This window comes from Adlercreutzia muris, assembly GCF_041223505.1.
Classification (GTDB): domain Bacteria; phylum Actinomycetota; class Coriobacteriia; order Coriobacteriales; family Eggerthellaceae; genus Adlercreutzia; species Adlercreutzia muris.
Genome location: NZ_JBCLQK010000004.1, coordinates 55,622 through 113,292 on the forward strand (window position 1 = coordinate 55,622; position 57,671 = coordinate 113,292).

Here is a 57,671-nt window from a genome sequence, read left to right on the forward strand (position 1 = left end):
GGTCGGGCCATGCGCGACCAGAGGCAGAGGAGCGAGGCGCAGGCCGCGCCCATGAGCACCTGGCGAAGAACGAGGTATTGGAGGAGCTCGCCGGAAGGAACGAGAGGCTGGGCAACCAAGAGCGTCGCAGTTGCAAGGCCGAACGCGAGGGATGCGAACAGCGAGGGCGCGGGTCGGCCTTTTTTGGCGAGAGGGAGAGAGATGGCGAGCAGGGCGATAAAAGCTATCTGCCACGAGAAGGAAAGCATTGCCGGCGAAGCGTCCGAGCCGGCCCCCGCGATCGCCGTCTGCCCCATGGATATGAGCAGCCAGCCCCAAATGAGGCCGGGCAGCAAGGCGAGCCGAACCGTAGCGGGCAAGATCGACTCCTTCGGAGAATCCTGTTCGCGCAAGTAGCCTTTTTCGCGTCGCGTCATCAAATAACCTGTCCCCACCTGCCATTTAACACAAAATGAACGAGTGAATCGCGGGCATTTAGCTCATCGGGGGCGATGAACTGCCACCCCTTTTCCCCGATTCTCTTCGCGGCGGAATTATACCGCTGCGTAAAGGAAAAGGAAGTATGGATCGAGGAGGGCAAGAATGAAGGAAATTAACACTGCTGAGGTTTTCCCCACGCTGCGCAACATCTCACTTTCGCGTAGGACGTTTGTCGCCTGCGCGGCCATTGCCGCCGCCCAGGCTGCTCTCGTGTCTGCGGGGTGCGCTCCCGAGGTGCAATCGTCGGGAGATGGACTTGCCTCGACCGCGGCGTTTGCCCCGGGGACGTATACGGCGTCCGCGCCCGGCAAGAAGGGCCCGGTGACTGTCGAGGTGCGCATGTCCGAAAGCGCCATCGAGAGCGTCGAGATCGTGGAGTTCGAAGACACCGAGCGCATCAGCGCCCCGGCTCGCGAGCGGGTGCCGCAGCAGATCGTGGAGCTGCAGAGCCTGAACGTAGACACCGTGACGGGCGCCACGCTGACGAGTATGGCCATCATCGAGGGCGTGGCTGATTGCGTCAACCAGGCGAATGGAGACGCTTCGGCGCTGAAGAAGGCCGCATCGCCGGAGAAGTCGGATGAGACCAAGGAGATCCAGGCAGATCTCGTGGTGTGCGGCGCCGGTGGTGCCGGCATGGCCGCCGCCGTCGCCGCGGCCCAGCAGGGCTTGGATGTGGTGGTGTTCGAGAAAACCGCCTATGCTGGCGGCAACGCGCTGGTCAGCGGTGGCTGGCTCGAGGTGTTCGAAGGCGTCGACGACATGAAGCCCGATATGACGGACGGCAACCGCGACATGTTCCACGCGACGCTCCAGAAGAGCCTGGACAATGGCGTTCCCAAGGACTTCGTCGATGCCGTGCAGGCCGACTTCGATGCGTATTTCGCCGCGGGCAACACGAAGGTGTACGACTCCATGGAGTACTACGCCCTGGACTACGCCTCGCGCAATGGCGGTCCGGCGAAGGAGTACTGGCTCCCCTATGCCCACAAGGTGAACGATCTGAACAACTGGCTCTTCGATCAGGGCTACACCGTGAGTGGCACGCTGGTCGGCATCGTCGGGTTCCCGTGGCCGCGCAAGGCCCATGCGGTGGACAAGGAGAACGGCGAGGGCTTCTTCAGCGTGTTCGACAACACGGTGGAGACCCAGAGTCTCCCGATCACCTTCCTCTTCGAGACGCCCGTTTCCGAGCTGATCGTGGATGGCAAGGCCGTGGTGGGGGCCTCTGGCCAGTGCGCCGACGGCACCACCTACCGTGTCATGGCGGACCGTGGCGTCATTCTGGCTACTGGCGGTTATTCCGGCAATCCCGATCTGCTGAAGAAGTACAACGAGATGTGGCCCTGGGATGAGTCCACGGTTATCCCGACGACCAACAGCTACGGCCACACGGGCGATGGCCACGTGCTTGCCGAGGGCCTGGGAGCCGAGCTGAAGAACATGGGGCGCCAGATGGTGTTCCCCATTGCCGACTCCATCGATTACTCGACGGAGACCATCGTCGGCAATGCCGGCCTGGGACTCTTCGTCAACGTAAACGGCGAGCGCTTCATCAACGAGTCGCTGGATCGCTTCGCCCTGTCCGCCGCTGTGATGAAGCAGCCCGAGGAGAAGCTGTTCATCATCAGCGACGCGCTCAACTCCGGCCTTGTGAACGGCTACAACGAGCAGGGCTACAGCGCGGACAAGCTCATCGAGGAGAGCAAGCTCTTCCGGGCGGACAGCCTTGAGGAGCTGGCCCAGATGATCGGCGCCGACCCCTCGGTGCTTGCGAAGGCAGTTGACGATTACAACGCCATTGCACGTGGAGACGTGGCGGACACGGTGTTCGGCCGCGAGAACATGAGCGAGAAAGACGCTATCGTCGAGGCTCCCTTCTACGCCTCCCCGCGTACCTGGGCCGCCCATGTGACCATCGGCGGCGTTGCCATCGGTCCCGATTACCAGGCCCTCACGGCCGACGGTGCGGGTATTGAGGGCCTCTATGTCGTGGGCGAATGCTCCGACGGCAACAGCGGTGTCTCCAGCATGAGCACAGGCCTTTCCTGCGTCAACCAGATGCTCGCCTAATCAGCCCCTCCCCATGGACGAGGCCCTCGCCGAACGGTCGGGGGCCTCGTTTGTGCTTGGTGGCCCTATGCCGGTTACGCAGCCACCTTCTCGGCGTTGCGACCTTGATCCAGTCCGCCGAAACGACTTTGGAGCTGTGCCGGCTATGCCGCGGCCTTCTCGGCTTTGCGAGCCTTGCGGGCAGCAGCGCGCTTCTCCATGGCGTCCACGCAGGTGGCCACGGCGGCATCGCCGGTGACGTTCACGGTGGTGCGCATCATGTCGAGGATGCGGTCCACGCCGGCCACGAGCGCCACGCCCTCCACGGGCAGGCCCACCGATTGCAGCACCATGGCCAGCATGATCATGCCGCTGCCAGGTACGCCGGCGGTGCCAATGGAGGCCAGCACGGCGGTCATCACGATGGTCAGCTGCTGGCCCACGGTAAGATCGATGCCGAACACCTGGGCGATGAAGATAGCGCACACACCCTGGTAGATAGCGGTGCCATCCATGTTGATAGTGGCGCCGAGCGGCAGCACGAACGAGGTGACCTCCTTCGACACGCCCATCTTCTCGGTACATTCCATGTTGATGGGCAGCGTGCCCACCGACGAAGCCGACGCGAAGGCGAAGCCCATCACGGGCATCTCGCCCTTCAGGAACTTGAGCGGGCTCATGCGGGCAAACACCTTGATGATGCCCGAGTACACGAGCGCGATCTGGCAGATCATGGCCACGTAGGCCACCACAATGAGCCACAGCAACGGGCGCAGCACGTCGATGCCGTTGTTGGCGATGACCGGGCAGATGAGCCCGAACACGCCGAAGGGGGCCACGAGAATGATGCCGCGCATGATGGCGATGCACACGTCCGACAGGGCGTTGCAGATGTCGATGACCGGCTTGGCCTTCTTCCCCGCGGCGATCATGCCGAAGCCGAATACCACGGCGATGACGATCACCTGCAGCATGGTGGCATCGGCCATGGGTTGGAAGAAGTTGCTCGGGAAGATGTTCACGATGGTGTCGATGAACGACGGCGGGTCAGTGGCCTCGTAGGACAAATCGCCGGTGTCCATCACATAGCCTGCGCCCACGTTCATCACGTTGGCGAAGATGAGGCCAAGGGTGACGGCGAAAGCAGTGGTAACCAGGTAGAACAGGATGGTCTTACCGCCGATGGCCCCCACCTTCTTCACGTCGTCGAGCGATACGACGCCGGCGATGATGGAGAACAACACCAAAGGCACGACGATCATCTTGATGAGGTTCAAAAAGATGGTGCCGAAGGGCTTGATGTAGGTGTCGGCGATATCCGGCGCACCCTGGAGGGCGACGCCGGCGAACACGCCCAGGATGAGCGCGATGAAGATCCAGGTAGTCAGCGACAGGCGCTTGAACCAGGGCTCGTCCTTCTTGTCGCGAGGCGCGCCGTCTCCGAGGGCGGGATCGACGGCGGGCTGCACGGTGGCATCGTCGGCCATAACGGTGAGTCCTTTCCCCTATGAATGCACGAGTGCCCTCATTATAAGCAAATTGCCGAGGAAAACCAGGTGGCAGCCGCAGCGATCTAACGGCCCCGCAACAAAATGGGGAACGTGACGCGTTGGTATCGGGGAAGGGCCATAATGGCAACGATGCTATCTTGGGGACGTTTGCCCCGAAGCTGTGTGGAACTGCAATTGCGGCTCCGCGCGGGCCTCCATCGTGCTATGGTGTCCCGCGTTTCCAGGGGAAACGCAGATATGAAAGGAGCGACCTATGGATCGCAAGGAAATTGTGGCCGCCGCCGGCGCCTATTGGGATGCGAACCGCGACGCCATCGTGGCCGACATCGCCAAGCTCGTGGAGATTCCCTCGGTAGAGGATCTGGCTGCGGCCGCTCCCGGGGCGCCCTATGGTCCCGGCCCCGCCGCCGCTTTGGCTGCGGCGCTGGAAATCGCCGAGGGCATGGGCATGGCCGCCACCAACTGCGAGGGTCATATCGGATTTGCCGACCTGCCGGGCGAGACCGATGCGCAGCTGGGGATCATCGGGCACGTGGATGTGGTGCCGGCCGGCCCCGGTTGGAGCTTCGAGCCCTTTAAGGTGACAGAAAAGGACGGCTATCTCATGGGCCGCGGTTGCCTGGACGACAAGGGCCCCTCGGTAGTGGCCCTCCATGCGGTGAAGTGCCTGGCCGGCCTGGACGTGCCGCGTCCTTACACCATGCGCTTCATCTTCGGCGCCAATGAGGAAACGGGCATGCGCGACGTGGCCTGGTACCTCGAGAACTACGACAGCCCGGCCTTCCTGTTCACTCCCGACGCCGACTTCCCCGTGTGCTATGGCGAGAAGGGCGGCTATGACGGCCTCATTACGAGCGCGCCCATTGCCGATCCGGTGATTCTGGACATCTCCGGCGGCGTGGTCTCCAACGCGGTGCCCGGCGAGGCTTGGGCCGTCGTGCGCGGCAACGCGGACGTGCTGCCCGCGGCCGAGCGCATTGCCGTGGCCGATGCCGGCGATGGCACCGTGCGCATCGACGCCAAGGGGCAGAACGCCCATGCGGCGTGGCCCGAGCGCGGCATTTCCGCCATTCTGCTGCTGGCGAATTACCTGCTGGAGAACGGCCTTGCGAACCAGCAGGAGCGCGAGTTTTTGGAGCTGGTGCGCAGCCTGACGAGCGATACCACCGGTGCCGGCGTGGGTATCGCCACGGCCGACGAGTACTTCGGCCCCCTCACGGTGGTGGGCGGCACCATCCGCAAAGAGGGCGATCGCCTGGTGCAGACCATGGACAGCCGCTGGCCCACGTCCATCACCGCCGAGGAGATCACGGCGGCGCTCACGAAGCTGACCGACAACATCGGCGCTACCTTCGAGAACACCCTGCTCATGGTGCCCTTCCTCGTGAAGCCGGAGGATCCCGAGATCCAGGTGCTCCAGGATGCCTTCCAGTTCGTGACCGGCGACACCGAACATGAGCCCTTCACCATCGGCGGCGGCACCTATGCCCGCGAGTTCAAGAAGGGCGCATCCTTCGGCGTGAACATGCCCTGGGTGGAGAACCCGGCCTGGGTCGGCGGCGAGCACGGCCCCGACGAGGGCGTGTCAGAGGAGCTGCTGAAGACCTCCTTCGAGATCTACGTGCTGGCTTTGGCCGAGTTGCAGGGGCTGGAAATTCAGTAACCGGCGCGTTTTTGCAAGACGTCCCGCCAAGGGGCGATGGATGGGGCGACCCCCGCGAGAGCGGAAGCCGCCCCTTTTACGGTCGGATGCCGTCGCCGCCGGTCTCGCGGTTCGGGGCCATCGGTAATTTCAATGCCTCGACGAGGGATAAAGCCGTGGTTTATTCTTGGTCGGGGATGACGGGCCGTCAGCTGTGCTATAGAATGGGCTGGAATTTAACCGAGGGTTCATATTGGAGGACACTGTGCTTAACGCGATTATCGTTGACGACGAGGCGCCTGCCCGTTCTGAACTGCGCTTCCTCCTCGATGAGGTTGGCGGGGTTGAGGTGACGGCTGAAGCCGCCAACGTGCGCGAGGCTATTGAGAAGCTGAAGGAATACCCCTGCGACGTCATGTTCATGGATGTGAACATGCCCGAGGCCACCGGCCTGCAGCTGGCCGAGGCCCTGCAGCACCTGAAGTTTCCGCCGGCGGTGGTGTTCGTGACCGCTTATTCCGAGCATGCGCTGGACGCCTTCAAGGTCAGCGCCATCGACTACCTGGTGAAGCCCGTGGAGACCGAGCGTCTGGCCCAGGCCATCGCCCGGGTGCGCGAGCACGTGGCCCTGCATATGCAGGCGCATAAGTCCGAGCGCATTCCCGTGGAAAAGGGCGGCAAGAAGATTCTCATCGGCATCGACAAGATCCGCTTCGTCATGGCCCGCGACGATTACGCCTACCTGCAGACCGACGCCGACCGCTACTTCTCTACGGTGAGCCTCGCCCAGCTTGAGAAGCGCCTCGACGGCCATGGCTTCTTCCGCGTGCACCGCGGCTACCTGGTGAATCTGTCCATGGTGGAGGAGATTGAATCGGTTTCCGGCGGCACGCTGCTGCTGACCCTGAATGGCGTGGAGGAGAAGATCCCCGTGTCCCGCCGCCGCGTGAGCTCGCTGAAGAAGGCGCTGAACCTGTAGCGAAGGTCAGCAAGAGAACTGCGAGGAGGGCTCTGCTACGGCAGGGCCCTTCTGCTTGAGCGGCGAGGGGTGGCGAAGCGCCCCTGCCAAGTGTTGAACTGCATCCCAGTTCTTGGACGGGCCAATAAAGACTAAGCTGCAAGGGACTGATTCCGGAACTCCTCCGGGGTCAGTCCCTTTAGTTTAACCTGTCGCCTCCTTGTGTTCCAGTGAACGATATAGGCGCCCAGGTCGCGCTTGAACTCCTCGAAGCTAGCCCACGACCGGCCTTTGAAGAACTCGTCTTTCATGTGGCCGAACACCTGCTCGGTCGCCCCGTTGTCGATGCAGTTGCCCTTCCTCGACATGCTCTGGACCACGCCTGCCTCTGCTAGTCGGTTGCACCACCCGGCCTGCTGGTACTGCCATCCCATGTCGGAGTGCAGAATGGGGGCCGACCCTTCGGGCATCTTCGCCAGGAGCTGGTCGAGCAGCTCGTGTTGCTGGGCCATGTTCGGGTGCATAGATACGGACCAGGCGACGATCTCCTTGCTCGCGAAGTCGTAGACGGGGGCGAAGTACGCCTTGCCCCAGGGCTGCCTGAACTCGGTGACGTCGGTGCCCATCTTCTCCCAGGGCCCGTCGGCCCCGAAGTCGCGCCCGATGACGTTCTCGAACGTCCTGCCGACCTTCCCCTTGTACGAGTTGTACCTGTGGTAGTCGGTCTCTCGGCGGATGCCGCAGCTTATGCCCATCTCGCGCATCATCTTCAGCACGGTCTTGTCGGCTATGACGGCTCCCTGCTCGGCGCGCAGGGACATGGCTATCTGGCGGTGGCCGCACCCGTTGGGGGTGCGCGAGAATATCTCGGCCGCGGCCTCCCAGAGCTCGGGCCGCGTGGGCGCCTTCGGATGCGCGAGCGCGTAGTAGTAGCTCGACCTGGGCAGCCGGGCCGCCTCCAACAGATCGGAGAGGGGGTAGCGCCCTGAAAGCCCGCTCACGACCGCCGCCTTCTCGCGGTTCGAGAGCGCTTCTCCGCCTTCAGGGCGATCGATTTTTTTAGATAGGCGTTCTCGGCCTCCAGCTTCTGGATCCTCCGCTCGAGCTCCTGCTCGCGCGTCATCGGCCCGGGTGCCGCCTTCGCGCCCTTCGGCCTTCCCTTGGGCTTGGGCCTGAGCGCCTCGGGGCCTCCTTCCCGATAGGCTTTCAGCCATTTCCGCAGGGGGCTGCTCGAGACTATCCCGAATCTGGCCATGGCCTCGGGCACGGTGGAGCCCTCGTCTTCGACCGCTCTGACGGCGGCCACTTTGGTGTCGAACGAGTAGGTCTTTTTCTTTGCTCCCATGGCGGCCAGAGCTCCTATGCCGACGGATCTGTAGGTGTCCAGCCATTTTCTCACGGTTCCCTCGGGGGCGCCGACAAGATATGCGATTACGTCGCGCCCGTGGCCTTCCTCGTAGAGTTCGACGGCGCGCCGTCGAACCCCCGCATCGTAAAGCGGTCTTCCAGACATAAAGAAGCCTCCCATTTCTCTTGTCCAAGAAATGGGAGGCAGTTCATGTCTGACGGGCCCTCTCAAGACGAGGGTCTGCTTTGTCCTTCCGTTCACAGAACCGCCATAGGGTTGCGGGGAAACGGGCGTGGTAGCGGGGCCTTTGATAGAATGTTGCGAACAGATTAACGAGGAGGGTCCCCCGTGCGGGGCTCGTTTGCAATGCTGCTGGCTGGCAGAGGTTGCCCAGAGAGAAGAGGAGCACCATGCTCTCCGTTGACATCGAGAAGCTGTATCCCGCTGCAAAGAGCCTAGTGAAGGCCCGGGCCGCGAGCCGCATCCACGCCAAGGATGCCACGCTCTACGAGTTCTCCGAGGTCGCGCAGCAGTGCGCCGCCGAGTACATGGGCTGGACCGACCTGGCCACGAACCCCCTGTGTGACCTGGCCGCCGTGCAGGCCTTCGCTGACGAGGCCGTGGCCGAGGGCATCGACACCGTCATGCTCATCGGCCAGGGCGGCTCCACCCAGGCCCCTATGACCATCACCAAGTACAACAAGCCGGACTCCAACCGTGTGTCCTTCAAGACGCTGGACTCCGATTCGCCGGTGCGCGTGCGCGAGATGCTCACCATGTGTCGCCCCGATCGCACGCTGGTCATCATCTCGTCCAAAAGCGGCGGCACCATCGAGCCGCGCATGCTGTTCGAGGCCGTGCGCGCCGAGTTCGCAAAGGCCCTGGGCGAGAAGGAGGCCGTCCGGCATCTTGTGGCCATCACTGATCCCGGCAGCGAGCTGGACCGGGTGGCCCGTGAGGAGGGCTGGCGCGCCGTATTTCCCGGTGAGCCCACCGTGGGCGGCCGCTTCTCGGCCCTGTCGGTGTTCGGGCTGGTGCCTGCGGCCCTGGCCGGCATCGACCTGGATGAGTTCATGGCCCACGCTCGCGCTGCCGAGGAGGCCTGCTCCGAGGACGCCATCGACAACCCGGCCATCGGCCTAGCCGCATTCCTCTACGACAACTACCTGAAGGGCCGCAACAAGTTCTCGTTCCTCACCCCCCGCCGCGGCCGCGTGCTGGGCCTGTGGATCGAGCAGCTGGTGGCCGAGTCCCTCGGCAAAGAGGGCCAGGGCATCCTGCCGAGCATCGAGATCGACTCGCTGCTGCTGACCGAGGACCCCGGCGACCGCTCGGTCATCATGTACCAGACCAAGACCGACCTGTGGGACGAGAGCCGCAACTTCGATATGAGCCTCGCCTACATCGACAACGCCATCCCTCGCCTGAACTACCGCATCGAGTCGGTCTACGAGCTGGCCGAGCACTTCGTCATGTGGGAGTACGCCATCGCCATGTGCGGCTATCTCATGGGCGTGTGCCCCTTCGACCAGCCCGACGTGGCCTCCGCTAAGGCCGAGGTGCTGGAGATCCTGGAGAACGGCCAGCCTGAGCCCCGCTTCACCGAGGTGTTCACCGAGGCCGTGGACATGGGTCGGGTGGAAGTGACCTACGGGGACGTGTTCGAGGGTTGCGAGGACCTGCACGAGACGCTCTATGCGCTGCTATCCTCCATCCAGCCCGGCGACTTCTTCGCGCTGAACGCGTTTCTGCCCTTCACGGGAGAGGGCCGTCGCGAGGCCATCGAGACCATCCGCCACGGCGTGGCCGAGGCCTTCGGCGTGGTGTCGTGCCTGGAGGTGGGCCCGCGCTACCTGCACTCCACCGGCCAGCTGCAGAAGGGCGGCCCGAACATGGGCGTGTTCCTCATCCTGTCGGCCGACGAGCTGAAGGACATCCCGCTGCCCGAGGGCTGCCCGGCTTCGAGCCTGGGGGCGCTGGCGAAGGCCCAGGCCGCTGGTGATTTGGTGACCCTGGCGAAGCGCGGCCGCCGGTGCGTGCATCTGCACCTGCCCGACAACTCGGGCGTGACCCTGCGCCTTCTGGCCCAGGTGGTGGAAGACGTGATCGCCGACATCCTGACTGATCGGGCCTTGGCCGAGGCTGCCGCAGCAGCCGAGGACGAAGAGCTGGCCGAGGCCACGGTGGTGGTGGAGGCGGCCGGGAGTGCCGATGGGGATACCGGCTTTGGAGCCGACGGAGCTGCTGCGGCTACTGCAGCCGCTGCAGCTACTGCAGCCGCTGCAGCCGCCGATGTTGAGGGCGCCGATGCGGCCGATGCCGTGGCGACGGGCGAGGAAGCCCCAGGCGAGTCGGCTATCGACTAGGCGCGGCGGCACGGCGTAGCGCGACATCAGTTTGCGGATGGCGCGCGGCCCGCGTCTTTCTCAGAACAAGAGAGAAATCATCGTGAGGGGCCGCTCGGGTTGCTCGCGATGCAGAAATGTGCGATTTCGCGAGTTCTCGGAAAGCTTCAGATACAAGGAAGTGCAGTTTCTTGCGGTTTCGCGAATTCTTGCGCGCTGGAAACTCGCGAAACCGCACATTTCTGCATCATGGCGGCGCTTTTCCCTACAAAGCATCGACCAAGGGGCGCTCGGTGCTCGAGGTTGGGTAAACTAGGGGGAACCTGATTTTCGTTAGGAGCAGCTCATGATCGACGCGGTTGACATTCATGTGAAGGGCATTGTGCAAGGGGTGGGCTTCCGTCCCTTTGTCTATCGGACGGCGAAGAAGTACCTCATCAACGGCTGGGTGCTGAACGCGGCCGATGGGGTGTACATCCACGCCGAGGGTGAGAGCAAGCTGGTGGACGAGTTCATCATGGAGTTGTCCGACAACCCGCCGGCGGCTTCGAAGGTGGAGGAGATCGACATCAAGGAAGTGCCCCTGGAGGCCTTCGACAGTTTTGAGATTCGCTTCTCCGACGACGAGGCCGTGGCCGAGACGACTCTGGTGTCGCCCGAGCTGGCCACCTGCGCCGACTGCGTGAACGAGCTCTTCAACCCCAACGACCGCCGCTACCGCTATCCCTTCATCAACTGCACGAACTGCGGGCCGCGCTTCACCATCATCGACCACTTGCCCTACGACCGCGCCGCCACCTCCATGGCGGCCTTCCCCATGTGCGAGCGCTGCGCTACCGAGTACGCCGATCCGCTCGACCGGCGCTTCCACGCCCAGCCCGATGCCTGCTTCGAGTGCGGGCCCCGTGTCTCGTTCGCCTGGCGGCAAACGGACGAAACCTCGCTGGCTTCCTTGGGCGAACCGGTATTCAGCGAGGATAATATTGAAGTTCACGGCGGATTCAGTGTCGTATGGGGCAAGACCCGCGAGGAATCCGATGCTATTTTCACGGCAGCGGTGGAGATGCTGCTGGCGGGGAAGATCTTGGCGGTGAAGGGGCTGGGGGGCTTCCATCTGGTGTGCGACGCGAACAATATCGAGGCGGTGGCTGAGCTGCGCCGCCGCAAGCGCCGCGACGGGAAGGCCCTGGCGGTGATGGCCCAAGGTATGGGCGATGTGCGGGCGCTCTGCCAGGCGGGCGAGGAAGAGGAGGCGGTGCTCACAGGTTCTGCCCGGCCCATCGTGCTGCTGCGCAAGCGGCCCGACGGGGCCATCGGCGAAGGCGTGGCCGACGGGCTATCGGAGTTGGGCGTGATGCTGCCCTACACGCCGGTGCAGCACCTGCTCATGCACGACTTCGCGGCGGCTTGGTACGCGGCGCATCCCGAGGTTGCCGAAGCGGGCGACGTGCTTGGGCGGCCGGTGCCGCTGCTGGTGATGACCTCGGGAAACGTGCATGACGAGCCCATCTGCATCGCCGATGAGGAGGCTCGCGAGAAGCTGGCCGGCATCGCCGATGCCTTCTTGGGCAACAACCGTCCCATCCTCACGCGCTTCGACGACTCGGTGGTGCGACTCATCCGTGTGGGTGAAACCTCCGAGGGAGCACCGGAGCTCGCGGTGCAGTTTCTACGCCGTGCCCGGGGGTTCGCCCCCGTGCCGCTGTCGACGGCGGTTACGGTGACGGCGGCGTCCGAGAACGAGGAGGCTCGAGGGGCGGCAACCGGAAGCGGCGTCGCATCTGAGGCGGCGACTGGCAGCGCCGAACGTCCTGGTGCGGGCATCATTTTCGCGACGGGCCCCGAGCAGAAGAACACCTTCACGTTGCTTCGCGGCACTGACGGTTTCGTGTCCCAGCATATCGGCGATGTGGAAAACGCCGACACCTACGATGCGTGGCTAGCCACGAAGGATCGCTTCGAGAGTCTGTTCGAAATGGAGCCCACGGCCGTGGCTTGCGACCTGCACCCTGAGTACCTGACGAGCAAATGGGCGCACCATCAGGATCTTCCCGTGACCGAGGTGCAGCACCACCATGCCCATATCGTGTCAGTCATGGCCGAGCATGGCTTGGCCGATGCGGTCTGCGGTATCGCCTTCGATGGCACGGGCTACGGCGTGGATGGCGCCATTTGGGGCGGTGAGGTGCTGCTCGCGAACCGCACCGATTTCGAGCGCTTCGCCAATTTCGCCTATGTGCCCATGCCCGGCGGTGCGGCGGCCATCAAGCATCCGCTGCGCATGGCCTACGGCGTGCTGTGGGCCTACGATCTGCTGGACCATCCGGCGGCCGTTGAGGCCTTGGCACCCCTCGGCGAGGAGGCCGAGGTGTGCGACCGTATGATCGAGCGCGGTCTGAACACGCCCATGACCTCCTCGGTGGGACGTCTGTTCGACGCGGCCAGCGCCCTTCTCGGCATCTGCGCCGAGCCGAGTTACGAGGGCGAGGGTGCCATTCTTCTGGAAGCGGCCATGGAGGCAGCCGGGGCCGATGCGCCCGGCGCTGCCGCAGCTGAGGAAGCGGCCGGCGTGGCCGGCGAGAACGAGCTGGCGGCTCGCGAGCGTTATGCGGTAACGGCCCAGAAGAACGTTGCTACTGAGACGAGCACTGCCGAGGATACCTCGGTGCTCCTGCTGGATGCCGAGCCCACCTTCCGCGCCTTGCTGGACGACGTGGCGGCAGGCGTGCCGGTGTCGGTGATCGCGCGCCGCTTCCACGACGCCATGGTGAGCGCCATCGTGATGGCTGCGGAATTGGTGCGCGCGCTGTACGGCATTTCGACGGTGGTGCTGTCGGGCGGCGTGTTCATGAACCGCTATCTCGTGGAGCACGTGTTGCCGGCTCTGGCCGAGGCGGGCTTTACCGCTGCCATCAACCGCGATCTGCCCCCCAACGACGGCTGCATCAGTCTGGGTCAGGCCACCGTGGCCTCCGCCCGTTCGGAGGAATAGGCGGACTAGCCGAATTGGGGCTGACTTTGCGGGCGGAACCTGCGACAATGGCCGCCGAGAAGCAGAACTGATTGGAGCAGCCTATGTGTTTGGCAATTCCCGCTAAGGTGGCGAAGCTCGAAGAGGGCAATCTGGCCACTGTCGATATCCTGGGCGTGTCCCGCGAGATTTCCGTGGACCTCACGCCGCAGGCCCACGTGGGCGACTATGTGCTCGTGCACGCTGGGTTCGCCATCGAGGTAGTGGACGAGCAGTTCGCCCAGGAGACCATCGAGCTTATCAAGCAGTTCCCCGAACTGGCCGACTTGGAAGGGCAGCCGCCAATGAAAAAGCCGTCCCTCGCATAGGAAGAACGGCTCTTCATCACATTAAGTAGAGTAATGTGAAGCAGTCGTGCCCGCTGCACCGGGCTTTCCGCTTGTCCGCATTGTACACCCCTGAAGGAGTGGTTGCAAGAATGGATCATATGCAAGAAGAGTTGAAGGCATTCAAGGATCCGGCGCTGGCGCGGGGGCTCATTGAGTCCATTCAGGCGTTGGCTCCGGAGTCGGCGACGCTGATGGAGGTGTGCGGCACCCATACGGTGGCCATTGCCCGCAACGGCATTCGCGGCCTCATGCCGGAAGGGGTGCGTCTGGCTTCGGGGCCGGGGTGTCCCGTGTGCGTGACGAGCAACCACGACATCGACAAGGTGATTGCCCTTGCCCGCGTGCCCGAGGTGACCATCGCCACCTTCGGCGACATGACGCGCGTGCCTGGCTCCTCTTCCAGCCTGCTGGCAGAGCAGGCGGCCGGCCGCGCGGTGGAGATCGTGTACTCGCCCCTGGACGCGCTGCGCCTTGCCGCCGACAACCCCGATCGCCAGATCGTCTTCGTGGGCGTGGGCTTCGAGACCACCACCCCGCTCGTGGCCATGGCCATCAAGCGCGCAAAGGCCGCGGGTCTGAAGAACTTCACCGTGTACGGGGCGCACAAGAACATGCCCGGCGCACTGGAGGTCATCATCAACGATCCTTCTCTGAAGCTGGACGCGCTCATTTTGCCGGGGCATGTGTCCACTATCATCGGCGCGGAACCCTATCGCTTCCTGGCCGAGAAGTACGGCATTCCCGGCGTCATCACCGGTTTCGAGCCAGTGGACGTGCTCCAGGGCATCGCCATGATCATGCGCCAGCTACACGAGGGGCGCGCCGACATCGAGATCGCCTATGCCCGCGGCGTGATGCCCGAGGGCAACCCGGTGGCGCTCGCTGCCATCGACGAGGTGTTCGAGACCTGCGCGGCCACCTGGCGCGGCTTGGGCGAGATTCCCGGCAGCGGTTACCGCATCCGCGACGAGTTCGCCGAGTTCGATGCCATGCGCCGCTTCCAGCCCGATGTGGAGCCGGTGCGCGAGCACGCCGGCTGCCGCTGCGGCGACGTGCTGCGCGGCATCATGGCTCCCAACCAGTGCCCCCTGTTCCGCACGGTATGCACCCCGGAAAACCCCGTCGGCCCCTGCATGGTGAGCAGCGAAGGCAGCTGCGCGGCCTATTATCGGTATTATTAGACAAGCTCCTCGTCCGGAAAATCGCAAATGAAAAGTTCGGATTTTCTTAAATGGAAAATTCGGAAAATCTAAAATAAAAAGTTCGGATTTTCTTAAGTCACGGGAGAAATACCAGGTAGATGATCTATAATCATGCCATTATCGATAACGCTGAAAGAGGATGCCATGACTGGTGATCTTCCTCCTCGTGATGAGTATATTCCCCGTATCGTGGACGAGCAGGTGCAACGCTATCTCGAGGTTTTCGGGGCGGTGGAAGTGGCGGGAACTAAGTGGTGCGGCAAAACATGGACGGCTTGCCGTCATGGTGAAAGCGTGAGTTATGTGGATCAGGCGCTTGCGTTGGCCCAGTCCGATCCTCAGGCGATGCTGGCGGGCAAGCGGCCCCACGTTATTGACGAATGGCAGTTGGCTCCGCTTATTTGGAATGCCGTGCGTCATGCAGTCGACCGTCAGCGAGGCTTGAGGGGCGCATGGCTGCTCACGGGCTCATCCACTCCTTTCAAAAAGGACGATGAGCAGGTGCGTGCTCTTCACAGCGGAGCGGGCCGGATCGGGCGCATTCGCATGCGCCCCATGACGCTCGCCGAGTCGGGCGATTCTACGGCGGCAATCTCTCTAGCGGCGCTTTTCGAAGGGGAATTCTCCCATGCGACAGCGGCTGGTGATGCGGCGTCTTTGGCTGCTGTGGCGTGTCGTGGCGGGTGGCCCGAAGCTCTTGACCTCACTCCGTCCCAGGCGCAGCTAACGGCGCGTGAATACCTCAACCTCATTTTCGGTGAAAGCGTACCGCGTCACGGCAAAAATGGGGAGGCGGCTCGAAGAATCGCACTTTCATTGGCGAGAAATTTGGGGCAGGCAGCCACCTATAAAACGATTCTGTCCGATATATCCGGCGGCGATGAGCCCCTTATGACTACGACGACACTTGCAACTTACCTGGATTTGCTCAAGAGCCTGTACTTCGTGGAGGAAGTTCCCGGATGGGTGCCGGAGAAACGTTCGCCTAAGCGGCTGTCGGTAAAGCCGAAGCGTTATTTGGCCGATCCATCGCTGGCAGTGGCGTTGCTTGGCATGAACGAGCAGGCGCTTCTCGATGATTGGCAGACTTTCGGTCTCGTATTCGAGAACCTCTGCATGCGAGATCTCATGGTATATGCCGGAGCACATCCCGATATCTCAGCTTTTCCCGTGCGATATTATCGCGACGACAGCGGCTTGGAAGTTGACGCTGTTGTGGAATTGGCGGATGGCCGATGGGCGGCTTTCGAATTCAAGCTCGGGGCAGCCAAAACCGATCAGGGCGTGGCCTCGTTGCGACGCCTTCGCGAGAAGGTGACCGCTAACGAAAAGGCTCGCACACGGCCGCCTGCGTTCATGGCCGTTGTTACGGGAACAGGTGAGTACGCCTATCAACCTGAAGAGGGCATCTACGTGATTCCATTGCGAGCTTTAGGGGCCTAGACGCTATGGCGTCCCACTACATGTATGTGCTGGAATGCGCGGATGGCTCGCTGTACACGGGTTATGCGGTGGATGTGCAGGCGCGGCTCGCGGTGCACAATGCGGGCAAGGGCGCGAAGTACACCCGGGCTCGGTTGCCCGTGAGCCTGCTTGCCTATGCGGAGTTTTCCACCAAGCACGATGCCATGCATGCGGAATACGCCTTCAAGCAGCTGTCCCGCAACGAGAAGGACGCCCTGCTGGCCGTCGCCTCCCGCTCCTCCTTCGAGGAGGCGCTGGAAGAGTTGCTCGGTTAGGGAAGGCTGCTTGCGGGATCTTCATCTGGTGCTGGCTGTCGGAAGGCTGCCTAATAGTTGAGGCCGAAGGCCCACAGTGGCACAACGTTGGCAAAGCTGTTGTAATGCGGCTGGGGCATCAGTGCTCGGAAAAGGCGACCTGCACTCATTGAGTGCAGGTCGCCTTTTAACTCTTTTAGGTTGCTTTAAAAGTTTTAGGTCGCTTTAACTTTTTAGCGAAGAAAGGCCTCCCAGTTGCGGGAGGCCTTTTGGCTCGTGCGCGGGGTGCTTTGCCGGCTGCTGCTAGCTCAGCTTGCTGCCGAGCTCCTTGGCGGCGGCTGCCTTGTCGAAGTTGCCGCCGGTGCGCTTCGTGAGCTCGCCCATCACGCGGCCCATGTCCTTCTTGGTGACAGCCCCGGTGTCGGCCAGCACCGCGTCGATGAGCGCGATCAGCTCCTCGCCCTCCACCTGTTTCGGCAGATAGCCTTCCAGGATGGCCACCTGCTCGGTGAGGGTGTCGGTGCGCTCTTGGTTGTTCCCCGCTTTGATGGAGCCGTCGAGCGTCTCCTTCGTCTGCTTGATGACGCGCTTGAGCATGGCGTCCACGTCGGTCTCGGTTACCTCGCGCCGCTCGTTCACCTCGATGGCCTTCAACTCGGTGTGCACCTGGCGCAGAATGTCGCGGCGATGGTTGTCGCGCGCCTTCATGGCCGCCTTGATCTCGTCTTGCAGCTGCTGATATTCCATGCTCGTCCTTCCATTAAGGCTCCCGCTGTGTCGTTTCCATCATACCTCGTCGGGCGCCTTCTCGTTAAGACAGGCTCTCATCCTCTTCGTAGCGCTCGGCGAAGTATTCGGGGAAGACGGGCATCTCGAAGCGCACGTAGCCCTTGGCGGGCTCGCTTATGATTCCTTGTTCGAGAAGGCGCTTGCGATACTGCGAAGCGTAATTGCTGCCCACGCCCATCTTCTCGGCTACGCGCGCGAGAGGCACGTCGCGCGGCTCGTTGAGCATGGCGGCAAGAAAACGCTTATCGCCAGCCGAAAGGTCAAGGTAGGTGTAAGCAAGAACGCCATCAGCCATTTCGTTGCGGGCCAGCTCTACGCCCGTAGCGGCGTTCTCGACGTCGATCTCCTCCGCGACTGCTTGGGCCCAGGTGTGGAACCCGACAAGCTGCATCATGTACGGGAAGCCATCGGTGGCCTCGACCGCAGCCGCAAGGGCGGCGGGGCTAATGCGTTTGCCAGCATCTTCGATAGTGGCAGTGAGGGCGTCGGATATCTCTCGGTCGGGAATGCGACCGAGGGTGTGCTTGCGCGCCCTTCTCAAGAAAGAAATGCCGTCGTCTCTCAAAAGCTGGGAAATATTATGGGGAAGCCCTGCCATAAGAAGCGCGACTTGGCGACCTTCCGTGACGAAGTGCTGATATACGCGAGCGAGCTGCTTCATTTCGTCGATCGTCACGTTCACCTCGTCGACGGTTATGAGAAGCCCGACCCGATAGGAGGCGAGCTGGTCGAGCAGCGTGCTCATACGGGTGCGCCAATTGCCCTCCTCCGGTTGCACGTTCTCCCATTCCAGGCTCAGGAACTGACCAAGGCTCAGCCCCCTTAGGCGCCGGCCCCCGTCTTCTTCGACGAATTCCCGCGCGTTGCGAACGGCCTGTTGCAATAGGTCCTCGAGCATGCCCTCGGCAGCGGTAGTTTTCGCAGAAATCCAGCCCTGCGACTCCGCCTCTTGGCTTATGAGGGAGATGAAGGCCGTCTTCCCTGAGCCACGGGCCCCGGAGACGATGGTGCATAAATTAGGGTCGCCTAGGCCGTTGTCGAAAGCTGCTTTCAGCTCCTCTACGAGGGACTCGCGTCCAGCCATAAAGGGAGGGATGACTCCGAATGTGGGAGTGAAGGGGTTGCGTGCCATGGACCCTCTCTTTCTTGTCGGTGCGGTTGCTATTTGGCGGCGTCCGCATGGGAGCGATGCGTCACTCGTTGTGGATGGCTTTGCAACTTTTGCAAACTTTTTCTAGTTTTGCAAACTTTTTCTAGCTTTGCAAGGGCGATGAGCCTCGCAGAACGTGTGCAGCTATATTTTCTGTGCAAGAACGGTACAAAAAGCTTTGCTGTCTGATGCAAGAAGGGCGGCTCGGTAACGTCCGAGCCGCCCTGGTGGGGAAGCCGCTTTGGTGGTGGGATCCGTAGGGGGCGACTCAAGCCGCCCCGGTAGTGGAGGAGTGTCCTGGTGGAAGGGCGGTCTGAAGCTGCCCCTACGGCGAAACCGTGCCTCGGTGCGAAGCTTACCCCTCGGTGAGGGCTGTTTTCGCGATGCCGCGGGCGGCCAGGTAGGTGACGAGCATGTAGCCGCCGTAGATGACGATGGTGAGCCCCGCGGCCATCATGATGGGGGTGAAGGTGCTCACGCCGATGGCATCGAACATGGAGTCGGACAGCACGCCGATGGCGCAGGCTGCGTGGCACACCGCCAGCGCCAGCGGTACGAGGAAGTACACGAGCACCTGGATCAGAAGCGAGCGGTAGATCATGCCCGCATCGCAGCCGAGCTTGCTCAGGATGCGGTAGCGCGGCGCCGAGTCTGAGGCCTGACTCAGCTGTTGGATGGCCAGGATGGCTGCGGTGGACACGAGGAAGATGAAGCCGATGTAGAGCGCCAGGTAGGTGATCATGAGTCGCATGCCGGCCGACTGGTCGATCATCTCGTGGGCTGTGATGATGCGCGTGACCGGCCACAGCAGGTTCGCGTAGGCGTTGCCGGCGCCGCTGCGCCCCTGCTCGAAGCCGCCCATATCCGAAGGCTGCGTGGCGGCTACGATATCTCCCAGGGCCGTATCGTTCTCGGCAGCGGTCTTGCCGTTGTCGGCGTACATCACGTTCAGCGTTTGGGTCGTGGGAATGAGTCCCTCGGCACCCAGGGCCTCCACAGCCTCATCGGGCACCACGAAGATAAGTGCGGTGGCGGCCATGGCGTTGTCTTCCAGCTGGGTGTCGTAGATGGGGCCGGCCACGGTGAGCTCTTGGTCCGCCACGGTGATGGTCGGGGCCGCCTTCGCCACGGCCTCGGCCAAGGCATTGACGATCTCCATGTTGTTCACCAGGCCGCAGGTGCCCGGCTCAAGATTCACGGCCGGCTGCCCCTGCAGGGTGCGGGCGGCGTTGAAGTCGGACAGCGACATCACAGCCACGGCGGTATCTCGCACCTTGCCCAAGTCGTCGATGCGCATGGCCTCGGGGCTCGCCACGGTTTCGGCGGCATCGACGATCGGGTCGTAGGTCATGTCGGGCAGCGACCACATGCTCACCTGGGCCCATGCGCCTATCGTCTCGGCCCACAGCTCGGGCGCGCCTGCTTCCAGAGCGGCGGCCATGTTCCAGTCGTATTCCTCGGCCAGGGCCAGCCGATCGGGGGCATCGGCCTCCATTTCGGCGCGGCGCTCGCGCTCGCCGGCCGACGAGCCCGTGGTGCCATCGGGGCCGTACCATACCCCGGCGCTCAAGGTGGCCGAGTAGGGGTTGGCCTTCTCCACGCCGCCGACGAACACCTCCACGAACCCCATGCCCGACGAGAACACGGTAATGGAGAAGAACAGCAGCACGCACACGGCCCACAGCGACAGAAACGCCGTGTTCACCTTGCTGGCAATCTGGCGCACGGTGAACAGGTTCAGCTTGCGCAGGTACACGCCGCGCAGGCGCGTGAGCACGGCGATGGCGAAGCCGGCCAGCGACCAGAAGAACATGAGCGAGCCCACAAGCATGGCGATGGTGGCGCGCACGAACTCGGGCTGGTCCAGCATCACCAGGCCATTGGCGATGAGCTGCTGGTAGGCGTAGGCCAGCACGGCGATGGCCGCGACAAACACCACGAGGCACACCCACGGGTTGCGCACTCCGGCCCGCTCGTTCCTCTCGCCGGCGCGGATGAGATCGATGAGCTTGCAGCGGCTCACGGTGAACGTGTTGAACAGGGCCACCACCACATAGATGGCGGCGAAGCATGCCAGGGTGACCACGAGCGCGTCAGGCGAGAACACGAACTGGTAGTTGCTCATGGTGGTGCCGAACAGCGCCGCGGTGAAGAACGACAGCGCCTGGGACAGCAGCACGCCGCAGATAAGGCCCACGGCCAGCGAGATGAGGCCCACGAGCACCGTCTCGTACAGCACGATGCGCGACACATGGCCCGGCGTCATGCCCAGCACCAGGTAGGTGCCGAACTCGCGCTTGCGGCGCCGGATGAGGAACTGGTTCGCATACAGGATGAGGAAGCCCAGCACGCAGGCCACCACGACCGAGAACATGCCGAGCAGCTGGGTGGTCGACTCGAAGACCGAAGCCGAGGCCGAGCTTTCCATGTCGAAGAGGATCTGCTGGCTGCCGATGGAGTTGAACGCGTAGAACACCGCCACGCCGAACAGAAGCGTGATGAAGTAAATGGCGTAGTCGCGTACCGACCGGCGGATGTTGCGCAGGGCGAGCTTAAGATACATGGCCGGCCTCCCCGCCGAGGAAGGACACCACTTCCATGATGCGGGCGAAGAAGGCATCGCGGCTCTCGTCGCCCCGGCGCAGCTCGTTGAACACGGCGCCGTCCTTGATGAACAGCACGCGGTTGGTGTAGCTGGCGGCGAAGGCATCGTGGGTGACCATCATGATCGTGGCGCCCATCTGCGTGTTCATCATCTCCATGATCTCGAGCATCACCGTGGCGGCGCGGGAGTCGAGCGCGCCGGTGGGCTCGTCGGCCAAGATGAGCTTCGGGTCGCACACCATGGCCCGGGCCGCGGCCACGCGCTGCTTCTGGCCGCCGGACATCTGGTAGGGGTACTTCTGCAGCACTCCGTCCACGCCGAGACGCGCGGCCATGGCGTTTACCTTGCCGGGAATGCTGCGCGCCGGCTCGCCCTTGATGGTGAGCGCGAGCGAGATGTTCTCGAAGCCGGTGAGGGTGTCCAGCAGGTTGGAGTCCTGGAAGATGAAGCCCAAATCGTCGCGGCGGAACTTCGCCAGCTGGCGGCGGGACATGCCGGTGATGTCGCGGCCGCCCACGATGATGTGGCCGCTCGTGACGGTGTCGATGGTGGACACGCAGTTCAGCAGCGTGGTCTTGCCCGAGCCCGAGGGGCCCATGATGCCGACGAACTCGCCGGCGGCCACGTCGAAGGAGACGCCGGCCAGGGCATGGGTGACCGAGTCGCGGCTGCCGAAGACCTTCTCGATGGAACGCACCGACAGGATGGGGGAACCCGCAGGCCGCGGGGCCGCCGCATGGACACCGTGGGAAGCGGCGGCAGAGGCGCCGGCACCCTGGGCGACGCGGCCCGCGGCAGCCGAGGAGGCGCCGGGCGCGTAGGCATCGCGCGAGAAGGCGGCGGCCAGGCCGTCAAGAGCGCTGCGGTCGTCGGCGGAAAGCGGCAGGGGCGTGCCCGGATCGGTGGGGTTGGCGCCAAAGGCCGAGGGGGTGGGTTCGGTGTACACTTCAGCCATTAGTGGTAGCTCCTCTCGGTCTTGGGCAGCTGGCGGGCGATGATGGCGCCCACCGCCCCGATGATAGCAACGGCAAGCATAATCTTCCCTGACGTCTTCACAATGGTCCTTTCTCTCGAATGCGCGGCCCGCTCTCCATCCCGCCGGAGATGGCTTCGCGGTATTCCGATTCGCTCAAACAGTCCTCGCTTTGTGGAAATGTCCACTGGACATTTCCAGTCGCTGTGGAACTCGCTCGGTCGGAACACCCCGAACCCGTCTCCTACATTGCGTAGGCTGCGAGCACAATTCCATCCTAGGGAAAGGGGCGCGGCGGCTCCATCGATCGGGCTTACGCTTACCTTACGAACGTGTTAGGTAAGCGAAGCTGCCAGGCCCCTTCGAGGACCAAGGGCCGCTAAGTGCGCGCGTATCGCGTGTTTTTCCCTGCGCCGGTTTTGGTCAGTTGGCCAGATTTTTCCATGCGCAACAGCAGCTGCCCGGCTGGGGAGCGGGAAATACCGAGGAGCGCTTCGACTTCCGATCGAGAGATGTATTCGTGCTCTTTGAGGTATTCCAGAACTCGACCCTCCTGAATCCCCCCGGACACGGTTCCATGCTCTCGTACCGTCGTAATTACCTCTCGATGAGGAGCGAGAAGCGAGGGCAAGGTCGTTCTGAATGAATTGGATGCCACGTCGAACTCAGGTTGTAGATCAGCGCCGGTGTAGCTTTCCATAATCTTTGGGATGCCCGTTCCGTAGGCTTCGATCAGTTTAAGGCGATAAAACGTCATGGCGAGGTGGGGATTTCTCTGGAGAGAGACGCCCATCATGAGGTCATCGGCGGACATGCCGGCCACAAGTCCTCCAAAGTTGACGAATTCCACGCGCTGGTCGAAGACGCTGACCAGAGCGGGAGCGGGAACTGAATAGTCCCGATGGACGAACATATTGAGCAGTGCTTCGCGGATGGCATTTTCGGGATAGTCTCGCCGATCAATGCGGCGCATGTCGGTGCCGATTTCAGATCGAGTGGCATTGTATCGGTTGATGAAATCGATCGTTTCGCGTAGTTGCTTCAAGATGGAGCCAGAGAACTCGAAGCGGTCTTTGAAGATGCTTTTCGTATCACCCTCAAACACCGCCGCCTTCACCGTGACGGGGCATTGATCGGAAAAGAGCAACGCCGTGTTGGTGAACGTGCCAGCTTCATCGATAAAGCCGAGAGAGCGCATCTGCTGCTTGCCGAAGGCGATGTCGTGCTCCGAAAAGAAGCGCTGCGCCTCATCGAACGTGAGCTCTTGATCGAGAGAACGCTCGGCGTCGAATATGTCATGGGCGGATTCTCTGATCATGGCGAGAATGGCGCTTTCGGACGCTGAGGCGGTCATGGCTCCCTGGCGAACGAACACTCCCGATGGGCGCACGCCCTTCTCGGCAAGATAATAGGGCCGCGCGATGCCCCTCTGCACCTTGATCTCTACAACGGGCAGGCCGTCTTTTTCGATGATGTCTGCCCGTGTGCAAAGGGTGATGTCGGGTCGGATGGCATTGGCCGCGGCCTGCGCGGCTCTCACAATGCAAGCGTCGGGGTCGTCAAGGCCAAGGATTTCGCCCTCGTCGGAGATGCCGATGTAAATGCTGCCACCTTCTGTGTTGGCGAAGGCGACCATAGTTTTCTTGATGCCGTCGGTCCACGTGCTCTTGAATTCGACGTTGGTTCCCTCGTGCATGACGGCTCACTTTCTACCTGATTCTACCTGATTCTACCTGATTCTACCTGATTCTACCTGATTCTACCTGCGCGGCTGAGGGGAGCGCGGCCCTTACGAGCCGTAGAGTTCTTTGCGGGTGCGGTCGTGGGGGAAGGTGAGGATGACGCGGGTGCCGGTGCCCTCTTCGCTGGCCAGGCCCACGTGCAGGCCCATGGAGGCGCACAAGCTGGCCACCAGGTACAGCCCCATGCCCGTGGCCGATCCGTGGGTGCGGCCGACCTGGCCGGTGAAGCCGCGCTCGAATACGCGGGGCACGTCGGCGGCGGGAATGCCGCAGCCGTTGTCGCGCACCTCCAGCACCGTGCGGCCCCGCGGGGTGCCGGACTCTTCCTCGCGCGCGGTGAACTCGATGCTCGTGGCGCCGTATTTCGCGGCGTTCACCACCACCTGCCCCAGGATGAACACGAGCCACGGTTCGTCGGCCAGCACCGTCATGGTCTCGGGAATGTTGAAGGCGGGGAGTGCCCCGCGTTCGATGAGGAAGCGCGTGTTGCGCTTGCACGCCTCGCGCGCTGCCCCGCCCAGGCTCACCTCGCGGATGGCATAGTCGCGCTCCACCGAGGTCGATCGAGCATAGTACAGCGCCTGGTCCACCTGAGCCTCGATGCGCTCGAGCTCGCGGGCGATTTTCGCCGACTGGGTGCTCGGCTCATTGGCGAGCATGAGCTTTATCGCGGCAATGGGCGTCTTCGTCTCGTGGATCCACAACTCGATGTAGCGACGGTAGGCCGCAGCGTCTTCCTGGAGCTTGTCGGTTTCCGCGGCGGCAAGCGAGCTGATGCGGGCCGCGGTTCCGTAGGCAATCTGCCCTTCCAGGAAGGCGGGTTCGGCGACGAGCGCCGGCAGTACGCGGGCTTGCCGCAGCGAGGCGAGCAACCCGCGCAACTCGTGGTAGAAGGCGGCTTTGCGGCGGTAGTCCAGAAAGCCGGCGCCCACAGCCAGCAGGGTGAGGATGTCGGCCACCAGCAGCACGCCCGATGAGTTCACGCCGAGGGCGGGCAGGATGAGCACGAGGCTTACGAGGCTCAGCACCAGCGCCGCCAGCCCCAGCATGTTGTCGCGCACATAGGCGGCGGGCGTGAAGGCGGCGAGGTCTTCGATGGAGAAGTCGTCGCCAGCGAGGGAGCAGTGGGGCGGCTGGCTCATACGGCGTACCCCACGCCACGGCGCGTTACGAGGAAGTCGTCGGGCACGCCAAGGGAGGCCAGCGTCTTGCGCAGGCGATTCACATTCACGGTGAGGGTGTTGTCGTCGATGAAGGCATCCGACTCCCACAGCGCGCACATAATCTCGCTGCGCGGCACCACGACGCCCGGATTCCGCATGAGCGTCTGCAGGATGCGCAACTCGTTGCGGGTAAGCTCGGCGGTGCGGTCGTTGAAGGAGACGGTGCCGGCGCCAATGTTCAAAGTGACGCCCTTGTGGCGCATCGTCATATCCGCCGCTGGTCCTGCGCTGCGCCGCAGCAGGGCCTGCAGGTGGGCCAGCAGCACGGCAGGGCGGTAGGGTTTGGTCACGTAGTCGTCAGCCCCCAGGTTCATGGCCATCACTTCGTCGAACTCGCTTTCCGAGGAGGTGAGCATGAGAATGGGCACCGAGCTGTTCGCCCGAATGTCGCGGCAGATGGAATGGCCGTCGGCACCGGGCAGCTTCAGGTCGAGCACGATGCAGTCGGGCTCGGCGGCCAGGGCCCGGGCGGCGGTGTCGGCCCAACTTCCCTCGTAGACGCCCACGGCAAAGCCGGAAAGTTCCAGCACGTGGGCCAATTCCGTGCGCAGGGCCACGTCGTCTTCGATGATATAGATGCGCTGGGCCATGGCGGCCGCCTCCTTCATCTTGCCCCCCGGCATCCCGGGGGCGATTGCCAGCCTGCCCATTCTACCGCGATGCCCCTGTCGCGGGAACGGCGACCGCGCACTCTTACAAGAGCGTAAGCGGCCTGCCGGCGATGTTGGTCGGGCCGACCCCTGTTTTTTGCACGAGATTTAGAGTTATGAGCGTCTTCCGAAAGAAAAGGAGGACGGTTTTATTGAAATTCATTAAATCTTAGAGTCTCGAAGGGCTGTGTGACGCTCATAACTCCAAATCTCGCGCAAATAGGGGAGATTGCGTCAAACGAAGCTGGTCATGGATTTCCTCCAAGGTCGAGCAAGTATTAAGTTTTCGCGAGAATTGCTGAAAGTGGGGTAGTATGGTCAGCGCATTTTCAAGCAGCGGTGAGCGTCGTTGGCGGCGCCCCGCGAGGGGCGAAAGGACATATATGAGAGAGATGCCCGCTAACCAGTTGAATCCGCGCATCAAGAACGTGTGGCGCATCAGCGACGCTATTTGGATCGTCATCGCGTTCCTATGCTGCTTCGCGCCGTTTGCGATCATTGCGGCAGTTGAGCCGTCGGAGACCTGGGCGGGGTTCGTGGCCCTTATGGTGGCCGTGGTCTTCGCGGCGCTGTTCGTGTTCTTCGTCGTGGTGTTGCCGCCCATTCGCTATGCCCGCTGGCGCTACGAGCTGACCGACGACTACCTGGACATCGCCCGGGGCATCTTCTGGCGCAAGCGCTTCATCATCCCGTTCATCCGCGTGCAGAACACCGATACGCGCCAAGGACCGGTGCTGCGGGCCTTCGGGCTGTCCAGCGTCACCGTGGCCACGGCCGCCGGTGAGCACGAGATTCCCGGCCTGGGCAACGAAGAGGCCGACCTGCTGCGCGACCGCGCCGCCGAGCTGGCCCGTCTGGCCCGAGAGGATGTCTAATGGAGGCCCCGCAGCAACCCCAGCAACCGCAGCCCGCGCCTCAGCCCGAGGGCGCTGAGCCGGTGAAGCACCACGTCCACCACAGTTACATGTGGCTCGAGAGCATCCGCACCCTGGTGGTGGTTGCCCTGGCTGTTCTGGTGACGAACTTCTCCACCATCGTCGGGGTCATCGCCGATGGAGGCCTCGACGGCCTCCCTACGGGCCTGGCCCTGGCCCTCGTAGCCGGCGGGTCGCTCCTCGCCATCCTCGTGGTCGTCGGCATTGTGGTGGCCATGCGGGTTGTCAGCTACAAGCACCTGTACTTCATCGTAGGACCCGAAGAGTTCACCCTCTGCTCCGGCGTGTTCAGCAAGAAGCGCGTGCACGTGCCCTACCAGCGTGTGCAGTCCATCGATCAGCGGGCCACGCTGCTCCAGCGCATCTTCGGGGTGTGCACGGTGCTCATCGACACGGCCGGTGGTGCCTCGAACAAGGCCATCACCGTACCTTATGTGACCAAGCAGCAGGCAGAATGGCTGCGCGCCGAGCTGTACAACCGCAAGAACCACCTGGCTGCCGTGGCCGCCGGTGTGGTCGGAACTGCCGTGACTGTTCCCGGTGCCCCGAGCGCCTCCGCTGCGGCCAGCCCCGCTGCTCCCGCCGCCAGCCCTGCGGTCGCCCCCGCCCCCGGCATCGCCGCGGGTGCCGCAGCCCCCGGCGCCCCGGCCCCGGTCGGTCAGCCCGCGTTCGGCAACGTGCTCGACATCGGTTCGCAGGCATGGGACGAGGTGGGCGGCCTGTTCGCCGGCGCCGATGTGGACACGGGCCGCGTCACCTACGAGTACGGCCTCACCAACAAGGAGCTCTTCCTCACGGGCCTTTCGGGCTCCACCTCGGCAGGCCTCATCCTTCTCGGTCTGATCGTCGGTCTCTTGCAGCTGGTGGGCAACGCCTTCGAGCTGTTCGGCGATGCGGCGAACAGCGTGGTGGCCAGCGCCGTCAGCTATGCCACCTCCCAGGCCATGGGCGCGGTCGTCGGGCTGGTCGTCGTGCCGTTCATCGTGGTGCTGCTCGTGCTGTGGCTGTTGTCGGCTCTCGGCACCTGCGTGAGCTACGGCGGCTTCAAGGCGCGCCGCCGCGACAACCGCATCGAAGTGGAATACGGCCTGCTCAAGCACAGCTTCCAGGGCCTTGCCGTAGATCGCGTGCAGTCGGTCAGCATCAACCAGACCTTCATTCGCCGTCTGCTCGGCTATTGCGAGATATCCCTGGGCAAGATCGACGCCGCCGAGGGCGAGAGCGCCAACAACAACCAGAACGCCAACGAGCTGCTGAACAAGGGCCTGGTGGTGCACCCCTTCGTGAAGGTCAGCCGCGTGCCGGAGATTTTGGCCGGCCTCATTCCTGAGTTCGCCGACCTGCCCCAGGATGCGAAGCCCGTGGCTAAGGTGGCTCTGCGCCGGGCCCTCATTCGCCGTGCCGTCGTACAGGGCGGCGGCTTCTGGTGCGCCGTGGCGGCCGCGATCTTGACAGCGGTCCTTGCGGCCGTGGGCGCCGCCGCCGAATCGGGAGCGCTGTACCTCGAGAGCGACGACTTGTTCCTTCTGTCCATGGGCTCTGTGGCGGCTATGGGCCTGTTCGTCTGGGCCGCTATCCTCTTCGTCATCGACATCATCGGCGCGGTGCTGTGGGCCCGCGAGTCCAGCTTCGCCTTCAACCGCCGCTTCATGCAGGTGAGCAACGGGGGTCTGTCGCGCACCACCATCAGTTTCCCCCGCCAGAAGATCCAGTTCGGCTGCGCCCGCAGCAACCCGCTGCAGCGCCGTGCCGGCACCCGCACGCTGCTGGCCACCACGGCCGCCGGCCAGGGGGGCACCACCACGACGCTCGTGGACGTGCCGGCGGAAGACGCCGCGGCGTGGCTCGACTGGCTGAAGCCAGGCGGCAACCAGGTCTGCGGCTCGTAGCGCTGCCGGCGAGCAATCAAAAGCGAAACTTACGGGGGCGGTCTCGGGCCGCCCCCGCTGTTTTGCGGCCGAAATATGGTAAAGTACCCGCCATGGCTAAGACAGACGACATATCACCCAAGCCGGGCTTCCTCGAGTTTCTGAAGCCGGGCCGCCGCGACACCGTGTCCGAAGACGAGATCAAGGACATGGTGGCCGACAACGACGAGCTCCTCGACGACGAGAAGCGCATGATCAACGACATCCTCGACCTGGCCGACATGACCGTGCGCGAGATCATGAAGCCCCGCGTGGACATGATCATGGCCGAAGATGTGGAGCCGGCCCGCACCGCCTTGGAGCGCATGCGCGGCACCGGCTACTCCCGCTTGCCGGTGTACCACGAGGAAGTGGACGACGTCATCGGCATCGTGAACTACAAGGACCTCATGGGTCCGCTCATGGACGGTCGCATGGAAGGCCCCGTGTCCGACTACATGTTCGAGCCGCTGTATGTGCCCGAGACCAAGAACGTGCTGGCTCTGCTCTCCGAGCTGCAGGAGGCCCGCATGCAGATGGCCATCGTAGTAGACGAGTACGGCGGCACCGACGGCCTTATCACCATGGAAGACATCGTGGAGGAGATCATCGGCGAGATCGTGGACGAGACCGACCGCGACCGCGAGCTCGTAAGCGCCGTCGGCCCCGACCAGTGGCGCTGCGACGGGCGCTTCCCCGTGGAAGATGCCGTGGAGCTGGGCTGGCCCATGGAGGAGTCCGACGATTACGAGACCGTGGCCGGCTGGCTCATCCACACCCTGGACTTCGTGCCGAAGGTGGGCGACGAGTTCGTCGTGGACGGCTTCTCCTTCAAAGTGGAGAAGATGCGTCGCAGCCGCATCTCGGTCATTCGGGTGCGCAAAATCACCGACGAAAGTTGTGGAGGCGCCTCCGCAACCGCCTAGGCTTCTCGCACACTCTACCTGCGGGAACCTGAGGGAATCGCTTTGTCAAGCGAACAAAACGTGAACATCGGCCGTTGCCGCTTTTGCGCCAGCGGCCAACTACGCTAAAATACGCCCTGTCGAAAACAACATAGAGCGCAAACATCTTGCAGCAAACCACCCACCTTAATCCAGCACGCTGCTGCCGCTTCTGCGGCTGGTTTCGTGCTGTCATGAAAGGAAGCAAGTGGTTACTCGTCGCAAGCAGAGTCATCGGGGGGTCGTCGTTCTGACGATGGCTGCCGCCTGCGTGCTGTCGGTGCTGGCTGTGGGCTTCCTCGGGTTCGGATGGGCCTCCGCAGGTTCCCACGATACGAACGCCACCACCTTCGGTCTGGAGCGCATGAGCTCCGAGAACCGCCCCGAGGGCGAGGTCTCCCCCGAAACGGTGCAGGATAAATCCAATGCCGATATGCTGGCTGTGGAAGACGTGGCCGAGGCCGCCTCTCTCCAGACTGCGTCCTCCCGCGACGTGAGCGCCGGCATCGACGAGATTGCCGCCGAGGAAGAGGCCGCCCGCATTGCCGCCGAGGAGGAGGCCCGTGCCGCCGAGCAACGCGCCATCGCCCGGGCTGACGCCACCCGCTCTGAGTACTACGCCACCTTCGGTTCCCTGCCCGCCGGCGATGTCGACTTCTCCGTCGGCCGCGAGGCCTTCATCGCCGAATGGACCGAGCGCATCGATAACTATCTATTCGGAAGCCCCCTGGCCGGCCATGGCTCTACCTTCGCCGAGGCCGCCTGGGAAGCGGGCATCGATCCGCGCTGGTCGCCGGCCATTTCCAACACCGAATCCACCAAGGGCCGTGTGTGCTTCAAGTCCCATAACGCCTGGGGTTGGGACCAGACTCACTGGCCCGACTGGGATACGGCCATTCGCGCCCATGTGGCCGGCTTGGCCCGCGGCTACGGCTTCACCATCAGCTACTCGTACGCCATGCGCTATTGCCCCCCGAATTATGACAACTGGTACAGAGATACGCTGGGCCAGATGCAGCAGATCTAAAAGAATGAGAAAATGGCTTCGGCCATTTTCTTGTATAGGGGCATGGTCGGTCGCGGGCGTTGCTGTATTCCATGGGCGCTCGCGTGCCTATAATGAGTTCACCATCGGCTTGGTAAGGGAGGACTGCGGGCTATGAGCAACGTCATTGTCGTGGGCTGCGGGCGCGTGGGGTCGCAGCTGGCCAACATGCTGTCCGACAACGGCAGCAACGTCTGCGTCATCGACAAGAACGCCGACGCCTTCGCGAACTTGGGGCGCAACTTCAACGGCAGCACCGTGCAGGGCGTGGGCTTCGACGAGGACGTGCTGCTACGGGCCGGCGTGGAGGAGTGCGACGTGCTGGCGGCCGTGACTCAGTTCGACAACGCGAACCTCATGTGCGCCGAGGTGGCCAACCATCTGTTCGGCGTGCCCCATGTTATTTCCCGCCTCTATAATCCCGACCACGAACGGGCCTACATGCAGCTCGGCATCGACTACGTGTGCGGCACGTCGCTCGTGGCCGAGGATGTGTTCAGCAAGATCGTGTCGGGCCACGGCTCCCACATCGATACCTTCGGGGAGTTCGAAGTGCTGCGCTTCACCCTGGATCTGTCGAGCCGCGACAACGCCCGCACCGTGCGCGTGTCCGAGCTGGAGCGCGATCACGAGGTGCGTATCATCGCCTTCGAGCGGGCCGACGGCTCGGCTTCCTCTATTCCGACAGCCGATTCTCTGCTCTACGCCGGCGACTCCATTCTCGCCTGCGTGCGCCACGATGTGATCTCCCAGTTCTCGCGCTATATCCTGGATTAAGGACGTCTCATGTACATTGTCATTGCCGGCGGCGGCAAAATCGGTTCCTACTTGGCCTCCATCATGCTGAAGAGCGGCAACGAGGTGGCCGTGATCGAGCAGAAGCTGGCTACGGCCGACCGCCTGTCGGTGCAGTTGGAAGGCCGCTACCTGGTCATTCACGGCGACGGCTGCGATTCCCGCTATCAGGAGGACGCGGGCATTCGCACGGCCGACGTGTTCGTGGCCACCACGGGTCAGGACGACTCCAACCTGGTGTCCTGCGAGATCGCCCAGCGGGTGTTCCATGTGCCCCGCTGCATCGCCCGCGTGAACAATCCGAAGAACCAGCGCATCTTCCGTGAGGTGGGCATCGAGTGCGTGTCCTCCACGACCCTCATCGCGAACCTCATCGAGGAGGAGGCCCTGCTGGGTTCGGTGTCGGTGGTGTCGTCGCTCACCCACGGCAATGTGGCCCTCGCCGAGGTGACGGTGCCGCGCATGCGCCGCTTCTCCAACGAGGATGGCGTGCTCATCGAGGAGATTCCCCTGCCGGAAAACGCTCTTATTGCCGCCGTGTCCAGCGGTGGCGACGTGGAAGTGGCCAACGGTGACACGCTGCTGTATCCCGGGGACAAGGCCATCGTCGTTGCCGACAACGACGTGCTCGACGACGTGCGGCAGGCGTTCCGGAGCCTGTAGTGCGTCAGCGGTCGCGACATAGCCTGCTTCCCCTCGCTGCCCTGGGCGCCGCGGTGCTCGCTCTGCTGTGGGTCGCCGTGGCGCCGATTGCGGCCTGGGCGGCCGACTATCGCTGCACCGAGGTGGACCTCGTGGCCCAGGTGCAGACCGACGGCTCGGTGTCCGTGGTCGACCAGCGTATCTTCGAGTTCGACGGCGCCGAACGCGAGACCCTCAAGTGGCTCTACGAGGGCTTTCCCGAGGATGCCGCCTTGGTGGTGGAACGGGTGCGCATGGCCCCGGCCAATGCCGAGGGGGCCGTGGACGGGGAATGGGTGGACCTTTCCGAGGCTACCTTCCAGCTGCCCTGGCGCTCAGGGGGCGGCCCCGAGAGCGACGCCTGGGCCTACGACCGCTTCCAGCACCGGCTGTACGCCTTCGTGGGTCATCTGCCCTCCCGGGTGGTGTTCGAGGTGGCCTATCGGGTGGAAGGTGCCGTGGTTGCCTACGACGATGCCGCCGATTTCCAATGGCTGTACGTGCCGCGGGACTACGCCGTGGCCCTCGATAACGTGACGGCCGAGGTGGTGCTGCCCCTGGCTGCTGACGACACCGTGCGGGCCGAGGACAACGTGTACGCCTGGGGCCATGGGCCGGCGGACGGCTCGGTGTCCATCGCCCTGGACGGGTCTATCACGTTCACCGATCCCGAGGTGGAGCCCACCCAGTTCGCCGAGGCCCGGGTGCTCTTTCCCGTGGACTGGCTCACCAACCTGAGCGACGAGGCGCGACTGGCGAATCAGGGCAACCCCCAGTATTCCTGGACGCCCCGCTACGAGGCCGAGTGGGTCGATCGCGATACGTATCGCACGATTATCCGGTTGCGGCTCATCATCGGGCTGCTGGGCCTGGCGGCCGTGGTGCTCGTAGGGGCGCTGCTCGTCTACCGGCGCTGGGGTCGCGAGCGGCCGCCGGCCTTCACCGACGACTACGGGGACGAGGTGCCCGACGCGCGCCTTGCCCCAGCAGTCATGGGGCGCCTGTGGCGCTGGAACCACGAGAGCCCCGACGACGTGGTGGCCACGGTGCTCGACATGGTGCGTCGCGGGGCCCTGACGGTGCGTCGCGACGACGACGGGCGCCCGGCGGCCCTCGTGCTGCTGCCCGACCTCGGCGCCCGAACGACGGCCCGGGCCGAGGCGGTCCTCGACGGCGCCACGCTGCGTCTGCTGCGCACCCTGGCCGCAGGGGCCGAAGAGCTTTCCGTGGGCGCTGCGGCCGCCTTCGCGCGCTCTCACCCGAGCGAGTTCCTGCAGGCCGAACAGGCGTGGCAGCTGTCGCTCACGGCCTTGGTGGAGCCCTACTGCTTCTTCGATCGGGGCAGCCGCCGCGCCCAGCGCGTGGTGCTGTTGGCTGCCGCCCTGGTGGCCCTGCTGGCACTTGTCTCCTTCTTCGCCCTCGGGTGGCTGCCGGCCCTGCTGGCCCTGGCCGCTGCTGGCGCCACGGCCGTGCTCGGCAACTACACCATGCGCCGCTCCGTGGAGGGGAACAACATCGTCGCCCGCGCCAAGGCCCTGCGCAATTGGCTGCGCGATGGCGATGTGCGGGCTGAGATCGACCGCCCCGAGCTGGTCATCTACGCCTACCTGTTCGGCGTTTCCGAGTACGGGGAAGAGGTGGGCAGCACCGTGTCCGGCCAGCCCGTGGCCGCCGGCATTCTCGTTCCCGCCACGATGGCAGCCACGCTGGCCTACCTGGCGCCGCGCCTGTCCCGAACGTTGGGAGACGCTCTGCGGGCGGCCCACCATCGCGCCGAGGTGTCCTGACCCTATCTGCCCTGGCGGCCTCCGGGCCGCCCTCACAAGAAAGGAAGCCCCATGAAAGAGAAGTCCTTCGAGCCCGGCCGCGACAACGTGGTGCTCATCGGCATGCCCGGCGCCGGCAAGTCCACGTTGGGAATCGTACTGGCGAAGATCCTCTGCATGGACTTCGTCGATGCCGACCTGCTCATCCAGCAGTCCTGCGACAAGTCGCTCCAGCGGCTCATCGATACGCTGGGCCCCGATGCCTTCATCGAGATCGAGAACCAGGTGCTCTCCGAGATGAGCTTCGAGCACTCGGTCATCGCCACGGGCGGCTCGGCCGTCTACAGCGACGCGGCCATGGAGCACCTCGGCAAGATCGGCCGCATTGTGTACCTCAAGATCAACTTCGACGAGTTGAAGTGCCGCCTGGCCGACTTCTCCGACCGCGGGGTGGTCATGAAGGGTGGCATCGGCATGAGCCTGCGCGACCTGTACGACGAGCGCCTGCCCCTCTACGAGAAGTACGCCGACATCACCGTGGACGTGAACGACCTCACCATAACCGCCGCCGCCCGCAAAGTGGCTGCGGCGTTGAAGTAGGGGGTTGCACGCGGGCCGGCCGACTCATTGGCGGCTTCCCGCGCTCTTCCTGTCTTGCGGCGAGGACGCGTTCGGTTCTCTCGAGGGTGCCGTGGCTCTCGTGGGGCGAACGATGAGGAGCTTGCTCCGAAATACCTGGATAACCTCGGAGGTTTGGGGTTGTCCGTCGTGTAAAATAGGGGCACTATCTCGCGCCGGTAGGGGCCGGTGCGCCGTGACCAAGAGGCCGTTTTCCTATCGCGAATCACGCTGACACCGTCCGACGGTGCGCATTGCCCGTGATTCGCGCGCAGAAAGACGGGCCCCGTCTGGGAACGCACGGGCTTGATGCCCGGCGCGTTCCGGAAAGGAGCATCTATGACCGATTTGAACGAGATGCTTGTTGCATGGACCGGCGAGATCAGTGGGTTCATGTACACCTACATCCTGGTGATCTTGCTCGTGTTCGTCGGCATCTATTTCACCGTCCGCACCAAGGGCGTGCAGATCCGCTACATCAAGGATATGTTCACCCAGCTGACGGAGAAGAAGCACGTGGAAGGCGAGAAATCCATCTCGTCGTTCCAGGCCCTCATGGTGTCCACCGCCTCCCGCGTGGGCACCGGTAACATCGCCGGCATCGCCACGGCGGTAGCCACCGGCGGCCCGGGCGCCATCTTCTGGATGTGGGCCATGGCCCTCATCGGCGCCGCGTCGGCCTTCATCGAGTCCACTTTGGCCCAGATCTACAAGATCCGCGGCAAGGAAGGCGAGTTCCGGGGCGGCCCGGCCTACTACATTCAGCAGGGCCTGGGCCAGCGCTGGCTCGGCATCATCTTCGCTTGGGCGCTCATCCTGTGCTTCGCCTTCGGCTTCAACGGCCTGCAGGCCTTCAACATGACCTCGGCCCTGGAGTACTACATTCCCGACTACGCCACCAACGGCACGGCCATCGGCGTGGGTATCGTGCTCATCGTGTTCACCGCTTTCGTCATCTTCGGCGGTGCGAAGCGCATTTCCATCATCACCTCCATCATCGTGCCCATCATGGCCATCGCCTACATCGTGCTGGCCGTGTGGACCACGGTCACCAACATCGGCGAGCTGCCCGCGGTGTTCGGCACCATCTTCCAGTCGGCCTTCAACTTCCAGTCTATCGCCGGTGGTTTCGCGGGCTCGGTGGTCATGCTCGGCATCAAGCGCGGCCTGTTCTCCAACGAGGCTGGCATGGGCTCGGCCCCCAATGCCGCCGCCACCGCCAGCGTGTCGCATCCCGTGAAGCAGGGCCTCGTGCAGAGCCTGTCGGTGTACATCGACACGCTGCTCATCTGCACCTGCTCGGCCATGATGGTCATGATCTTCTGGGTGCAGGACCCCGAGGCCGCCGCGGCCCTGAACGGCATGCCGCTGGTGCAGCTGGCCGTGAACAATGCCGTGGGCGAGGTGGGTATCCACTTCATTACCTTCGCCATCTTCGCCTTTGCGTTCTCCAGCCTCATCGGCAACTACTTCTACGCCGAGACGAACTTCCGCTACATCTTCAAGAACACCAAGTGGGGCATGGTTCTCTTCCGCGTGCTGTGCTTGGCCGCCATTTTCTACGGCTGCGTGAACAGCTTTGATCTGGCGTGGAACCTGGCCGACATCTTCATGGGCTTCATGGCCATCATCAACCTGGTGGCCATCCTGCTGCTGGGCAAGTGGGCTCTGGCCGCGCTGGCCGACTACACCCGTCAGCGCGAGGAGGGCAAAGACCCGGTGTTCTTGGCTTCGAGCGTGCCCGGTATGCCGGCTTGCGAGTGCTGGACCACCGCCGACCTGCCCGATTACGGCGACAACCCGGTGGAAGAGTACATTGAGGAGGCGGCATCCTTCGAGGTGGAGGGCTTGAAGTAGCCTCCTCCTTTGGCGAGACAACCCCTGGCCTCGCTAGGGAAAGCCCTCGGGCCCGACCATGTGGTCGGGCCCTTTTCTTTCAAGGGGGGGTGGAACTCGCGACGCGCCGAGGCGGTTTGGCGGTGCGCTGCCTGCTTCACCTCGCAGCGCGGCACAGGGCGGCGTTCGCGATCCGCCCCCGTGGTCGGGGGGAGCTGGGCGGCGTTCGCGATCCGCCCTCGTTGTCCTCCGGGACGGCGTGATGGCCTGCGCTCGTGCTATACTGGCCCGGAACTATGACGAGGGGGCGCGACCCGGCAGTATTCGTGCTGCGGCCTGGGGAGGCGGGGCGCTCGCAGAGAGGTTGAGGGATACTATGATCGATATACCGAGCCCGGCCATTGCCATTGTGGGGCGACACAATTCCGGGAAGACCACGCTCATTGAGCGGCTTATCGCCGAGTTGGTGGACCGCGGCTACGACGTAGGCTCCATCAAGCATCATTCCCATGCCGGATTCGACATCGATTATCCGGGGAAGGACTCCTACCGCCATCGTGCCGCCGGCGCCTCCGAGACGGTTATCGCGGCTCCGGGCCAGGTGGCGCGCGTAAAGACCATTGAGGGCGAAGAGGAGTGCGGCGATCTGGTGCGCTCCATGCCCGGCCACGACATCGTGGTGGTGGAGGGCTATCGCAAGAGCGGCCTGCCCACCATCGAGGTCATGCGTGCGGGCAACGCCGCCGATGCCCACACGGCCGAGGTGTTCCTGCGGGGCGCCCGCGCGGGCGTGCCCCTGGGGGCCGACCACGTGCAGATGGGCCGCGGAGACGGGGCGGCCACGGCTGGGGCCGGCGCCCCCGCCCCCTCGAGCCCTGCTTCCTCCCCGGTTCCGGCCGGTGCCCCGGTTCCGGCCGGTGCCCCGGTTCCGGCCTCCGCTCCTTTCGCTGCCGACGAGCGGGAGAAGATGCCGGCCGCGTCCACGGTGGCGGTGGTGACCGATATTCCCGCGGCCCGCGAGGCGGCGGCCCTCTACGGCATTCCGGCCTTGGGCCTGGAGGACACGGCGGCTCTCGCCGATTTCCTGGCCGAGCACTACGTGCGCCCGCGCGTCACCGTGGTCATTCAGGCCGGGGGCGAATCGCGGCGCATGGGCCGCTCGAAGGCCACGGTGCCCTTCGTCGGCCGTCCCCTCATTTGCCGGCTCGTGGAGCGGCTCTCGCCGGTGGCCGACGAGCTCATTATCACCACCAACGAGGCCCCCAACCTGGCATTCCTTCATGAGATGTACCCCGACTTGAGCATTCGCCTCGTGCCCGACGCCTACAACGAGCGCGGGGCCCTTCCCGGCATGTACACGGCTCTTTCCGCGGCGCAGAATCCCTATGTGGCCGTGGTGGCCTGCGATATGGTGTTCGCCAGCGCCCGCTTGGTGGTGGCCGAGGCCCTGGCCATGCACGAGAGCGGCGCCGATGTGGTGGCTCCCCACAACAAGCACGGCTTTGAGCCCCTGCACGCCATGTACCGTCGGGAAACCTGCATGCCCGCCGTGCGCCGTCGCGCCGATCGGGGCGAGAAGCGGGTGCAGAGCTTCTTCGACGACCCCGAGCTTTCGGTGCTTCCCTATACTCAGGACAAGGTGCTCGCGGTGGAGCCCCGCGGCGGCTGCTTCATCAATGCGAATACGCCGGAAGAATTGGCTCGCATCGAAGATTCCTATCTGGGAGAATAGGGGCGCACGAAAAACCGGCTCGCGCCGCCGAGGGGAACCCGCGGCCCTGCGCGCGGGGCGCGGCCTGCTCGCAAGTGGAAGGAACGGACGTCATGCCCAACCTGAACGATATCATGGAGATGGTAGACGCCTTGGAAACCAAGGCGGTCATTACGGCGCCCACCCGCTGCGTGGCCGTGCGCAACCGCCACTCCACCTGCCGCAAGTGCGCCGATGTGTGCATGGCCGATGCCATTGAGATCGAGAAGAACGAGCTGGCCATTGACGCCGGGGCTTGCGTGGCGTGCGGGGCGTGCATTGCGGTGTGCCCCACGAGCGCCCTCATTTCGGTGGATCCCATGGAAGAGGAGCTGGCTGCTGCCGTGGCCACCGCCACTGCCGCTGCCGAGGGCGTGACCGTGATCGCCTGCGCCCGCAAGGCCGCCCGCCAGACCGGCGATCCGGACAAGTACGCTGTAGTGCCCTGCCTGGCTCGCATGGACGAGCGCCTGCTCGTGGAACTGGCCGCCCAGGGCATTCGGGACATCCAGCTGGTGGACGGCACCTGCCGTACCTGCAAGTACCGCGCCGCCGCACCGTGCATCGACGACACGGTGGAGTCTGCCCGCACGCTGCTGGAGGCCGTGGGGTCTGCCACCGCCATCACCCGCAGCGACGACTTCCCCGAGGCCGTGAAGGTGGCCGATCTGCACAAGGCCGTGGGTGCTGCGCGCCGTGAGTTCTTCACCTCCACGGGCCACTACGCCAAAGATGTGGCGAAGACGGCGGCCGAGAAAATGGTGAACGAGAAGCTCAAGCAGCTGAAGCTCCAGAAGGAGGAGCAGTCCCTGCGGGAGAAGCTTGGCGTGAAGAACGGGGCGGGGAAGATGCCCACCATTGAAGCTGAGCGCAACCTGGAGATCCTCGATGCCATGAGCCGCATCGGCGAGCCGGAGGTGCCCGAGATGTTCACGCGCATCTTCGGCGACATTGAGATCGACGTGGAGAAGTGCAACGGCTGCGGCATGTGCGTGATGTTCTGCCCCACCGATGCCCTGCGCAAGAGCCTCGACGTGCACCCGGACAAGACCCGGGGCTATGTGGAGTTCTCCATGGCCGACTGCACCCAGTGCAACCTGTGCGCCGATGCCTGCCTGAAGAAGTGCATCGAGATCATCCCCGTGGTCCCCATGGCCGAGCTGTTCGACTTCGAACCGCGCCTCGTGGAGATTTCCTCCTCCAAGAGCGGCAACAACAAGCTCTTTAACCGCAAAAAGTAGCGGGTTCTGCCGCTTCCCGTGTTATACTTGCCAACACTTCAGTACTTTAGTACGCTAAAGAGGTAAAGTGAACGGACGCGCCGGATAAGCGGTGCGACGGAAGCAACGGACAAGGGGCGGACGAAGGGTTCGCCGCCTTCAAGGGAGGAACCTATGAAGAAGATGACGAAACTGGCGGCCATGGCCGCGACCCTGTGCCTGGGCGCGGCGCTTCTGGCCGGTTGTGCCGGTGCGGGCGACAATGGCGCGGCCGACAATGGCGCCGACAACGGTGCCGCGGCCAATCCCGAGGCCATCACGCTTATTGTGGGCCTCGATAACGCCTACCCGCCCTACGGCTTCATCGGCGACGACGGCAACCTGACCGGCTTCGATATCGACCTGGCCACCGAGGTGGCCGCTCGCAACGGCTGGAACCTTGAGCTGGAGGCCATCGACTGGGATGCCAAGGACGCGCTCTTGGGCCAGGGCACCATCAACTGCATCTGGAACGGATTTACCATGGAGGGCCGCGAGGGCAAGTACGCCTTCTCGAAGCCCTACATGCACAACGAGCAGGTCGTGGTGGTGAAGAAGGACTCCGGCATTAATAAGCTGGAGGATCTGGCCGACAAGAACGTCATGACCCAGGCCGACTCCGCCGCCCTGGACGTGCTCGAAGGCGATCAAAAGGCCCTGGCCGACACCTTTGCCGGCGGCAAGGCCCAGACCATCGGCGACTACAACAACGCCTTCATGCAGCTGGAGTCCGGTGCCGTGGATGCCGTGGCCTGCGACCTGTCCATTGCCGACTACCAGATGGCTGCCAAGCCGGACATGTTCGTGAAGCTGGAGCCCCTGTCCACCGAGAACTACGCCGTGGGCTTCGCGAAGGACGGCGATACCGCCATGGTGGACGCCGTGAACAAGACCTTGAAGGAGATGTACGACGACGGCACCATCGCCCAGCTGTGCGAGAAGTGGGGCGAGTACGGCATCAGCATCGACAACTGGGTGCTGACTGACTAGCCGGTCGCAACCTCGCTGACTTCCTTGGGCGAACCAGCGAGAAGTAGGTAAAGATATATAGAGGGAGGGCGAAGTCCTGACGGGCTTCGCCCTCCGTGGCGCTGGGGTGCGGTATCATGGGCACCCGGGTGTAGGCCGGACGGCTAGAGAGGAAGTGGAGAGGCGTGGAATTTCCCGTTATGATGGGCATTCTCATGGAAGGCCTTGGGCTGACGGCCCAAATCTTCGTCATTACGCTCGTGGGGTCGCTGCCCCTCGGCATTGTGGTGGCCCTGGCCCGCATGAGCCGGTTCAAGCCCTTGGCCTGGCTCGCCCAGCTCTACATTTCCATCCTGCGCGGCACACCGCTCATGCTGCAGCTCATGGCCATCATGTTCGGCCCCTACTATTTGTTCGGCCTGAACATGGGCAGCGATTGGAAGTTCTGGGCCTGCGCCATCGGCTTCATCCTGAACTATGCGGCCTACTTCGCGGAAATCTACCGCTCGGGCATCCAGTCCATTCCCCGCGGCCAGTACGAGGCGGCCACGGTGCTGGGCTATTCCAAGGCCCAGACCTTCACGAAGATTGTGCTGCCCCAGGTCATCAAGCGCATTCTGCCGGCCATGGGCAACGAGATCATCACCCTGGTGAAAGACACGTCTCTGGCCTTCGTGCTCGGCATCATGGAGATGTTCTCGGCAGCCAAGGCGCTCGCGGCCAGCGAGGTGTCCATGATCCCCTACGCCATCGCCGCCCTCATCTACTGGGTGTTCTGTCTGGTCATCGAGTTTATCCTGAACCGCGTCGAGAAGAAGCTGGATTATTATCATGACTAACGCTGTTGTAACGTTGAACCACGGCAAGAAGGCCTTCGGGGACAACGAGGTCCTGAAGGATATCTCGCTGACGGTGAATAAGGGCGACGTGCTGGCGGTCATCGGGCCGTCGGGCGGCGGGAAGTCCACGCTGCTGCGCTGCCTGGCGCTGTTGGAAACGCTGAATTCGGGCGACTTGTCCTACGGCGATTTGGTGGTGTGCTCCAACAACGCCGAGGGCCGCGCCGTGTACGGGGATGCGGCCACCATCGCGAAGGCCAAGACCCGCTATGGGCTCGTGTTCCAGAACTTCAACCTGTTTCCGCACTATACGGTGCTGCAGAACGTGACCGATGCTCTCATCTGCGTGCAGAAGATGCCGAAGGACGAGGCTTTGGCCCGGGGGCGCGATCTGCTGGCGAAGATGGGCTTGGCCGATAAGGAATCCATGGTGCCCTGCGATCTGTCCGGCGGCCAGCAGCAGCGCGTGGCCATTGCTCGGGCGATGGCCATGAACCCCGATGTGCTGTACTTCGACGAGCCGACGAGTGCCCTGGACCCGGAGCTCACGCGCGAGGTGCTGAAGGTTATCCGCGATTTGGCGGCCGAGCATATGACCATGGTGATCGTCACCCACGAGATGGGCTTTGCCCGCGACGTGGCCGATCAGATCATCTTCATGGACGGCGGCGTTATCGTGGAGCAGGGACCGGCCAGCGAGGTCATCAACAACCCCCGGCACGACCGCACCCGGGCCTTTCTGGCGAACTACGACCGAGATTAGCCGCACGTCATGGCCGTCACCTTCTACTTCACCCGCCACGGGGAAACCCAGTTCAATGTTGAGAACCGCGTTCAGGGATGGTGCGACTCGCCCTTGACGGAGAAGGGTGTGCGCGATGCCCGCCTGCTCGGCCGGGGCTTGGCCGATCGGGATTTTGCGGCCGCCTATGCCAGCGACGCCTCCCGGGCCCGCGATACGCTGGCCCTGGCCCTGGAAGCCCGGGCAGAGGCGCGTGCCTGCGAGGGACGGGCTATTGCGCCCGTTCCCGTACGCGAAGATGCACGGCTGCGCGAGTGGTGCTTCGGGGCGCTGGAGGGGGAGCCCTCCGAGGCCATGCGCCAGTGCCTGCGGGATCTGTTCGGGGAGGATCTGCCCCGGGAAGCCCAGAATCGGCGCCTCAACGAGATCGCCGACTATCTGAATGCCACCGATCCAACGGAACGGGCTGAGAATTTCGCTGCCATAGCTGCCCGCATCGAGGCGTTCCTGCACGAATGCGGCCGCGCCGTGGGGGAGGCGGGCGGTGGCAATGTGCTCGTGGTGTCCCATGCCCTGCTCATCCGCGCGCTGGTGTTCCTGTACGTCCGCGATGGCGTGCCCTTTCCCTCCAAGATCGAGAATGCCTCTATCACCGAGGTGGTGTGGGATGATGGCGCCATTTCCGTGGGGGCCATCGGCGCCACCGATCATTTGGCGGGCTAGCTGCTGGAGTTGCATCGGCTCCCGCCCAACGGTGCGGCGGGGCTCTTAACGGCATGTTTCGTTCCCGAGCAAAGACGTTTTGTTGAAAAATCGTCGGGTTGGCGTATACTGTGCGACACCTATACCGACGATTACGTTTGCGTCTTCCTCGGTCCATCGGCTGTGGAAGGCCAGGTGGGAGCAGCAATGAAAGAAAACGTACCCCAAAAGAAGCTGTTTCGTTGCATCCTGGCGGTAACCCTGGCGGCGGGCTTGGCCCTGCCGTCCGTGGGTGCATTCGCCTACGGAAGCCCTGAAGAAACATCTTCCGATTCGCTGACGGTGAACGACCGTCCTCTGGATGCCGGCGAAACTGGCACTGGCGAGGCCCTGCCGCCCGAATCTGATGAGCACGCCGACACTTCCGCTGGTGGCGATGGCGTTGCGCCTGACAGCTCGGCACCCGGCGATGGCTCCGAAAACGCCACGGGGGGGGGCGCTTCTAAGGAAGAGGTAGCCGATCCCGCTGTCGATGCCGCCGACTCTGCCGATGCCCCGGCTGTCGCTGCTCCCCCAGCCGATGATGGCATCGCGACGGCGGCCGACGGGGGAGAGCCGGCTCCCCAGGCCGACAGCGACGGCTTCACCGACTACGGCGGCCTCTCCATCCAGGGCGGCACCCCTGGCACCGACTACGATTTGGAGACGGTGACCTATACCCATTACTGTCGGAGTAGCACGCGTCCCGCTGGCTCGAACAGCGGCCGCGACATTACGGTGTACCCTCAGCCCAAGGCCGAAAACACGATATCCTCCCTCGTCATCAAGAAAGACGGCACCTATCGTCTGAGGAATACCCAGGGGGTTGATACGGCGGTGTCCACCTCCATCCGGGTCGAGCCCGGCGTGAAGGCCGATATCACCTTCGAGGGCGTGAACATTCGCAGCGAACTTCCCTTCAACATCGTCACCAACAGCACCGATAATGGCTCCTACCTCACGACAGAAGTGTCTGCCGACGACGTGAAGAACAAGACGACCGTGCACCTCACCCTCGCCGATGGCACGGTGAACACGCTCTACGCCAACCGGCACCTTACAAAGACGGCGAATACTGCCACCGACCCCACGCGCTATCAGCAGTACCCGGCCCTTCGCTGCGGCGAGGGCTCGGTTCTCGTGGTGGACGACGCGGTTCGCAACGTGGACACGGCCGGCAGGGCCATTGTTCCCGAGCAGGGCATGATTCCCGCAGGCACGAAGTACCGTGATAAGGACGGCGACACGCAGACGGCTACGGCCAAAGGCTCCGATCTGGTCAACAGCCTCTCGAATCTCGACAGCCGAAATCCGGGAGCCTTGAACGCCTATGGCGGTATTCGTGCGGCGGCCATCGGCGGCGGCCCTCTGGAGAATTCGGGTCACATGACGTTCAACGGCGGCATTATCCATGCCGAGGCAAACGACAGAACTGGCAACGGCGCCGGCTGCGGCATTGGCGGTGGTCACGCAGCGGGCAGCACCGAGACCATCTTCAACGGCGGTGAGGTGAAAGCCTATGCTTCCTATCATGGGGCGGCCATCGGCGGCGGCTGCACCTACGAGGGCGGCATGTCCCTGGGGACCCAGTACACATTCCCCTTCCAGGATGCCCTTATAACGCGCAATGCTCACGCCACGGTGGCTGGCGATATCACCATTAACGGCGGCTTTATTGAAGCCTTTGGCGCAGAGCACAGCAATGCCTTCGGTCAGGGTTGCGCGGGCACCAATGCAGGAAAGACCATTCTCATCACCGGCGGCACGCTGCTTCCCCATTGGGGCAACGGCGCCGGCTATCTCGAAATTGGTGGCAATCAGGGCTACGTGATCATCACTGGCGGCTCGGTCTACTGCACGCTTTTCCAGGGCAACGACAATGATGGCCTGGCCTATGGTGACGTGGAGAAGACCAAGAAGGTCGGCATGATCACCGTGGATGTGAAGTCGAAGATTCAGGCGGCGGCCGATAAGGCGCAGGTCACACCGGACTTTAACGCCAAGATGGAGAGCTGGGAGCTTCTGCTTGACAAGAAGCTCTCCGACCCGCGCTATGGGGCACCGGCGAATCTGAACGACGGCAAGCTGTATCTCTGGCTTCCCCAAGGCACGAACGACGACCATCAGATCGATGCGAACTTCTCCTATTATGTGGGAGACAAGCTGCTCACCTCCAATACCACCCTTCCCCCTGGATCGGTGGGCAGCGGCGACACCAAGCCGAAGGAGTGGAACGTCTTCGAGCTGGACGAGACCTTCGTGCGGGAGAACTGGAACAAGTACTACGATGGCAAGGAGCTTGAGCGGGTAGATGTGGAGAAGACCCCCATTCCCGTTGACGATCCCATTGACGGCAAGCTGAACCAGAACAAGTTCATCAAGTACTACTATTGGCAGGTCGATGAGGACGGCGAGACGGTCGGCAGCGCATCGGAGAACACCAAGACGCCCGCTGCTGCGGGAACCTACACCATCGAGGTGCGCTCCAACCAGTACGCCTCCGACCCGAACTTCAACATGACCTACTGGGGCCATGCGGCTACGGGTAGTGCGGTCATCTCGCCAGTGACCTCGAAGACCTCCTGGGAACTGACCGAGCCGCTGAAACTGGAGATCACCGACGGCGAGGGCAACAAGGTGGAGAAGGAGTACACTGGCCCCACCTGGGCCCAGGATGAGAACGCCGGCAACTTCAACACCGCCACGAACAACCACCTGGTGGTGCCCGTGGACGTAACCAGCGACAAGCTGCCCTTCGGCGACACCTACCCCGACGGCTCCAATATGTCGAAGACCACCTGCGCGGCACCGACGGGCCGCTTGCAGCTCTACATCGACGGGCGCGCGGTGCCCGAGAGCCTCGGCGGCGTCATCGAGTTCGATCGCGCCAAACTAGAGGATGACACCTTCGAGCGGGCCTGGATCAAGAAGGACGCGGATGGCCGCGAGCACACTATGGCCTACTTCAACCTGACCCGCGGCCAGCTGGAGGCCTTCGGCCTGGAGGACAAGAGCGCTGAGGGCAACGAGCACCATGTGTATGTGGAGTACACGAGCGCCCGGCCGGGGTCCGACCCGCGCGATGAGGCCGCTGCCAGCGCCGCTGTGGCCTCGGCCCTGGCCCGCATCATGGGCACCGAGCCCCGCGAAGCTTGGCAGCCGGCCCACAACGATTCCGCCTACGTGAACTACTACGAGTCGGCCAACGAGGCGGCACCGGTGGAAATTGAGCTGGCCACGCCGGACTTCCGCCTGTTCAACATGAAGGACACCGGCTATGTGCCCAACGGCGAGGGTCTCAGCGATGCCGACCAGGCCGCCAACGAGGCTACCGTGAAGGCCAACATCAACGAGAAGACCGAGCGCGACTGGATTGACCCTGCCACCAAGGAGCCCCGCGGCAAGCGGGAGGAGACCGACGTGTCGAAGTTCCGCGACGAGACCGACGAGGACGGCACGGTGATCGCGACCCATGCGGATTGGTTCCCGCTGTATGTGCAGTCCAATTCCATCGGCGACATCGTATTTACTAGCTCGAACCCGGGCGTGATTAAGATCGAGCCCAACGACTTCACCACGAACCGTCCCTATGTGGACGGCAAGGTGGATTACGGCGTGGGCGCCGTGGCGCGGGTGATGTCGGCGGGCAAGACCACCATTACGGCCACCATCAAGGGCACGGGCGCCTACAGCAGCGTGACCAAGAGCTTCGACGTGTACATCTTCCCCGATCTGGCCAAGGAGCCCGAGCTGGCCATGACCGAGACGGCCTACGACATGTCGCGCACCGACGGCACCATACGCCCCGGCGACACCTTGCGCTACGTTGTGACGGCCACCAACGAGAAGAACGACACGGCTTGCATCAACCCCGTGTACGAGCTGGGCATTCCCGGCGACACCGACTTCTCGGCCCTGACCATCGTTGACCCGGAGGGCAACGAGGTGCAGGCCGATTACGAGGTGGTCGGCGACAAGGTGGTGGTGAAGAGCCTGCCCACGCTGTTCGGCGGCCAGTCCTACCGCTTCAAGCTGGACGTGGTCGTGAAGACCGATGTGCTGGACAAGCAGCCGGGCGAGAAGCCGGAGTTCCTGAGCCATTCCGAGGTGTCGGGCGTTTACGGCATCGATCCCGATGCCTTCGACTGGGATAACCGCATCGATACCGAGAACGGCGTAGAGGTGACCCCGGCCGAGGCCGAGGCCAATCCGACCCTGCCCCCGAGCCCCGATGCCGCCCCCGAGCCGGAGCCGGAGCCCATCGTGCCCGACCCCGACACGGCCACCGAGATTCTCGGCGGTGACCTGCTCGACCCGGATCCGACCGACCCGGACGATCCGGACGACCCCGACACGCCGAAGAAGCCCGGCGTGCCCGTGGGCCCCGTGAAGCCCGGCTCACCCTTCGACGAGGCCGTGGATGCCGATCCGGACGACCCCACGAAGCCGGCTCCGCCGACCGATCCCGATGCCGACCCGGACGACCCCGATGCCCAGCCGCCGAAGCGCCCCATCCAGGAGGGCGATGTCATCGTGCAGTTCGGCGACAAGAAGGATCCACAGTCGCCCGAGGATATTGCCAAGGAGCTGGACGAGCAGATCAAGCAGAAGCTGGAGGAGGATCCCGAGGCCGACCACGTGGATATTCCGGTGACCATCGAGCGGCCCAACCCCGATGACCCGGATGGCGACCCCATTCGCGAGGAGGTCATCGTCACGGTGCCCATTACGCCCGAGATGCGCCCCGACCCGGTGGACCCCGATGCCCGCGACGACCACGATCTCATCATCGTGCCTGACGATGTGGACCCCCGCCCCGGCGGCGACATCACCACGACCAAGACGGCCGAGAACGTGACCCCCGGCTTCGCGAACCGGCCCAACCAGGCATCGGCCCTGGTGGGCGATACCATCCGCTTCACTATTACCGTGGCCAACGGCAAGCCCGGCAGCTCCTACTACGACGTGGTGGTGAAAGACCCCCTGCCCCAGGGTCTGGCCTACGTGGCCGGCTCGGCGGTGGTGACCGATGCGGCCGGCAAGGAGTACCGCGACTTTGAGGCCGACTGGGATGAGAACTCGCGCATCCTCGGTTTTTGCCTGGGCGATGTGCCGGGGCTGAAAAGCGCCAGCGTTACCTTCGAGTGCACGGTGACCGGCGAGGCCCTGGACGGCGATGGCAACCTGTCCAACATTGCGGCGCCCCTGGGCACCCAGCCTTCGCAGACGGTGCCCGAGCCCGATCCCGACAACCCCGCGCCGGGGCCCATCGTGATCGACCGTGAGCCCACCCCGCCCGGCCCCTACAACCCCGAGGACCACGGTACCACGTGGGAGGACAAGGAGAAGGACGTCATCGACGAGATCAAAGACCTGTTCCCCGAGATTCCCGAGGACGAGGAGATCGTAATCCCGCCCTCCGAGCCGGCCGACCCCGGCACGGCGAGCCCGTCGGATCCGAAGCTGGAAGATGACGACGAGGGACCGGCCGATGTGAAGCTGGTGAAGACGGCCGAGAACCTGGACCGCAGCGACGGCAGCACCCACGTGGGCGATACCGTGCGCTACACGGTAACGGTGAGCAACGCCAAGCCGTATTCCATGTGGTACGACGCGGTCGTTCGCGACGAGGTGCCCGAGGGGCTGGAGGTGCTGGAGAAGAGCATCAAGCTGACCGATGCCGCCGGCACGGTGCACGACGTGCCCGATTCGGCCTACGATGTGCGCAGCCGCGTGCTGGCCGTGGCCTGCGGCGACTTGCCCGGCGGTGCCTCGGTGTCGGTGACCTTCGACGCCCTGGTGACCGAGGACGCGGTGGGTAAGGACGTGGGCAACACGGCTTCGGCCCACGGCACGCTGCCCTCCACCCGCGAGCCCGGCGGTGCCGGCACGACCCCTGGCGGCCCCTTCGTGCCCTCCGAGGGCTGGGAGTCCTTCATCGAGGGGCATCCCGGGGTGAGCAACCCCGACCCGGTGTACCCGTCGGCCGATGTGAACGCCAAGGGCGGCATCATCGGCGGCGACGTGGACGACGGCAAGAAGCACCGCACACTGCTGTACCTGGCCCAGACCGGGGATGCGGCCCGCGGGGCCCTTCTGGTAGTCGCGGCCTGCGTGGCCGGCTGCGTGGCCGTCATCGCCCTGGCGCGGTCGCGGCGTCAGAGCCGGCGCAGGGCTTAGGACTTAGGGGCGGTTCCGGAAGGGGCCGCCCCCTTTTTCGTCGAGTGTCACATCCGTGCCCGGCAGACCGCCCTTCTTCACGCGGAGGGGGTCGCCTGCGTTCCGCTGGCCGCCCCTAGATGTACACCAGGTGGTGTATCTCCGTGACGCAAGCGTGACGATGGGTTGCCAGCATGGTGGATTCTCTCAGGGGCGTGCTAAGGTTTGCCGCAGCATACGTTGCAACCCTTCTGCAAAGGAGACCCCTATGACTGACATGAACGGCACTCCCGCCCCTGGCGGGGGCACTCCCGCTCCCGGTGGCCAGCCCGGCCAGCCGAATTCCTTCCAGCCGGTTCACCCCGCCCCGGCCGCTTCGCAAACCCACAGTGCTCCCCATGGCCAGCAAGCCTGGGGGGCGCCCCAGCATGGCTACGCCGCGCCCCAGGCCGGTGCCCAGCAAACCTATGAAGCCGAGCCCGTCCATGCCCAGCATGCGGCCCAGAAGAGCTCCGGCGGCAAGACCTTCCTCATCGCATTTGCCGGTGCCCTGGTGGCCTGCGTGCTCGCCTTTGGCGTGTGGGGCGCTGTGGATGCCATGACCGGTTCTTCCCCGGCCACCACGGTGACCGATCCCAACACCGGCCAGCCGGTGGTCATCTCGCCGAGCGAGGATGCCACTCTGGCCGAGGGCGTGGCCGCGAAGTGCCTGCCCTCCGTGGTGGCCATCGACGTGTACGCCGCCCCCCAGTCCATGGGCGGCATGGGCGGTCTGGAGGAGCTGTTCGGCTACAACTACGGCTACGGCACTCCGCAGGACCAGGGTGGCCAGGAGCTCCAGATGTACTCCCAGGGCTCTGGGGTGGTGCTGTCCGAGGATGGCTATATCATCACGAACAACCACGTGGTTGAAGGTGGTGCCGCCTATAAGGTGACCGTGGCCGGCGAGACCTACGACGCCGAGCTGGTGGGCACCGACGCCTCTTCCGACGTGGCTGTGCTGAAGGCCAAGGACGCCAGCGGGCTTACCCCCATGGATATTGGCGATTCCGACAATCTCACCATTGGCGAGTGGGTCATGACCCTCGGCTCTCCCTTCGGTCTGGAGCAGTCGGTGGCCACGGGCATCGTATCGGCTACGAGCCGTTCCCAGATCATGGACGCCACCGAGTCCATGCAGTCCGGTGGCTCGGGTGAGGTGACCATCTATCCGAACATGATCCAGACTGACGCGGCCATCAACCCCGGCAACTCCGGTGGCGCGCTCGTGGACGACGAGGGCAAGCTCATCGGCATCAACACGCTCATCACCTCTTATTCCGGCAACTACTCCGGCGTCGGCTTCGCCATCCCGGTGAACTACGCCATCAACCTGGCCCAGCAGATCATCGCCGGCCAGGAGCCCACCCACGCCCAGCTCGGCGTGAGCCTGTCTACCGTGAGTGCCCAGGCGGCCCAGCGCTACGGCCTGGCCGTTGACACCGGCGCCTATGTGGCCGGCGTGTCCGAGAATTCCGGCGCCGCGGCGGCCGGTATCGTGCCCGGCGACATCATCACCGCCTTCGACGGCCAGCCCGTGGAAAGCGCGAGCGACCTCATGCTCGACGTGCGCACCAAGAACCCCGGCGACACCGTAACCCTGACTGTGAACAGCGGCGGCCAGGAGAAGGAGGTCCAGGTGACCCTCGGCGACGACGCTGCCACCCAGCAGCAGAAGAAGGCCGAGACCGAGCAGCAGTCCATGGACCAGCCCCAGGGCGGCATGGGCGGCCTGAGCATCGAGGACATGCTGCTCCTCTACGGCCAGCAGCAGCAAGACGCCGCGTAGGCTTCGAGCCAACCCGCATCTGTCCGACGCCTCGGCGCGACGAGTGCTTCAACTTGCAGCAAGGCGCTCCGCCGCGCCAGTGCGGTGAACCGCTACGGCACCAGGTGCCTCGCCTAAGCACCGCCCATGCCTCGCAACCCCAGCGGGCCGGCTCCCTTCCCGGAGCCGGCCCGCTTTGCGTTTGATGGAAGGGGGCGATTGTCGGTTGCGAGGAAAAGGCGCCGCAGATAGCCCTGCCGGCGGCAGAGGGAGGGAGGCCGCGGATAGCCCTGCCGCCCGCAGAGGAGGGAGGCCGCGGATAGCCCTGCCGACGGCAGAGGGGGGCTGCGGATAGCTCTGCTGGCTGTAAAGTGGCCGCGCAAGACCCTCTGCGACACCAAACTGCCCGTTTCCGCCAACCTCAGGGAGGTTTCTGGCGGAAACGGGCAGTTTGGTGTCATTTTCTTGGCGAAAAGCAGGGGTTTGGTGCTTCTGCCCAGAGGAACACCAGGTCACAGCATCGCTAAAAAACTGTCCGTGATACCAAACCCCTCATTTTTGACAGGAAAGCCAAGAAGGATGTCAAAAATAGGCGATTTGGTACCCAGGGCTCCACCTACACGCCCTATGTGCAGGAGCGCTGGGAGTTGGTGGCCTATGTGAACTCCACGGTCATCGACGATGTGGCCCAGCCCCTGGCCCGCGAATCCAGTGTATCGGGCGCCCTGAACGACACCTACGGCCTGGGGCGCCTGTCCACTGTGGGCGGCACTGAGGCCGTGCCTGTGGCCGATACGTACTTGGAAGACGGCTTTGGCAGCGTGAGCGCCGTAATGGCCGGCGACGGCCGCATCGCGGCCAGCTACGCCTACGCCGAGGGCAACCCGGTGGCCTCGGCCGACCCCACGGGCCACGTGTCCGCCGCAAAGAACCGTTACAAGCAACAGCAGGCCGCCAAGAAGCGGGCGACCAAGCAGTCGACGGCTCGCAAGAGCACGATCCAGAAGCTGAAGAAGACCTCGGCAATATCGAAGATCGTCACGACTGTCAAAAGGGTCCAGAGCGCCCGGAAGGCCAAGACCATATGGGCCCCTCTGAAAAAGGCGACCCAGAGTATCGCGAAGACGGTGAGGCAGTCGGGCTACAAGTCGGGCGGCTCCGGAGGGGGCGGCAGCGGATGGAGCCCGGGCTCCTCGTCCTATAGGGGCGGCAAGTCGACGTCGCGGTCGGCCTATCGGGCGGCTGCTGCGAGTCGGTACGCGAAGACCTTTGAGGCTGTGACGCGCACGCTGTGTGGCACGGCGTCCTACATGGGCTCGTCCCAGGCGAAGGCGCCATTCGAGGTGTGGCGATGGAGAACGAGGGCACGCCGGCCGGAGGCGGCGCGAGCGATGCCATTGCCATGGAGACGAACGCCTTCTACTACGATCTTGGCACTACCGAGGTGCCGCCACTGCTTTAGCTGGCCGGCTAGTCGTCCCTATGCAAAGCCCTCTCTCGCCGATATCTGCTATAGGTGAGATATCGACTTTTGATGTATATAGTATTGTTAGATTATATTTTCTAATTATAATAGGAAGATATTGGTAGCACATTATATGTGGGGTGAAAATGAAGCTAAGAGACTGGGCTTTTCTGGGCAACTATGAGTTTTTTACAAGTCGGGTTCGGCAACTTGCTTTGGACGAGCTAGAGCCTGAGAGATGGAGTTGCTCGGGAAAAAATGATTTCGGGGTATTGAAGAACTACCTGTACTTTACCTTCGAGAAACTTTGGCATGATCGAGAGGAAGCGGCGGACGAAGACAAGCAGACACTGATCTACATAGACGGCGATGTGGCCTGTTTCAACACCGGGCTTTTCGATAGAAACTGGCAGGAGATATATTTCTACTGCGAGAAGAACCCAAATGAGAATAAGCAGCCTTGGAAGTTTATCTCCTTCTGCAACAGCTATACAATGCAATATCGGCCCATAAGCCACGAGGCATGCTCGCGCTTGAGGCGGGCAAATTACTTCGAAGATCCCAGCCTGCTCTTGTTCGACAGCAGATTGGAAATCGTTCCTCAGTGGAATCATATTATTCATGACCCTGAGAATTTCCGTCGCATTCCCTCTAGTTTACGGGAAGGGGGCGAGTCCCTCTGCATGTCTGTGATCGACGGGGAGATACGCAAGGTCAGGAAGCGCATCCAGGCTAATTACAAAACTGTTGTTCCCCAATATTACAAAGGTCGGATACAGCTTCTTATGCCCCTCTATTTGACGAATCCCAACACTGCGGATCTTGCGCTCGTGCTCTCCTTGAGCGATGATCGGTCCGTTTACTATGGGCACACGTGCCTTACCATTGATATGGCGTACAACAACGCACGTCTCATTGCCCGGCCTGATAGCTATTGGCTTCACGTGTAGTTGACGAAGAAGGGAGCTTGTCTTAAGATGGCCCCGTTATGTGTTTGCTCGAGTGTTCGATTGGTGTTTAGTTCAGATTTTCTTTTTTCGTGAGTTTGTTGCTAGGAGCGGGATGCGAATTCCGCTCCTTATTTTATGCCAGACGCTGGCTGGGATGGTGCCGAGACCGCCAAGGCGCCTCGCTGCTCTAGGCCCTAGCGGGGCTGCTCAGCCAGGTGGTCGCCTAGGTCCACCAGTTCCTGGCGGGAGTGCACGTTGAGCTTCTTGTAGATGCTCTTCGTGTGGCCGCGGGTGGTGTTCTCCGATATGAACAGCTTGCCGGCGATGGCCGACACGGTGTGCCCCTTCATGAGCAGCTCGGCCACCTCGATCTCCCGCGGGGAGAGGCCGCGCTCCCTCAGGTACGCGCCCACGACGGCGCCTCGGTCTTCCCGGGCCGGGGCCTCTTCGACGTCGGAGGGTACCTCGGCGGGAGCAGCCCCCCTCGCCGACGACCGCGGCGCACGATTGAGGAGCTCGGCATCGGTGAGGGAGGCCGACGCCTCGCCCTTCCCCCTCGCTACTAGCACGAGGGCCACCGACAGCAGCACGATACAGAACAGGATGACGCTCGCCCCGTGGGCAAAGTCGCTGGAGGGAGCCGGGCCGAGCAGGGCGCCGGCCACGCCGCCGAGGGTCATGGCCAGAAGCACCGGCGCGATGCAGAGCGCGTACAGCGGCGAGGGCGGCAGGCCGTTGCGCACGGTGTACACCGCGCAGGTGATGATGAGCAGCAGGTTCAGCACCTCGAACCCGAACATGAGGAAGGCGTCCAGCAGGGGCGCGTACTGCTGTCCGAACAGCGACGGCAGCAGGAACACGATGGTGAGCGCCGGGAACAGCAGCTGGTAGATGTGCAAGATGTCGAAGCCCTTCGACAGGAACAGCTCGAGCGCCACCACCAAAAGGGCCGCCGCCGCAAAGCCGAGCAGCACGGCGAAAGTGCTTCCGGCCCCCGAGGAGCCCACGCTGCCGACGAGCTTCTGCGCGAATCCCAGAATGCCCACGCACAGCGCAGGGCGCCACAAATCGCCGATGGCACGGCGCAGGCGCGGACGCGTGAGGGCGGGCACCGCGTCCATCTCGATCTCCGCGAGGCTGCGCTGCAGGCTGACAAGCGAAAGGAAGGGCAGCACCGTCACCGTGACGAAGGCCATGGCCACCGCGGGCAGCATGCCGACGATGAGGTAAAGCACCACCGACATGGCCGCCGACAGCGGAATGCAGATGAGGGCCCGCTGCTGGCCCTCGGTGACGTAGAACAGCTCCCAGAGGAGGAAGAACAGCGCGCAGGCGCCGCCCATGAGCAGTCCCGCCGCCACAGCGAGCAGGTCGCCGCCCTCCCCGAAGCGGAAGGTGAGGAAGTATAGCAGCGCGGCCCCGCTGAGCATGAAGCTGGCGGCCGATGCCGCGCCGTGGGGCAACTCGCGGCGGCGCAGCGCGCAGACGAAGCCGAGGGCGCCCACGGCCGCGGGCAGCAGGATCTCGTCGGACAGGGCGTAGAGGTGCCACGGCCCGGCGAGCACGCCGCCGTCCTGGAACCCCGTGAGGGTCACGAAGGTGACGGTCCAGAAGAAGCCGAATCCCAGATGGTGAATGCGCAGCCCCTCGATGAGCCGCTTCGCTCGTTCCATGATGCCCTCCTTCCCTGGGTGCATTGTAGCAGCCGTCGGAGCCAGCCGCGGGGGCCGCTGTCAAGAACTTTGGGACGATAGGGGGCCCTGAACAGGCGGTTTCCAAAAACAACCCAAAATATGTCCCCCTCAAAAGTGTGATGGGGCACCCGAAATGCGGCGGTGCCGGTGCGACAAAATACCCAATTTGGTGGCTTACGCGGCTGTGCCGAAACGGGCATAGTGGCCCTCGACCCCGGCAAGGAGAAAGCCGGGGAGGGGCTGGCGTCCGCTCGCGTTGCCCGCGGATGCGCGGGGTGCGACGGTGCCGGCACGCAGGTCATACGAGACTATGGAGGGAAACATGACTGCAATTTCTCGACGCAATCTGCTCAAGGGCGCTGCCTTCAGCGCCGCCGGCGTGGCCGCCCTCGGCATGGCCGGCTGCGCGCCCCAGGATAGCGGGGCCGCCGACGCCGCGCTGTCCGAGACCGGCGAGGCTGCCAAGCACACCTGGGAGGTGAAGCCCGATCCCATCGCGGCCGACCAGATCACCGAGACCGTGGACACCGAGGTGCTCGTCATCGGTGGCGGCTATTCCGGCGCCTGTTGCGCCCTTTCCGCGGCTGAGAACGGCGCGAAGGTCGTGCTGGTGGAGAAGGACGCCGTGCTCAACGGCCACGGCGTGGGCGGCACCGGCGCCATCGCCTCGCGCGCCCTGGACGATCTGGGGCTGAAGTTCGACAAGTCGCTGGAGATGGAGCGCTGGGTATCCACCTGCGGCAACCGCTGCCGCGAGTCGCTCGTGGCCAAGTGGTTTCGCGAGTCGGAGCGCTGCATGAACTGGTTCTTGGACATGGCTGAGGCCAACGGCGCGAAGTGCATGGTCACCGTGGGCTCCAACTCCACGGTGCACCCCGAGATCGCCTGCTACCATTTCATGAGCGGCGGCCCGATCTTCGAAGAGCACACCATGGCCGACTTCGTGGAGTACATGTTCGAGGCTGAGGCTCTGAAGGCCGGCGCCGAATTCGTGTACGAGATGCCCGCCGTGCAGCTGGTGCAGGACGAGTCCGGCCGCGTAACCGGCGCCATCTGCCAGAACAAGGCCGGCGAGTACGTGCAGTACAACGCGAGCAAGGGCGTCGTGCTGGCCACCGGCGATATCAGCTACAACGACGAGTACATCAACGAGTTCGCCCCCGTGGCCAACCGCGTGTTCACGCGCCTGTGCTCCGACCAGGGCAACGTGGGCGACGGCCACAACATGGCCGCCTGGGCCGGCGGCGCCTTCCAGGAGGGCCCCTGGCCGACCATGATGCACCCGCAGGCGGCGGCCACCTTCCACGGCCCCTTCCTGTTCGTGAACCCCGACGGCAAGCGCTTCATGAACGAGGCCACCTGGGTACAGGGCAAGTGCCTGGGCGTGATGTACAACGGCGGCGCCGACCATGCCTGGTCCATCTTCGACGCCAACTGGCAGACCGACCTCTTGGGCTCGCTCGAGCACGGCGGCGGCATGTTCTGGGACACCTTCCGCCCCTATGGCTCCGACTACCAGGCCGCTGTGGACGGTCACACCGACACCGTGGAGAACGGCATCGCCGAGGTGCCCGACTACTACAAGCGAGCCGACACCCTGGAGGAGCTCGCCGAGATGATCGAGGTGGATCCGGCCGAGCTGAAGGCCACCGTGGAGCGCTACAACGCCCTGTGCAAGGCCGGCGAGGATACCGACTTCTACAAGGAGAAGCACTTCCTGTTCCCCATCGAGGAGGGCCCCTTCACCGCGTGCATGGTGGCTCCGGGCCTCTTGTCGGTGGTGGGCGGTATCCACATCTCGGACAACTTCGAGGTGCTGACCGCCGAGGACGAGCCGATTCCCGGCCTGTACGCCATCGGCAACTGCGCCGGTGACATCTACGCGGTGGACTACCCCATCAACATCCAGGGCAACAGCCACGGCCGCTGCCTGGTGGAGGGCAAGTGCCTCGGCGAGCAGCTGGCCGGCGTCTACCAGGAGATCTAGTGACCGCCGCTGTGACGGGGGCCGAGCGGGCCTGCGGGCTTCGCGGCTCCCGCGCCGGGGCCGACTCGGCGGCCGGGGCGGCCTCGCCCGAGCAGACCTTCGAGCAGTTGGAGCGCCTGTACCAGCAGCTGCCGGCCATGGAGGCCAAGGGCGCGGCACTGGCGCGGGCCCGCTCTGCCGCCGAGGTCGACCGCTTCGCGCGGACGGCCGCCTATCGAGCCGCCGAGCTCGACCGGGCCGAGGCCCAGGTGGCCGAGGCAAAGGCCCGCGTGGCTGCGGCTGGCTCTCGAGCTAGGGACGCTGCCGGGGTCGGCGACGCTGGTGAGGCCGGGGATGCGCGGCGGGCGCTCGTGGCTGCCGGCACCTGGCGCGGCCTGCGCGTGGGCCCGGCGCGCAACGCCGAGCGGGCTTTGACCCTGGCGCTGGAGGCGAGCCCCTTCGCCACGGTGGAGGAGGCTCGCGCGGCCCTGCTGCCGGCCGATACGCTGGCGGTGCTCGCTGCCGAGGTGGAGACCTATCAGCGCGACTACGCCGAGGCCCTGGCGGCTTGCCAGCAGCTGGAAGGCGCCGCCTAGCCTGGCCGCCGGTCGCAGCCGTGACGCCCCGCTGCCTGGCGGGGTGCCCCGCTGCGGGCCGGACGCCCTGCTGCGGACCCCTTCGATAACCTATCCCGCGCGGGACGCCAACCCTCCCTGGCGTCCCGCTTTCTCATGTCCGCCCGTGCGGATCGCCGATTTTTGGCCGGAAGCGACCTTCCGCGACGCTTTTCGCTGGCATCTTGGGCAAAATCGCCGCCTTCGCTCGTGCAAACCGCTGATTTCTGGCCAGAAAGATCTTTCCGGGGCGATCTCGATGACCATTTCAGGCGAAAACATCGCTTCCGCCCGTGCGGACCGCCGGTTTTTGGCGGGCCCTCTTTTCGGATTCGGTCAGTTTTCCGCTTGAAGAGGCGGCGAAGGCGCCCAAGGGGCCGTCTGTTTTTCTCAGGTCTTGGGGGAGCGCGGCGGTGCGGGGGCGCTATTTCGGGTAATATG

Annotated in this window: 41 protein-coding genes; 30 read left to right on the plus strand and 11 right to left on the minus strand. The window is 64.0% G+C overall.

The window, feature by feature from the left end:
- Positions 1 to 582: 582 nt before the first annotated feature.
- Positions 583 to 2,553 (plus strand): FAD-dependent oxidoreductase, encoded by a 1,971-nt coding sequence (locus AAK988_RS05225; RefSeq protein WP_369873736.1) that lies wholly within the window; start codon positions 583 to 585, stop codon positions 2,551 to 2,553.
- Positions 2,554 to 2,696: 143 nt separating this feature from the next.
- Here the strand turns inward: AAK988_RS05225 and AAK988_RS05230 are convergent, their stop codons facing one another.
- Positions 2,697 to 4,019: a dicarboxylate/amino acid:cation symporter gene (locus AAK988_RS05230; protein WP_369873735.1), complete on the minus strand. Its 1,323-nt coding sequence runs from the start codon at positions 4,017 to 4,019 to the stop codon at positions 2,697 to 2,699.
- Between the two features lie 277 nt (positions 4,020 to 4,296).
- Between AAK988_RS05230 and AAK988_RS05235 the strand changes: the two genes are divergently transcribed.
- Both AAK988_RS05235 and AAK988_RS05240 read left to right on the plus strand, forming a co-directional pair.
- Positions 4,297 to 5,706 carry a Sapep family Mn(2+)-dependent dipeptidase gene (locus AAK988_RS05235; RefSeq protein ID WP_369873734.1) on the plus strand — a complete coding sequence of 470 codons (1,410 nt, stop codon included), beginning with the start codon at positions 4,297 to 4,299 and terminating at the stop codon, positions 5,704 to 5,706.
- Positions 5,707 to 5,950: 244 nt separating this feature from the next.
- Complete coding sequence (locus AAK988_RS05240) at positions 5,951 to 6,664, plus strand: LytR/AlgR family response regulator transcription factor (protein ID WP_135970511.1); 714 nt, start codon at positions 5,951 to 5,953, stop codon at positions 6,662 to 6,664.
- Positions 6,665 to 6,795: 131 nt separating this feature from the next.
- Here AAK988_RS05240 and AAK988_RS05245 read toward each other — a convergent pair whose 3' ends face one another.
- Positions 6,796 to 7,644, minus strand: a complete 849-nt coding sequence (locus AAK988_RS05245; protein WP_245910565.1) for an IS3 family transposase — start codon at positions 7,642 to 7,644, stop codon at positions 6,796 to 6,798.
- Positions 7,641 to 8,252, minus strand: a complete 612-nt coding sequence (locus AAK988_RS05250; RefSeq protein WP_369880472.1) for a helix-turn-helix domain-containing protein — start codon at positions 8,250 to 8,252, stop codon at positions 7,641 to 7,643. The genes AAK988_RS05245 and AAK988_RS05250 overlap by 4 nt, the downstream gene beginning before the upstream one ends.
- Positions 8,253 to 8,401: 149 nt before the next feature.
- Between AAK988_RS05250 and AAK988_RS05255 the strand changes: the two genes are divergently transcribed.
- From AAK988_RS05255 to AAK988_RS05280, 6 genes are all read left to right on the plus strand, one after another.
- Positions 8,402 to 10,357 carry a phosphoglucose isomerase-related protein gene (locus tag AAK988_RS05255; RefSeq protein ID WP_369873497.1) on the plus strand — a complete coding sequence of 652 codons (1,956 nt, stop codon included), beginning with the start codon at positions 8,402 to 8,404 and terminating at the stop codon, positions 10,355 to 10,357.
- A 325-nt stretch (positions 10,358 to 10,682) separates the two neighbouring features.
- The gene (locus AAK988_RS05260; RefSeq protein WP_369873496.1) at positions 10,683 to 13,328 is read left to right on the plus strand and encodes a carbamoyltransferase HypF; all 2,646 of its coding nucleotides are present in this window, start codon (positions 10,683 to 10,685) and stop codon (positions 13,326 to 13,328) included.
- An 83-nt stretch (positions 13,329 to 13,411) separates the two neighbouring features.
- Positions 13,412 to 13,675 carry a HypC/HybG/HupF family hydrogenase formation chaperone gene (locus AAK988_RS05265; protein ID WP_369873495.1) on the plus strand — a complete coding sequence of 88 codons (264 nt, stop codon included), beginning with the start codon at positions 13,412 to 13,414 and terminating at the stop codon, positions 13,673 to 13,675.
- 110 nt (positions 13,676 to 13,785) lie between these two features.
- Positions 13,786 to 14,877 carry a hydrogenase formation protein HypD gene (gene hypD, locus AAK988_RS05270; RefSeq protein ID WP_369873494.1) on the plus strand — a complete coding sequence of 364 codons (1,092 nt, stop codon included), beginning with the start codon at positions 13,786 to 13,788 and terminating at the stop codon, positions 14,875 to 14,877.
- Positions 14,878 to 15,042: 165 nt separating this feature from the next.
- A complete protein-coding gene (locus AAK988_RS05275; protein WP_369873493.1) occupies positions 15,043 to 16,341 on the plus strand; it encodes an ATP-binding protein in 1,299 nt (432 codons plus the stop codon).
- 5 nt (positions 16,342 to 16,346) lie between these two features.
- The gene (locus tag AAK988_RS05280) at positions 16,347 to 16,637 is read left to right on the plus strand and encodes a GIY-YIG nuclease family protein (RefSeq protein ID WP_369873492.1); all 291 of its coding nucleotides are present in this window, start codon (positions 16,347 to 16,349) and stop codon (positions 16,635 to 16,637) included.
- Between the two features lie 282 nt (positions 16,638 to 16,919).
- Here the strand turns inward: AAK988_RS05280 and AAK988_RS05285 are convergent, their stop codons facing one another.
- From AAK988_RS05285 to AAK988_RS05315, 7 genes are all read right to left on the minus strand, one after another.
- Positions 16,920 to 17,363 carry a GatB/YqeY domain-containing protein gene (locus AAK988_RS05285; protein ID WP_369880473.1) on the minus strand — a complete coding sequence of 148 codons (444 nt, stop codon included), beginning with the start codon at positions 17,361 to 17,363 and terminating at the stop codon, positions 16,920 to 16,922.
- Positions 17,364 to 17,427: 64 nt separating this feature from the next.
- Positions 17,428 to 18,537 carry an ATP-binding protein gene (locus tag AAK988_RS05290; protein WP_135970516.1) on the minus strand — a complete coding sequence of 370 codons (1,110 nt, stop codon included), beginning with the start codon at positions 18,535 to 18,537 and terminating at the stop codon, positions 17,428 to 17,430.
- A 373-nt stretch (positions 18,538 to 18,910) separates the two neighbouring features.
- Entirely contained in the window at positions 18,911 to 21,118 is a 2,208-nt protein-coding gene (locus AAK988_RS05295; protein WP_369873491.1) for an ABC transporter permease, read from the minus strand.
- Entirely contained in the window at positions 21,108 to 21,866 is a 759-nt protein-coding gene (locus tag AAK988_RS05300) for an ABC transporter ATP-binding protein (RefSeq protein ID WP_150839862.1), read from the minus strand. The genes AAK988_RS05295 and AAK988_RS05300 overlap by 11 nt, the downstream gene beginning before the upstream one ends.
- 646 nt (positions 21,867 to 22,512) lie before the next feature.
- Entirely contained in the window at positions 22,513 to 23,829 is a 1,317-nt protein-coding gene (locus tag AAK988_RS05305; RefSeq protein WP_369880474.1) for an RNA/DNA-binding domain-containing protein, read from the minus strand.
- A 93-nt stretch (positions 23,830 to 23,922) separates the two neighbouring features.
- Positions 23,923 to 25,017: a sensor histidine kinase gene (locus tag AAK988_RS05310; protein ID WP_151429503.1), complete on the minus strand. Its 1,095-nt coding sequence runs from the start codon at positions 25,015 to 25,017 to the stop codon at positions 23,923 to 23,925.
- The gene (locus AAK988_RS05315; RefSeq protein WP_151429504.1) at positions 25,014 to 25,688 is read right to left on the minus strand and encodes a response regulator transcription factor; all 675 of its coding nucleotides are present in this window, start codon (positions 25,686 to 25,688) and stop codon (positions 25,014 to 25,016) included. The genes AAK988_RS05310 and AAK988_RS05315 overlap by 4 nt, the downstream gene beginning before the upstream one ends.
- A 443-nt stretch (positions 25,689 to 26,131) precedes the next feature.
- On the opposite strand from AAK988_RS05315, the gene AAK988_RS05320 reads away from it, so the two are divergent.
- The 19 genes from AAK988_RS05320 (at position 26,132) to AAK988_RS05410 (ending at position 52,956) form a co-directional block, all read left to right on the plus strand.
- Positions 26,132 to 26,623, plus strand: coding sequence for a PH domain-containing protein (locus AAK988_RS05320; RefSeq protein WP_028027793.1), 492 nt, complete (start codon positions 26,132 to 26,134; stop codon positions 26,621 to 26,623).
- On the plus strand, positions 26,623 to 28,572 hold the full coding sequence (locus AAK988_RS05325) for a PH domain-containing protein (RefSeq protein ID WP_151429505.1): 1,950 nt from the start codon (positions 26,623 to 26,625) through the stop codon (positions 28,570 to 28,572). Before AAK988_RS05320 ends, AAK988_RS05325 begins: the two co-directional genes overlap by 1 nt.
- 92 nt (positions 28,573 to 28,664) lie before the next feature.
- Entirely contained in the window at positions 28,665 to 29,516 is an 852-nt protein-coding gene (locus AAK988_RS05330) for a hemolysin family protein (RefSeq protein ID WP_135970621.1), read from the plus strand.
- Between the two features lie 226 nt (positions 29,517 to 29,742).
- A complete protein-coding gene (locus AAK988_RS05335) occupies positions 29,743 to 30,561 on the plus strand; it encodes a CMP-2-keto-3-deoxyoctulosonic acid synthetase (protein WP_262999577.1) in 819 nt (272 codons plus the stop codon).
- A 132-nt stretch (positions 30,562 to 30,693) separates the two neighbouring features.
- On the plus strand, positions 30,694 to 31,356 hold the full coding sequence (locus tag AAK988_RS05340) for a potassium channel family protein (RefSeq protein WP_135970623.1): 663 nt from the start codon (positions 30,694 to 30,696) through the stop codon (positions 31,354 to 31,356).
- A 9-nt stretch (positions 31,357 to 31,365) separates the two neighbouring features.
- Complete coding sequence (locus AAK988_RS05345; RefSeq protein ID WP_135970624.1) at positions 31,366 to 32,037, plus strand: potassium channel family protein; 672 nt, start codon at positions 31,366 to 31,368, stop codon at positions 32,035 to 32,037.
- Positions 32,037 to 33,842, plus strand: coding sequence for a DUF2207 family protein (locus AAK988_RS05350; protein ID WP_369873489.1), 1,806 nt, complete (start codon positions 32,037 to 32,039; stop codon positions 33,840 to 33,842). The genes AAK988_RS05345 and AAK988_RS05350 overlap by 1 nt, the downstream gene beginning before the upstream one ends.
- Positions 33,843 to 33,893: 51 nt before the next feature.
- Complete coding sequence (locus tag AAK988_RS05355; protein ID WP_135970626.1) at positions 33,894 to 34,421, plus strand: shikimate kinase; 528 nt, start codon at positions 33,894 to 33,896, stop codon at positions 34,419 to 34,421.
- 357 nt (positions 34,422 to 34,778) lie between these two features.
- The gene (locus AAK988_RS05360; protein ID WP_304596665.1) at positions 34,779 to 36,296 is read left to right on the plus strand and encodes an alanine/glycine:cation symporter family protein; all 1,518 of its coding nucleotides are present in this window, start codon (positions 34,779 to 34,781) and stop codon (positions 36,294 to 36,296) included.
- A 355-nt stretch (positions 36,297 to 36,651) separates the two neighbouring features.
- Positions 36,652 to 38,007: a molybdopterin-guanine dinucleotide biosynthesis protein B gene (gene mobB, locus AAK988_RS05365; RefSeq protein WP_369873488.1), complete on the plus strand. Its 1,356-nt coding sequence runs from the start codon at positions 36,652 to 36,654 to the stop codon at positions 38,005 to 38,007.
- Positions 38,008 to 38,099: 92 nt separating this feature from the next.
- The gene (locus tag AAK988_RS05370) at positions 38,100 to 39,266 is read left to right on the plus strand and encodes a 4Fe-4S binding protein (RefSeq protein ID WP_369873486.1); all 1,167 of its coding nucleotides are present in this window, start codon (positions 38,100 to 38,102) and stop codon (positions 39,264 to 39,266) included.
- A gap of 153 nt (positions 39,267 to 39,419) precedes the next feature.
- Positions 39,420 to 40,274 carry a transporter substrate-binding domain-containing protein gene (locus tag AAK988_RS05375; RefSeq protein ID WP_369873485.1) on the plus strand — a complete coding sequence of 285 codons (855 nt, stop codon included), beginning with the start codon at positions 39,420 to 39,422 and terminating at the stop codon, positions 40,272 to 40,274.
- A 164-nt stretch (positions 40,275 to 40,438) separates the two neighbouring features.
- Complete coding sequence (locus AAK988_RS05380; protein ID WP_369873484.1) at positions 40,439 to 41,092, plus strand: amino acid ABC transporter permease; 654 nt, start codon at positions 40,439 to 40,441, stop codon at positions 41,090 to 41,092.
- The gene (locus AAK988_RS05385) at positions 41,085 to 41,855 is read left to right on the plus strand and encodes an amino acid ABC transporter ATP-binding protein (RefSeq protein ID WP_135970632.1); all 771 of its coding nucleotides are present in this window, start codon (positions 41,085 to 41,087) and stop codon (positions 41,853 to 41,855) included. The genes AAK988_RS05380 and AAK988_RS05385 overlap by 8 nt, the downstream gene beginning before the upstream one ends.
- Positions 41,856 to 41,864: 9 nt before the next feature.
- On the plus strand, positions 41,865 to 42,557 hold the full coding sequence (locus tag AAK988_RS05390; RefSeq protein ID WP_369873483.1) for a histidine phosphatase family protein: 693 nt from the start codon (positions 41,865 to 41,867) through the stop codon (positions 42,555 to 42,557).
- A gap of 186 nt (positions 42,558 to 42,743) precedes the next feature.
- Complete coding sequence (locus AAK988_RS05395; protein ID WP_369873482.1) at positions 42,744 to 48,755, plus strand: isopeptide-forming domain-containing fimbrial protein; 6,012 nt, start codon at positions 42,744 to 42,746, stop codon at positions 48,753 to 48,755.
- Positions 48,756 to 49,002: 247 nt separating this feature from the next.
- Positions 49,003 to 50,562, plus strand: a complete 1,560-nt coding sequence (locus AAK988_RS05400) for a S1C family serine protease (RefSeq protein ID WP_369873481.1) — start codon at positions 49,003 to 49,005, stop codon at positions 50,560 to 50,562.
- Positions 50,563 to 51,170: 608 nt separating this feature from the next.
- Positions 51,171 to 52,061 carry an RHS repeat-associated core domain-containing protein gene (locus tag AAK988_RS05405; RefSeq protein WP_369880475.1) on the plus strand — a complete coding sequence of 297 codons (891 nt, stop codon included), beginning with the start codon at positions 51,171 to 51,173 and terminating at the stop codon, positions 52,059 to 52,061.
- 91 nt (positions 52,062 to 52,152) lie between these two features.
- Positions 52,153 to 52,956, plus strand: coding sequence for a DUF3825 domain-containing protein (locus AAK988_RS05410; protein WP_369873479.1), 804 nt, complete (start codon positions 52,153 to 52,155; stop codon positions 52,954 to 52,956).
- A gap of 194 nt (positions 52,957 to 53,150) precedes the next feature.
- Here the strand turns inward: AAK988_RS05410 and AAK988_RS05415 are convergent, their stop codons facing one another.
- Positions 53,151 to 54,629 (minus strand): helix-turn-helix transcriptional regulator, encoded by a 1,479-nt coding sequence (locus tag AAK988_RS05415; protein WP_369873478.1) that lies wholly within the window; start codon positions 54,627 to 54,629, stop codon positions 53,151 to 53,153.
- A gap of 343 nt (positions 54,630 to 54,972) precedes the next feature.
- Between AAK988_RS05415 and AAK988_RS05420 the strand changes: the two genes are divergently transcribed.
- Both AAK988_RS05420 and AAK988_RS05425 read left to right on the plus strand, forming a co-directional pair.
- Positions 54,973 to 56,637 carry an FAD-dependent oxidoreductase gene (locus AAK988_RS05420; RefSeq protein ID WP_321194126.1) on the plus strand — a complete coding sequence of 555 codons (1,665 nt, stop codon included), beginning with the start codon at positions 54,973 to 54,975 and terminating at the stop codon, positions 56,635 to 56,637.
- Positions 56,637 to 57,212, plus strand: coding sequence for a hypothetical protein (locus AAK988_RS05425; protein ID WP_369873477.1), 576 nt, complete (start codon positions 56,637 to 56,639; stop codon positions 57,210 to 57,212). The genes AAK988_RS05420 and AAK988_RS05425 overlap by 1 nt, the downstream gene beginning before the upstream one ends.
- The last annotated feature ends 459 nt before the right edge of the window (positions 57,213 to 57,671 follow it).

What these genes read in the sequence shown, in the direction of transcription:
- AAK988_RS05360 (WP_304596665.1), top strand. Translation starts at nt 34,779, where the DNA reads ATGACCGATTTGAACGAGATGCTTGTTGCATGGACCGGCGAGATCAGT.
- AAK988_RS05295 (WP_369873491.1), bottom strand. Translation starts at nt 21,118, where the DNA reads ATGTATCTTAAGCTCGCCCTGCGCAACATCCGCCGGTCGGTACGCGAC.
- AAK988_RS05235 (WP_369873734.1), top strand. Translation starts at nt 4,297, where the DNA reads ATGGATCGCAAGGAAATTGTGGCCGCCGCCGGCGCCTATTGGGATGCG.
- AAK988_RS05230 (WP_369873735.1), bottom strand. Translation starts at nt 4,019, where the DNA reads ATGGCCGACGATGCCACCGTGCAGCCCGCCGTCGATCCCGCCCTCGGA.
- AAK988_RS05290 (WP_135970516.1), bottom strand. Translation starts at nt 18,537, where the DNA reads ATGGCACGCAACCCCTTCACTCCCACATTCGGAGTCATCCCTCCCTTT.
- AAK988_RS05420 (WP_321194126.1), top strand. Translation starts at nt 54,973, where the DNA reads ATGACTGCAATTTCTCGACGCAATCTGCTCAAGGGCGCTGCCTTCAGC.
- AAK988_RS05410 (WP_369873479.1), top strand. Translation starts at nt 52,153, where the DNA reads ATGAAGCTAAGAGACTGGGCTTTTCTGGGCAACTATGAGTTTTTTACA.
- AAK988_RS05320 (WP_028027793.1), top strand. Translation starts at nt 26,132, where the DNA reads ATGAGAGAGATGCCCGCTAACCAGTTGAATCCGCGCATCAAGAACGTG.
- AAK988_RS05395 (WP_369873482.1), top strand. Translation starts at nt 42,744, where the DNA reads ATGAAAGAAAACGTACCCCAAAAGAAGCTGTTTCGTTGCATCCTGGCG.
- AAK988_RS05315 (WP_151429504.1), bottom strand. Translation starts at nt 25,688, where the DNA reads ATGGCCCAGCGCATCTATATCATCGAAGACGACGTGGCCCTGCGCACG.
- AAK988_RS05330 (WP_135970621.1), top strand. Translation starts at nt 28,665, where the DNA reads ATGGCTAAGACAGACGACATATCACCCAAGCCGGGCTTCCTCGAGTTT.
- AAK988_RS05260 (WP_369873496.1), top strand. Translation starts at nt 10,683, where the DNA reads ATGATCGACGCGGTTGACATTCATGTGAAGGGCATTGTGCAAGGGGTG.
- AAK988_RS05275 (WP_369873493.1), top strand. Translation starts at nt 15,043, where the DNA reads ATGACTGGTGATCTTCCTCCTCGTGATGAGTATATTCCCCGTATCGTG.
- AAK988_RS05355 (WP_135970626.1), top strand. Translation starts at nt 33,894, where the DNA reads ATGAAAGAGAAGTCCTTCGAGCCCGGCCGCGACAACGTGGTGCTCATC.
- AAK988_RS05345 (WP_135970624.1), top strand. Translation starts at nt 31,366, where the DNA reads ATGTACATTGTCATTGCCGGCGGCGGCAAAATCGGTTCCTACTTGGCC.
- AAK988_RS05385 (WP_135970632.1), top strand. Translation starts at nt 41,085, where the DNA reads ATGACTAACGCTGTTGTAACGTTGAACCACGGCAAGAAGGCCTTCGGG.
- AAK988_RS05325 (WP_151429505.1), top strand. Translation starts at nt 26,623, where the DNA reads ATGGAGGCCCCGCAGCAACCCCAGCAACCGCAGCCCGCGCCTCAGCCC.
- hypD (WP_369873494.1), top strand. Translation starts at nt 13,786, where the DNA reads ATGGATCATATGCAAGAAGAGTTGAAGGCATTCAAGGATCCGGCGCTG.
- AAK988_RS05370 (WP_369873486.1), top strand. Translation starts at nt 38,100, where the DNA reads ATGCCCAACCTGAACGATATCATGGAGATGGTAGACGCCTTGGAAACC.
- AAK988_RS05285 (WP_369880473.1), bottom strand. Translation starts at nt 17,363, where the DNA reads ATGGAATATCAGCAGCTGCAAGACGAGATCAAGGCGGCCATGAAGGCG.
- mobB (WP_369873488.1), top strand. Translation starts at nt 36,652, where the DNA reads ATGATCGATATACCGAGCCCGGCCATTGCCATTGTGGGGCGACACAAT.
- AAK988_RS05390 (WP_369873483.1), top strand. Translation starts at nt 41,865, where the DNA reads ATGGCCGTCACCTTCTACTTCACCCGCCACGGGGAAACCCAGTTCAAT.
- AAK988_RS05375 (WP_369873485.1), top strand. Translation starts at nt 39,420, where the DNA reads ATGAAGAAGATGACGAAACTGGCGGCCATGGCCGCGACCCTGTGCCTG.
- AAK988_RS05280 (WP_369873492.1), top strand. Translation starts at nt 16,347, where the DNA reads ATGGCGTCCCACTACATGTATGTGCTGGAATGCGCGGATGGCTCGCTG.
- AAK988_RS05415 (WP_369873478.1), bottom strand. Translation starts at nt 54,629, where the DNA reads ATGGAACGAGCGAAGCGGCTCATCGAGGGGCTGCGCATTCACCATCTG.
- AAK988_RS05265 (WP_369873495.1), top strand. Translation starts at nt 13,412, where the DNA reads ATGTGTTTGGCAATTCCCGCTAAGGTGGCGAAGCTCGAAGAGGGCAAT.
- AAK988_RS05255 (WP_369873497.1), top strand. Translation starts at nt 8,402, where the DNA reads ATGCTCTCCGTTGACATCGAGAAGCTGTATCCCGCTGCAAAGAGCCTA.
- AAK988_RS05225 (WP_369873736.1), top strand. Translation starts at nt 583, where the DNA reads ATGAAGGAAATTAACACTGCTGAGGTTTTCCCCACGCTGCGCAACATC.
- AAK988_RS05340 (WP_135970623.1), top strand. Translation starts at nt 30,694, where the DNA reads ATGAGCAACGTCATTGTCGTGGGCTGCGGGCGCGTGGGGTCGCAGCTG.
- AAK988_RS05305 (WP_369880474.1), bottom strand. Translation starts at nt 23,829, where the DNA reads ATGCACGAGGGAACCAACGTCGAATTCAAGAGCACGTGGACCGACGGC.
- AAK988_RS05400 (WP_369873481.1), top strand. Translation starts at nt 49,003, where the DNA reads ATGACTGACATGAACGGCACTCCCGCCCCTGGCGGGGGCACTCCCGCT.
- AAK988_RS05310 (WP_151429503.1), bottom strand. Translation starts at nt 25,017, where the DNA reads ATGAGCCAGCCGCCCCACTGCTCCCTCGCTGGCGACGACTTCTCCATC.